Below are 57,671 nucleotides of genomic sequence, written 5' to 3'. Positions count from 1 at the left end.
ACGAGACGATCGTTAGAATGAGAAGAATTAATGACTGATATATATCGCCAAAGGAATCACCTAATACAAGATGTGAAATGAGCGCTCCTGACATAGTAAAAAACAAACCAGCGTAAGCCCATTCTTTAAGCAAAGGAAACTTAGGTATTAGTATGGCGATCACACCCAATAATTTAGAAGCGCCAAGAATAATTAGAAAGTAGGAAGGATAGCCCAGATGCAGCATCATATCAACTCGTACTCATTGATTAGCTCCTCCTTATTAATGGGTTCAATTGAAACATGTTCAAGACTTCAAACTTTCCAACTGACGCCCCCTAATCAGACACCTTTTGGTGTCTGATTGATTATAGGACACTAAAAGGTGTCGTGTCAATGATTTTTTACTCGACATGTACAACCGATATAGGAAGGGTAAAACAAAAATAAAGATCAGGCATATAAAACAGCCTGATCTTTATATCGAATGATGCCATGAATAACTGCTACGTTTTTCGTCTCCCCTAACCGGAGTAGTTATAATCCTTTAGCGAACTTTTGAATACGCTCGCCAATTTGATCGCGAACGCGCTGGAAAACCGCCCATTTTTCTTCATCGGTACCCTGAGCTTTAGCAGGATCATCAAATCCCCAGTGCTCACGGCGAACATTCGGAGGTGTCATGGGACAACGATCGGCAGCATCCCCGCACAGGGTGACCACCAGGTCGGATTGATTCAGCAACACCGAATCAATGATATCCGACGTTTGGTTCGAAATATCTATCCCTACCTCGCTCATTGCTTTGACTGCGTTAGGGTTTAGCCCATGCGCTTTGATGCCAGCACTGTATACATTCCATTCATCACCCAGATGTTTTTTGGCCCACCCTTCAGCCATTTGGCTGCGGCAAGAATTGCCTGTGCACAAGAAGTAAAGCGCCTTTTTGTTCATCATCGTTTCTCTCCCTTATTGCTTTAATTAAAGTATGGACAGCCAAATATATAATCCTAAAAGGGTTATCAATAACGTTGGGACGGTCAATATAATCCCGGTCTTAAAGTAAGTCCCCCAACTAATCTTCACGCCCTTGGTTGAGAGCACATGCAACCATAGTAAGGTTGCCAGTGAGCCAATCGGCGTGATTTTGGGTCCTAAATCGGAACCAATGACATTTGCATAAATTAAGGCCTCTCTGATAGCATCCGATGTGTTTGTCGCATCAATTGCTAGTGCATCAATCATGACGGTGGGCATATTGTTCATGATCGAAGATAGGATGGCAGCGATGAAACCCATCCCCATGGTTGCCGCAAACAGTCCTTGATCTGCAATGCTCTGTATGACAGTGGCCAACAGATCCGTAAGACCCGCATTACGCAAACCATATACGACCACATACATGCCAATCGAGAAAAATACAATCGCCCATGGGGCACTTTTGAGTACTTCCCTTGTCTGTACAGCGGGACTTTTTCTAGCCATGAGAAGGAAGAAAATCGCAATAAATCCAGCAACAATGGAAACCGGAATCCCAACAAATTCACACACAAAGTAACCAACCAGCAGCACACTTAAAACGATCCAGGATAAACGGAACATAGCAGGGTCTTGTATTGCTGATGCCGGCGGTTTTAGCTGTGCCCCATCAAATTTTTGCGGGATGCTTTTTCGGAATAACATGTAAAGCACAAGAATACTGGCTACTAACGCGAACAGATTGGGAACGATCATGCGGCTGGCGTATTCGATAAAGGTAATTCCAAAGAAATCGGCCGATACGATATTCACCAGGTTGCTGACGACAAGCGGTAGCGAAGTTGTGTCCGCAATAAAACCACTGGCGATGATAAAAGGAAATACCTTCTTCTCGTCGAAATTCAGCGCACGAACCATGGCAAGCACAATCGGAGTTAAGATAAGTGCCGCACCATCATTTGCGAAGAAAGCAGCGACAACAGCTCCAAGAATCGAGACATATACAAACATCCGGATACCGTTTCCTCGAGCAGCATTCGCCATATGTAACGCGGCCCACTCGAATAAACCGATCTTATCCAAAATCAATGAAATAATAATGATCGCGACAAAAGCGAGCGTTGCATTCCATACGATCTGGGTGACATCCCATACATCCTGAAAGTCAACGACTCCCACGAGCAGTGCCAGTATAGCACCGCCACAGGCTGACCATCCAATGGATAGATTTTTTGGCTGCCAAATGACCAACACTAAAGTGACAACAAAAATGATACTAGCCAGGACAACAGAAACCAATGTTCAAACCTCCAATTATGCGATGACTACAGACCACTGTTTATTAATATATAACTATATCCTTATATATTATTTGAAATTAATGTTTAGCATCCTCCTGTCAGATACTAAATTTTCAGTTAATCACAAGCACAGTTCATTTCCTTATTTATCGATGACAGTACTTCCTGGGAACTTGGTATCTCATTCAGCACTGCTTCTATATATGGTTTATCAGCCACATTTAACGAATAATAAACCCATTGGCCTCGCCTGGTTTCATTTACAATTCCCTGTGACTTAAGTTTCCTTAAGTGCTGGCTAATGGCAGGCTGGGACATGTCGAATATATCTACAAACTCGCAAACGCACCATTCTCTTTGCTTCAGGAGCGTCAACATGGTAAGCCTTGTTTTATCTCCAAGTAATTTGAGTTTTTCAGCAATCTCGTTCATCTGCTCCAATAAGATTCGCTCCCTTCTTGAAAGATAATCCCAAGAATCTATAACCATATAATTTAATGCTTATATATTAATTGAATGAGTGCTTGATTTCAAGTGCGCTGCTTCATTTTCTAAAAATCTCTCACAATCTAGTGCCGCCATACATCCAGTACCTGCAGCCGTAATGGCTTGACGGTACTTCGGATCTTGTACATCGCCGCAAGCAAATACGCCAGGAATATTCGTTTCGGTTGTTCCGGGTTTTACCCGAATATAGCCAGCAGGATCGGTATCAATCTGTCCTTTCAAAAATGCAGTATTGGGCGTATGACCAGTCGCAATAAAAATCCCACTAGTCTCGATGATTTCTTCAATTCCTGTTTGTATATTCTTAACGCGTAGACCGGTAACTGCGCGATCATCGGCTAAAATTTCAGTGGATTCTTTGCTAAGAGCCCAGCTTACTTTAGGGTTTTGTCTTGCGCGTTCCTGCATAACCTTCGAAGCACGCAGTTCATCACGACGATGAACAATCGTTACCTTGGAGGCGAACTTCGTAAGGAAATTGGCTTCTTCCATGGCAGAATCGCCTCCACCTACGACAAGCACTTCTTTATTTCGGAAAAAGAAACCATCACATGTCGCGCATGTGCTTACGCCGCGGCCAATGTTCTCCTTCTCTCCTGGTATACCGCCAAGTAAATTCGCCGATGCACCCGTGGAGAGAATGATCGTTTCAGCCTGTAATTGACCCAGCCCTTCAACGGACACTCGAAACGGACGTGAAGAGAAATCCACTTCATGTACCCAACCATTCATAAACTCAGCACCAAATCGAATCGCTTGTTTTCTCATATTATCCATAAGCTCGGGTCCCATGATCCCATCCATAAACCCAGGGAAGTTCTCAATTTCTGTAGTTAATGTCAATTGGCCTCCCGGTTGTGGTCCTTCAATAACAAGCGGATTCAAATTAGCTCTAGCTAAATAAATAGCTGCCGTTAAACCTGCTGGACCCGTTCCTACAATGATTGATTTGTACATGACTCTTCACCCCTTCGTTCGTTTGAGTAGGGAGAATCTTGTCTTCTGATTCTCCCCTTCTCTAATTATTAACTGCAGCTCGTTTTAGCAGATGAAACTGGCATGCAACAATCGTTGGCATTCGGTGCACTGCTAATACCACATACGCCGGTCTCTGGTAGATCTAATTCAACCTTCGACGCAGCTTCCAGATCGCCATCCAAGTATGCTGCAATGGATCTGACCTGTTCGTAGCCTGTTGCCATAAGAAATGTTGGTGCCCGGCCATAACTCTTCATTCCAACGAGATAGAAGTTTTTGTCTAAATGGCGCAGCTCTTTTTCACCATGAGGTCTTACGGTTCCACAACTGTGCACATTGGGATCGATAAGGGGCGCGAGCGTTTCAACACTCTCCGTAGCAGGATCAATGCTGAGTCTCACCTCGCCCAAGAATGAGAAGTCCGGTCGACTGCCTGTATTTACAATCACTTCATCGATACCTTGTATTTCCTTGGCCTCACCATTTGAAGTTCCCTTGATGTGAATCCTTCCATCGTGTTTGGAAACCTTCTCGATCATAAATGGAGTAACCACTTGAATCTCGCCGGCGTCTATCAGTTGGTGAATGTGCCTTCCAAGTGCACCTCGTGCCTCTAGCTGATCATGCTCTTCCCCACCATAAGCTTCTTCTACCGAGTTCTTTCTCATCATCCAAATAATTTCCGTGTTGAGATCCGTCTCTTTGAGCTTGGCTAGATCCAGTAGAGTGTTGATCGCAGAGTGTCCGCCTCCTACAACTGCAACACGTTTCCCTGTGTATTTCTGCTTTTGCTCGGCTGATAAATCCGGAATCCCATAATAAATGTGATCTTTCAAATTACGCTCTTCACGTGTCCAAATCCCGTCTGCATGCAGAGGATTCGAATGTCCCCAGGTTCCTGAAGCATCGATTACGGCTCTGGATTCAAAACGTTTCGTGGAGTCGTTAGTTTCAACATAAAGTACGAAGGGCTCAACTGCACGATTAGCCGATTTCATTTTATCCGTGTTCTTCTTCGATATGGAAATCACCCTGGAATTCAACATGATATGGGGTGCAAGTTCAGGCAGATTAGCCAGTGGCTCTAAATATTGATTGACAATCTCTTGACCGAAAGGTAATTCCGTTAATATTGGAGATTGCCACCCTTGCTTACGCAAAAGACGCTCTGCAGCTTTATCGATGTTATACTGCCACGGTGAGAAAAGACGTACATGCCCCCATTGCAGGATGTTCTGACCAACGCTGGATCCAGCTTCAAAAAGGATAAACTTCTGTCCTCTCTCCGCCAAGTGTGCTGCTGCCGCCAAACCAATCGGGCCGGCACCGATGATCGCTACCGGCAAGTTCTTGTTACCGGGTGCTGGTTCCTCCTGCCTTGTTTCTTTCGTGTTTAACGATACTTGGGGTGTACAACAAGAAGATGAGGCTACCTTAGATTCCATATCTTTCATACAGACTTCCTCCTTTAGTTACTATTCATCAATTTTTTTTGATTAATTAAACAAAAAAATATATCTATGAACAACCGTTTGCAAAAAATCACGCTAACTCATGAAACTAATAAAGGTTTATGAGTTGCATTCACTCGTTTTGTCGTCCAATGTACGGAATATGCAGCACAAATCAGGCGAAAGTAATCGGTTGACTACAGGATGATTTAATTCGTAATAGCTCCAAGTCCCTTTGGTCTCGAGAGTTACCAATTGGGCATCGAGCAGGATTTTGAGGTGATACGACAGCTTTGACTGGGGCATTTCCATGATTTCCATCAGGTCGCAAACGCAGACGCTACCTTTTTGGCTGAGTTCATGCATGATTTTCAGTCTTCTCTGATCCGCCAACGCTTTGAATTTAGCTTCGTATGAACTGAAATCGACAGTCTCACCGGATGCCTGAGTAACGTTCAATTCTTTGATCATAATCGAATCCCCCCATATATCATCTGTCTGTTCCATGCATGCCGTACCTGTTATTTCTTTTTCGAAACTCAAATGCAGTGATTCATCATGGGACGTCCCACCATACATCAATATAATTTGATGAATGTAGCATAGCATGAAGCAATTTCATATTCAAGTATTAAATCAAATTATTTTGATTTAACTGCAATCATTGGGAACTGATATTACGATGGGTAAGATAAATTCATAGCGGCCACAATTGATCGACAAATGAATGAGTATCTTAACGAGATAACAAGCAGCCGATCATTGTTGACCGACTGCCCCTTCTTCTCTATTATCTTTGGATGTTAGCTGACTAGCTTCAAGCCTACTGCAGATCCGAGCACCATAGCGATAAATAGTATTCTTGAAGCATTTCTCGGTTCTCCGTAAAAAATCATACCGAGAATGGCTCCGCCTGATGCCCCTATTCCAGTCCATACGGCATAAGCTGTTCCCATCGGCAGGGTTTCCATTGCCAGAGTCAAGAATATAAAGCTTAATCCAAAACCTGCAATCAATAACACTACTGAGGCTATATTACGGTCTTTGTTCAATTTATTGATCATGAGGACTCCGAACATTTCAAAAAGACCCGCTAATATAAGAAAAACCCAATCCATGAGTTAAGCCGCCTCCTTTTTCTTATCTTTGCTTACCATTTTTAATCCAACGACACCTATTAACAGCAGTACGATGAGCGCCATCTTCTCCACCTGAATGGGATAACCAAACAGAAGAATTTCCGCAAAGACCGTACCGGCAGTACCTAAACCGACGAAAACGGCATATACGGTTCCCACCGGCAGGAAGCGAGAAGCTCTAATCATCAGTCCAAAACTTACAACAATGGCAATCAGTGTAGCTCCCCATTCAAGAAATCCACTGGCATGCTTCAATCCAATGACCCATCCCACCTCAAACACTGCGGCAATAATGACAGATAGCCACGTTTTATTCATTTTTCTTCACACTCCTCCAAAGAATTACGCTACATGTAGTATTTATTAAATGTAGCAAAAATATAAAAAAGCCCGGGAAACAAACTGTCTCATGGACAGTCTATCTCCCAGGCTTTTATCCCTCCGTGGCACAACTCTTGAGTTGTGAGTTATCTCTCGGACCTGACCGACATAGTATCGCGGAACCCTAGATAACATTTGCGTTAATTCAATTATTCTCTCAAATTATACACACTTCTGCTAAATTTACAACCCTTAATTATGCAACGGATCATGGCATACCCAACAGAATCAAATAACTGTCCGTTTTGTCTCCAGGATCTACGGTTATAGGACCCTTTTACAAATCCGCTATTGAAGAACGTTTTTCTCATCGCCAAATTATCATGTCTGGTATGACTTTCGATTCTTTAATCAAACAGGATATCGAAATGTACGACTAGAATAAGAATGATAGCCATAACAATTGGAGTTGAATAATCCGAGAGAAGGTAGATTATGAATAACAAAATAAATGAATTTATAATTTGGGCCAAAGAAAACGGTTGGGCTGTAACCCAAAATCCGGATATCCGTTTAAATTTAAACGGCGGTTTGTTATCCAGATACAAAGCAATTCCTAATGAATATTTAGGTTTTTTAAGTGTTGTGAAACAATGTATTACCCCTAGTGAGAAGACCTGGTTTCTTTGTGAAGATGAATACAATCATAACGCAGATCATGCGTTTCAATGGAATGAATTTGAAATACTCAGCTTAGAAGCAGCCATGGACGATCATCTATGGAAATCAGAAATAACGGCGTGGTGGGATCATTACCTTCCAATCGTAATGTCAGTGGATGGAGGATATTCTTTTTATGCGATTGATTTAACTAATGAAACAGGAGCTATTGTACGTGGATGTGAACCTGAATTTGAAGAGGTTGAAAAAGTAGCCCCGCACTTTGAAAAATTTATAGAACTTATTATGTCGAGCGCAATAGAGTTCCGGTGATTGGGACAAGAGCTTGTTCCTTAGAAAAACCACCGACAAAGTGGCTTTAAATGGGATATGTTTTGTCCCCGACACTGTCCTATTTAGCGGTTTCACTCTCCTCGTCCACAGAAATAACCTCGCTTGCTACTTCTATGAAAGATTTGATGATGGGTGAAAGCCACTTGTCTTTATGCCACAACATCTGTGTATACACGTGCAAGTCCGCAATTTGCCATGGGAGGGCAACAAGTTCGCCCCGTTCAATATCGGCCTCCACTACGATTTCTGGAAGAAAGGCAATGCCAATTCCTGAAATTGCACATTGTTTAATGGCTTCTGCACTTTGAAACTCTAGATACGTAATACTATCAATGCCCTCTTTCTCAAATGACCGGTCAAACATGGTTCGATAGGGACAACCCTTTTCATTCGTCAGGAACACTTCTCCGTGAAAATCCTCCAGCTGTAGTACCGTTCGTTTCGCGAGCGGATGGTCTGGAGCGACGAACAGGCGAAACGTTTCTTCCAGCAACGGTTCTACGGCAAGACCGCTCGAGCGAATGGGCTCGTCCAACATAAAGACAACATCTGCGGCTCCTTCAAAGAGCGCTGGTTTAAGTTGCTGATTGGAAACGGAGCGGAAGATAAGGCGCACTCCCGGGTGGAGCGAACGAAATAGGCGAAAGACAACGGGTAGCCGATAGGCGCAAAGAACTTCGTTGGCACTTATCGTCAGGGTGCCGCTTAGATTCTCATTGTCATGAACGACGCTGCGTGCTTCGTCCAATTTGTTGAGAACATCTTGGATATGAGTTAAAAAGCGTTTCCCCGCTGTCGTGAGGACGAGTTGCTTGCCCAAGCGGTCAAATAGACGAACGCCAAGCTCATCCTCCAATGCTTTGATTTGCATCGTGACGTTGGAGGGAACATAGTTCAGCGCTTCTGCGGCTCGACTGAAATTCAAAGTGGATGCAACCATGCGGAACGTATTCAGTTGACGCAATTCCATCATACCACTCCCCTACTACTTTCAATATTATTGAATACTGTTTTGAAATTCATTCACTTTTATTGAGAGTATCACAGCTCTATACTAACCACAAATACATTTTAAATGTATGGTTGATGATGAAGGGAGCATCCATGCGATGGATTATGAGATTTTTGATTTGGGTGACGCAACCCTGCAATCAGGAGTGACGTTACCGAGTGCTTTTCTTGCTTACAAGACTTATGGAAGATTGAATGAACAGAAAGATAATGTCATCGTTTATCCAACTGCATTTGGCGACCAGCATGTTCAGAATGAATGGTTGATTGGAAACGGCATGGCACTAGATCCGAGAGAATATTTCATTATCGTTCCCAATCTGCTAGGCAACGGATTATCTTCGTCACCCAGCAATACACCTCCCCCGTTCGATCGGACAAATTTTCCGCAGGTAACCATCTATGACAATGTTAAATTTCAGCATCGGCTGGTGACCGAAAAATTCGGCATTCAAAAGATCGCCCTCGTCGTTGGATGGTCCATGGGAGGCATTCAAGCATTTCAATGGGGGGCAAGTTACCCTGACATGGTGGAACGAATTGCACCTTTCGCCGGTGTTGCCAAGACTTGGCCTCATACGTATGTGGTCCTGGATGGGATGAAAGCTTCGCTCATGGCGGCAACCCACTTCGATGCCAACAAACTAAGCCAGTTAACTTCTGCCGACATGCGCGCCGTTGGCCGTGTCTATGCGGGATGGGGCTTATCGCAGGCGTTTTACAGAGAGCAAATTTATCGGGAGCTGGGATATGACGCATTGGCAGATTTTGTGGCTGGTGTCTGGGAAGATAGCTTTATGAAGATGGATCCCCACAATGTCCTAGCTATGCTATGGACGGGCCAACATGCGGATATTAGTGCAAACCCCGCCTATAACGGAGATTTCGATGAGGCGCTGGGAAGCATAAAAGCGTTTGCCTGCGTCATGCCAGGAAGCACGGATCTCTTCTGTACGGCGGACGATAACGAATATGAGGCACAACGTATGCCTAATGCCATTTTTAAGCCCATCGAGTCGATCTGGGGCCATTTTGCCGGTCGCGGAATCAACCGTTCCGATAATGAATTTATTGATGATAACTTAAAGTGCTTGTTGGCACTTCGTGCAAGGGAATAAAATCATCCGCGCCATCCAGAGTGATTCCCGCTCCGCCAATGTCTGGCGCAATGAAACAGACCGCCCTTTCGGCGGTCTGTTCATTGTTCACAGGCAAAAAACTGCTGTATTCCAAGAATGACGAAACCAAGCAGCCTATCTTTTAGTGTGCGATCATTTCATGCACTATGCTATGCCCATCCATGGCGGAAGGGTAATAGGTTGGCCAGTTCGTAACCTCTTGTAGCAAAGCTTCGCGATCATCTCCCCAATATAAATGATAATGATCAGACTTGCTTGGTGCGATCCTATGATCGCTGAATTGAATGTAGCGAGGCATACCCTCGACATCTTCAACCGACTTAAATATGTATCGGACCCCGCGGTTACCTGCTTCATACGTCAGTATTTCGTATCCATCGGCTTGATAATTGCCCGACTTTTCCTGGGCGTTCGCGAAAAACGTCACTGTGTTGCCATCAATTACAATACGTTCCGTATCGGTCTTGTACCCGGCATCATAATATTCTTTGTACGCAGCCTTCGTCATTTTACCAGCATTCTCCGCTTTGTGTGCAAACACCTCATCCAGTGTTCCATCCAGCAAGTATGGATAAACGGATTGCCAATCACCTTCCCAATCTGATAATGTGCGATCATGGACTTGGCTGTCCTCAAAGAGTCCCTTGTAAATTGCCTCTTCTTCCTCGCCATGATCATGATGATGCTCGTGACTGTGCTCATGATCATGTTCGTGGTTCTCTCCGTCTTCATGAATATTGGTGTCTGCCTCAGTCTGACTGATCGGCCGATTCTGGTTAGACTCGGCGCTTTGACACCCGGCAAGCACGAACCCCAGTGCTACTACAATGACTCCCATCCCTACATTACGTTTCATTACGCGACGCCTCCGTTTAATAGTAATCATTACGATTAAGAATTATACGGAGATAAATCCATATTGTCAACGAAAATCGTAATAATTACGAAGTAGTCGGTTTCATCACAAGAAATCTACGCTACTCTGCACCTCGGGGATTAAATCTCTGCAAGCTTAACTCTCCCGTAGGCTGCTTCCCAACGCAAAGAAACACGCCATATTCTGGCGTGTAAGGCATTAGGTTTACTTCATGATGCTGCTTTTGTCTTTCGTTTAATGGAATATAACTTTGGGAATTAGCGTCGTTTTTCCACAAGTTGCAAATGATAGCTCAGGCTCTCCAGCGTGATAGCAATCAAGCCGTTCATATAATGCTCATGGGGATGGTTTAGTAGCGTGATATGTGGCATATGTTCATCAGGTATCACGCCTTTGCACTGGTTGCGGATTCCCTTGATATGTTCCTCACTTACCAGCTCACCTGTCAGTGCAATGGTCTCAGGATTTACTATGGTAATCAGAGACATGATCGTCTTCGCCGCCAGTGCGACAAAAGTGTCTTGGCGATGAAGCTGAGCGAGTTGCTCCTCTCGCGAGATCCCGTAAGGCAGGAAGGAAACCTCGCCAGCAAATTGAGTCGTTCCTCGATGAATATGACCGTCGATTATCATCCCAGAGCCAGGAAAGTTATCCTTGGGAAAGGTTATGACAACAATCGTCTTGTCTTCATCATAGTTCTGCTTCTTATAGAACCCATAGACAGTTAGATTCATATCATTATCGACAGTCACCTCAAGCTCATACTTCGCCCTCAACTGTGCCTCCAGCGGAATGTTTAGCAGTTCGGCAATATCACATACATTAATAACTCCTTGGTGGACGAAACCGGGAATTCCTATTCCCAGTGCTTTGATCTCCGGGTGCTTGCCGATCAGGCTTTCAATAATGCCGTCGATAGCGGGGGCGTCGGCTAGAGGCACTTCCTGAAATCCCTTATCTACAGTCTCCCCGATTAAATTCGTCACCTGATAGGTCAGGGAATGCTGACCGCCTTCCGAACTGGCATAGAGACAAGCAATATAGGAAAAATTTGAATTGTATACATAACGCCTAGCCGGCCTTCCACCGCTGGGCTCTTCCAATTCGGTCTCGATTACCTCACCTGTCTCCAGAAATTCATTCAGAATATTGCCGCAGGTAGCCACACTAAGGCCTGTGGCGCTTGCAATCGTAGATTTCGTTCCATGTCCCATCATTTTCAACGCCTGCTTAATGAGCTCTTGATTGATCTTTTTCACACGAATCGAATTATTGGTGATTTGGCTAATGATAAACACCTCTTCTGCAACCATCATTAAACACTAATATATAATAAACCCTATCCCATACGGTAAGGTGTTTATTCTATCGGAGGATCGATATGGAGGTCTTGATCTGGAGCGGTAATGTCCCAGCGGGTAAACGTAACCTCGAAGCCTTCACGAGTCGGTGAACAAGTAAAAGGTCCGGCTTGATTACCTGAGGCATATGGAAACCGCGCAACCCGAATTGTCCGCCATGCATGATGCACACTCCGAGCTCGAATAATCACGGCATCCTTTATGATCGAAGCACGAAGAGTGACTTCCTCCCCCGCCCACTCCGGAACCGCCGCCAGCGACCAGTCCGAATATCCATTCGTAACCACTACGGCAAGCTGAGGTATGCCATCGTTGACTTCAATGCCTGCTTTAATCCATTGTGCCGGGCCTTGATACAATAGTAGTCCTGCCTGATCGTATAATTCTGTAAAAGAGCCGAGTTGAAACGATACCTCGACTGCCGTGTCGCGATCCCAGTCTGTCAGCAATGCTGGGCCGTCTTCAAATTCAAAACCGTATAACGTCTTCTTCCAGAAGTCTCTGCCCTTATCAGGTACGACCTTCAACCATTCGCCTTCTTCCCGGGATGACTGCGGCGGATTGAGCCATGCTCCTTCCCTCCAGCTTATTCGGGTTCTGTTTTGCTCCGTCAATTATGATAACCTCCTTAAAATGGTTAACTTTTCAACATGAACGTCCCTTCGCATCACAAGCATAAAATTCCAACTTGCAAGTGTATGGGGATCTCAGTATGATAGTTATCACGCCACTTATTATAATGCTTTTAATAAATGATTTACAAATGCAATATAAGAAACGGTGATATTTGATGTCAAATCTATAATTTTAACCGATGGAGTGTGAAAAGAAATGATGAATGAAAAAGAAAAAGCTAGTCATGGATTACTATATGATGCCAATAACGATCCCTCTCTGATCGAAGAACGGACTCAGGCAAAAGATCTTTGTCATGCGTACAATCAGTGTTCTCCTTCAAATACAGTCGATCGCAAGTCGATCATCGCGAAGTTAATCGGAGAACCAAGCCAAAGCTTTCTCATTGAACAACCTTTCTGGTGCGACTATGGATACAACATATCGTTTGGCAGAAATTTCTACGTTAATCATAATTGTGTCGTCTTGGACGCGGCAAAAGTTACCTTTGGCGATAACGTCTTTATTGCTCCTAACTGCGGCTTCTATACTGCGGGCCACCCCCTCGATGTAGAGCAGCGGAATCAAGGGCTGGAATACGCTTACCCTATTACAATTGGCAATAATGTATGGATCGGTGGAAATGTTGTTGTCCTTCCCGGAGTGACCATTGGTGACAACACCGTGATTGGTGCGGGTAGCGTGGTGAATCGAGATATCCCTTCGGGCGTTATCGCGGCAGGAAACCCATGCCGGGTGATCCGTCAAATTACCGATGAGGACCGGAAGAAGTATTGGAAGAACGATAGCGAACAATCAGTTAAATAGCAGCACTCATCTATTAACATAGATGATAACAACTTTAAACAACCTTAGTTTGGTATTGAACACGACTAAGGTTGTTTATGATTACTGGAACTATACAATTCATCCGCTAGTTGACATCTTATGATTAGTACTAATATGGAAAAACAAAGAAAATCCAACCGTGACACCGTACTACAAGTTGCCGCCCATTTATTTCTAACAAAAGGATATCAGCTTACAAGCATGGACGAAATCGTTGACCACTGCAAAGTTTCAAAAACGAATATTTACTACCATTTCAAAAGTAAGGAGGAGTTGTTGCTACAAATCATCAATCGGTTCATCATTTAATACCAAGAACGGATCGATACCGTTCTTGCCCGATCCGATCTGTCCGTAACGAATGTCTCGATCAAAGTTCAAGACATGAAGAGTTATTAGCCGAAGCCGCTCAACATAAACAACTGCCGGAACATATACCCGTAAAAGAGACGGCAACTTTGATTATCTCTTCAATAGAAGGCGGTCTATTTCTCTCTAAAGCCACTAACAACCCATTATTGTTAAATAATCTCCTTACTTCTATAGCATTTTTGCTAAAGAATGGAACCAGCATCCAATTACTTACTTACCCTTAGGACATCAATTCCTATCTCCCATCCGTAAATAACAGCACAATGGATTCAAAAATGGATTCAATAACCGGCTCTGTATCTAAATTAGAAAAGGTGCTCCACGCCAAGCATCAATAAACCTCCAATAACGATGGACCAGACAGCAATAGAAATGGTAATCCATAAACTTACATAACTCTTCTTCGCACCTGCCGCTAATGCAATGCCGGCCGAAAGGTGAAACGCTAATAGGATACCTGCTAAAGAGACTCCCGGAACACCATACTTCTCGAAATATCGTTTTGCTTTTATTGCACGTTTACTCGGTTCTTTATTAGTCTTCTTATTCACTACTTTGGAACGAAGTTTACTAATAATCCATATAAATGCCATTACGGATACCCAGTTACCTACTGCTGCTGTTACAATTACCGGTATAGCGGGAAATCCTAAAATAATGATTCCCAGTGGGATTGCACCGTAAGATTCAATAAACGGTATAAGAGAAAGAATAAAGATACTAAGTAATTGTAATATTAAATTTCCTTCTAGACCCGGTATTAAACTTAGATATACGTTCTGTAATTCTTGCAGCATATGAAAACCTCTCTCCTGTGTTATTAGTTACTTCAATCACTGCTTGCCCTGGCAATACGATCATCGATATTATTTACCATCGGCGCTCACTACTGAAGTTTCGTTGTGAGGGGTCAATTCAGGACCTGTACGGCGTGTACCGAACCATACGATTGCGGTGATGAGCACAACCAAGACACAGGGCAGAAGCATGATTGCCGATCCCATCCCGGCCGATCGGTCGGAGCCGGCTAGCAGATCGACTTGCAGCACTGTAGCGAGAACATAGGCGAGCGTATTATTCACTGCGTGTATAACAATCGCGTACTCCAGGCCACCCGTACGCCAGGTGATCAATGCAAAGGTAATGCCGAGGACCAAATAATACAGGTTGAGCCACGGGTCGGTCGACAAGTGGATAACAGCAAACAGCACACTCGAGATCGCGATACCAACGATAAGTGATGCTCGCGGACTACGAACCCAACTGGATGCAATCTGGAATACCAGACCCCGAAAGCCGTACTCCTCCCCCGCGCTTTGAAGCGGCGCCAGCAACATCGCCACGACGAACATACCAAGCAAATCATTGACACGCCAGTCTGTGGTGGTGTAAGGCATAAGCATATTGAAAATGACCATATAGACTGTCCAGATCGGAAGGACTATAAGCAGCGCCCGACCAAAAACAGCTGGGCGAAAGGCAGACCGCACCGAGTGCAGTATGGACCCCTTTACGCCATAGAGCCAGCGCTGAAGCAACATGCTGAGCGGGATGAGCAGAGCGACCGCGAGCAGGTTTCCAGCCGCATAGACCGGGGTAAAGACAGTGCCTCCACCTGCCGGATTCACCCTTCCGAAGAAACGGGTGTCGATCTCGTTTCCAATTAATGCGAACGCTAAGACAAACAACAACATTGCGCCGATGAGAATTGCAACAGCAAGGATGCCGCGCCATATACGGCGCTTATCGCTGACGAGTACGCGATGGTACGGTATTTCTGCCGGCACAGCCCGCGCCCCGCGTCGAGTTGGTTTTTCCATAAGTAAATCACCTCTTGGATTGATATAGAACCTTCTTAGGTTAATAGCCGCCCGGATCATTTAGGACCTTGTTACCCATGATGCTTATGCTCCTTTCTCTCAGACGTTTGAACCGGTTCCTTAATTCTTATCCTATCAGCCGCGAATAAACGGAGCCTAAACGAATCAATGAACGTCAGATTAAATTCGTTCCATCGTTTAGGTTCTGTTAAAGTGGGCGTATCCTCTTACAGTTGATTACCGATTTGACGAAGCTACTGCCTATTAACATAAAAAAGAAGCCGCGATATAGCGGCTTCTTTTTTTATCGTTCTTGTCCTACGGTGACAACTGATCCCTGTTGTTTGATCTTGATTTAGTGTTTCTCTTACGGATTCAACTGTGCGATCTGCGTGAGTTCTTGCTGCAGCACATTTTGAGGAGGGATTACGTTGCCGGATGAATCCGTTCCGAATACGTTGATGACCGTATCGGTCGGCACTGTACCAGTCACAAGAAATTGAACCTCATATGAAGTATTGCCTGTGATGTTGAAACTGAGAATTTGACTGGTGTTTGCATTGATATTCAATGAATTGGAATATATCAGAGCTTTGCTTACCAGAGCATTCCATACATAAATATGATAAACCACATTAGATGAGAAACTAAGATTATCATTACCAATGTTAATTACAAGGTTTGTTGCATTGGGAGATCCCGTATTCGTAATGATGCCGGTTGTTAAAGCCATATAACCACTACCTCTCAATTGTTTTTTACTAGTATATGAATTCAGAGGGTCGTGTTGTGTAGACCATGTTACATAGCTTTTTGCCTTTTTATTACTTCGTGTTTCTGTTGCGTCGACGACCATAATCAAGATGATTAATCATATTAATAAATCGGTTGGCGTACACATCAGTGGAAAAGCGCCCTTTAATATGAGCTTCAGCATGAACAATGAGCTTATTTCTTAATTTGGTGTCTGTCATCAGAGAAATGGCTTCTAATGTGGCCTCCACTATGTTTCCATGGGCGTAAAACTTCCCGGTCTTGTTATGATTGATGAATCGCCTCACACCACCTGAATCAGTAGATAGCACGGGACAACGACATAACATCGCTTCTGCAACGGCATATCCAAACCCTTCTTGGACAGATGTCGATAGCAAGAACCCGCCAGAATCTCCAATGATGCTTAAATAATCTGCCATAAGTTCATGTGGAATGTTCGAATAACGAATAAGACGTGCATGAAGAAGTGGGTTTGTTGCTAGCAATTGGTTGAGCTTTTCAATTTCTGTTGGATCAGACATCGTATCGTCTTCAAAAAGCCATAAATAGAGTCCTGGAAATATACCAATAAGCGCCTGTCCCAACAGTAAAAAATCATGCCAATTTTTATTGCGCTGTATGCGCCCTACCCAACCTATGATCGGAAAGGGTCTTGGAGGATACTCCGAATAACCAAAGTGCTCCCAGTCCAGAGGATCATCGAAACTGTATTGAATGATTTTCGGATAGTTCGCATTCATGAGTTCTCTTAATTGTTGGTTCTGAGGATAAAGTATCGCGTCCACGTGCTCATGGATGAGATCTTTTAAAGACTGCGTGAGAAGCAGTCCCTCCTCATGAGGTCCCAAGCCTGCAATTCAAAAATAAGCTTCCCGCTGTAACCTAGATTTCTCAATTGTGCGAGCATAGTAATATCCGAGCATACGATAATAGAGTCGTAATTTTCTCGTATAAGAATCTCCCGTATCGTTTCCGCATCGCCGGTTACGAATGTCGTGATGTTCTTTATGTTTTTACGACCCTCCCCATCAAATTTATACAGCAGATGGGATTCAACACCGCGCTCCTTCAACGCTTTGCTTCGAATTCGATTTAAGGTCTCCATCCCACCGCTAGGATTATAAAAAGAGAACAGCACCTTCATGCGCCATCACCAGCATTCTTTGTCTTTTTTACGAGCAAATCATCCAGTCTATGGGTTCGCAATAACTCATTCGTAAGTATTGACTCCGCCATATGCTCTGTACGATACCCAATGATTGAATGGTCATCTGTATAGTAACTGGACCATATTGAATAACCTGTTTTGCTAAGCTGATTATGCAGGATATGCAAATCCATTACATTCTTAAATTCGTTCAGATCGAGCAGCATGGTGTACGGGGCTAGATGTTTTCTAACAGCAGCCAGAGCGGCCATATCTGGCTGCCAACCGGGATACCACTCATATACCGCTGTTGGATGTGAGATCTGCATTAAGGCAATGGTCACTCGTTGATCTAAGGAAAGATCCAGCACATAGCAAACATAATTGCTGAACATCTGCTCGTATAGATTTTCAATCCGCTGAATCGCATGATCTGACACTTCACTCAGAGGAAACAGGATATTGACTTCCGGTCCAATTCCCCTACGCATTCTTGCTTGGTGCCTGGCCAGATGATAAGCATGCCGCCAATGCCGGTGTGCCTCCGTGGTTTTCAACTGTGCCGAAACGCTGTAGGTGGAGTCCACCCGGTAAGCCATCAATTCAACTGGAATGTATTTGATTTCGCAAAAGTCCGTGATCTTAAGCCAGTAATCATAATCCTCAACGGGAGCCAGACTATACCCTCCTTGAACCATCTTGGCGTATTTCGCTTTATACATAAAGGAGACCCCGACTATGGAGGAATCAAGCAGCGCTTCTTTGGGTTTACCCTGATATTTACGTAGTGCACTCAATGCGACCTCATCATTCAATGGGGTATTGTAATTGTCGATCGATTGGAAAGAGCTGTACACAAGTCCCAGTTCTTCTGGGCCTTTCAGTAAGGCTAACCGTAACACTTCCAAGAATTGAGGGCCGTAGATATTATCGCTGGATACCCAGGTCAAGAAATGTATACCGTTATGCTGGAATAGTTCGGCAAATCCGGTATTCAATGCGTGTGGAACGCCCTGATTGATGTCGTATGCGATTATATTCACTCGAGGATCATTAGCAACAATCGACTGGACCAGCGGCTCCATTTCGGGGGCGCCATCAATCACGATGACGAATCTGAACTGCTCGAATGTCTGATTTAGCACGGAATCAAGTGCAGCTTTCAGGAATTCAGGCTTCTGCTTATACACAGGCATAACAATCCCCAAATCCACCAAGGTTTTCACCACTTCCACTAAAGAGTTTATTACCAGTGTATTGATCTCTTTACTCCTTGCTTGTGCGGTTAACCAGTTTTATTATAATAACGTCAAAACTACGTGAGTTGAAAACCTTGTATTCTCGCAGCTAAAAGTGTCATATCTTAGCACGATACTCCGAAGGAGTAACACCGTATTTTTTACGGAAAATCTGAGAGAAATGTCTCACATCATCATAACCGATAACGTTAGAAATCTCGGCGATCTTCATATCTGTCTCTTTCAGCAGTTGTAAGGCGCGGTCTATTCGCAAATGAATCAAATACTCTTTAAAACCTACTCCTATTCGCTGTTTAAACAGCTGGCTGAAATATACGGAATTTAAATAAACCATGGATGAAATTTGATCCAAGGATAGCTCTTTATGATAATTTTCTTGCATGTACTGTTTGGCTAAATCAATAGCCCGCTGCCCGCTGCCTTGCTCAGAATCCACTTTAATAACAGACGACTTCAGCATCCTTGTTAATTCGGGAGAAACATCGTATACATCATGAATCAGATTCGATGCTTTTACCTGAAATGTAACTTTTAAATATCTTGATAAATGAGTAGTAAGCTGTTCGAGTATGTCTACAAGCAATACATGATGTTCTAGCTTAACAACACCTACTAGACGATGTGAGTCTATACTAACCACAAATCCTGCACCTAGCTCTGAATCATTTCTGTCATGACGTTCTCAATAATAAAATGCTCCAGTTGCCTTTCGCCTTCTGCTGAGATCTTAACCAATATCATATGAAATGGACTATAATCCTGGGTGAATGCTTTAACATTTATATTGCCCAAGTCTAATCCTTTCATCAATCGGATAAATACCGCTTCTTGCAAAAACTTCATGTTGTTTTTTAACAAATACAACTCTTCAAATTGAACCTTTTCCTGAGATATATCATGACTAAGCCTATGTATGATATCAATAAGTGAGTCTTTTCCAATCGGTTTAAGTAAATATTCTTTAGCCCCTAAACTTAGAGCCTGCTTCACATATTCAAACTCAGAGTAAGCTGATATAAATACCCATTTCATTTTTCGATAGGTTTTATGTGAGACTTCCATGAGTTCGATTCCCGTCATTCCAGGCATGCATACATCCGTTAATACAATATCTATCGATTCATTTTTTAATAACGCTAGTGCACTCTCGGGATTATCTGCCAGAAACACACAATAATCTGGAAACTGTGCATTTATAGTTCGCTTAACTCCATTTCTTATAACATGCTCATCATCTACCACCAAAATATTCATCATCATGATTTTCCCCGCTCTTGATAATTGGTATGTAAATCATAACTACTGTACCTTCGTTAGGTCGACTTTGAATATCTATACCGTATTCGTCCCCGTACATTAATCTAATTCGATCATGCACATTTTTGAGACCTATTCCCATACGCATACTTTTTTCAAACTCTATACTTGTATTCACGTTCATTGATAAGAGATGCTTGATTTCTGATACTCTTTCATGACCTATCCCTTTACCATCATCTTCGATATGTATAGTTAGGATCTGATTGTCACGCGTCGTATAAATATGAAGTTTACCTCTGCGATTTAAAGGCTCTAGACCATATTTAATGGCATTCTCAACAAGAGGTTGAATGATAAGCTTAGGCAACTTGATATCTAACCATTGAGGATCAATGACTACTTCAGTTTGTACACGGTTCGCAAGTCTAGTCTCAATCACAATTAAATAATGTTTAAGCTGCTCCAGCTCTTCCCTCAAACTCGATGTTGAATTATTATTCCAATCACTATTGTATTGAAACATTCTGGATAGAGACAGAATAATATTCCCTAAGCGATCGTTCCCTTTTTCATCGAGCATCCAATAAATCATGTCCATCGTATTATACAGAAAATGAGGATTAACCTGAGCTTGTAGCGCTCTTAACTGAGCGTTTTTTTCACTGATCGAAGCATTTTTACTACGTTCAATCAGCTCTTCAATATGCGTTACCATTCTATTGAATGAACCGACCAGAATGTTTATCTCACTATAAGATTTCACTTGAACTTGCCCTTTGAAGTTACCTAGCTCCACTTGTTTCATCTGGTGAATTAGCTGCTTGAATGGCAGCGAAAATGACTTAGCTATCATCGTTGACAATAGAATAGCTATTATGATGAGTATTATGATGACAGTCCACAAAAATCGTTGGGTGTCCAATAATTCAAGTTGCAAATCTTGATTCGGTGTAATCGTGACAATCTCCCAATCGGCAGCCTTAATTAATCCTGCAGCAATCATATATTGCTTGGAGTCTATTAATTGAACAGGTTCATGATCATCACCGCTTGACCAATCAAGTTGCAATTCTTCTGAGTTTACATTCAACTGGCTTGCATCGTCTCCGATTTCAAACATCACTTTGTCTTGATCCCGGATCAACACCCTGCTGCCTGTTCCAATACTAGCATTCGTCATGGCTTCTTCAACGACATCGGCATCGGTTTCTACCAGAACAATGCCGATTGGTTTGAGCGTGTTCAGTTCAAATAATTGCCTCCCAAACACAAATACACTACTGTCTCTATCATCACTAATGAATGAATGCGGATATAATCCTAGCCAACGAATTTCTCCTGTCGATTCTGTCACTGTCTTATGCCCTTCCGAATTGAAAGAATCTCTGATGACAGCACCGAGTTTTTTCTCATAACTATACATTCTGCCTTCATGGGTAATGACATGAATTGCGGCAATATCGGTTCTTGAGTATAAAATAGCCCCTAACGCATTCGTAATGCTACGTTCATAGTTAATCTTCTCCATTTGCTCACTTGATTTTATGGATTTAAGCATCTGAATAAGCTCTGTATTGCTATTCAGGGACTTTGTAATACTGTCATAGCCTTTGAGCATAACCTCAAAGAGGCCGATGGTTTGCGAAATGTTTTTTTTCGCAATCACACCGACCTTTTCTTGGATCTGCTCTGTAACTTTCACATAATAAACGGAACTAACACATAATAAAATAACCAACATGCATAGAAAAAATATGATAAATAACCGAGTTTGAATAGATTGATGTTTACCCAAGCAGCATCACCCTTTTACTGCACCTGCGACCATACCTTTAGTAATTTTCTCAGCCATCATGAAATAAATCAAGATGACAGGTAAAGCCCCAAGCACCAGATATGCTCCGATCGACCCATAATTCGCTGAATACTGACTTACAAAGCTATATACGCCAAAGGGCAACGTTTTCAAATGTTCAGACGAAACAAATGTGGAGGCTAATATATACTCGTTCCAGACATTAATAAAGGATAAAATGCAGACGGTGACAACAGGAGGAATAGATATTGGAATGATGATGTTCCAATATATTTGGTATACACTAGCTCCGTCAATAATAGCAGACTCATCGATTTCTTGTGGGATTGTCTTCATAAACGCACTCAAGATGAACATCGATATGGGAATTTGAAAAGCTATATATGGCAAGATCATTGAAAATCGGGTGTTGAGCAGGCCGAGATTTTTAAAGATAACCATGAGTGGTAATAAGGTAGCCTGCAAAGGAATCATCATGCCGATGAGAAACAATAGCAAAAAGGCTTTATTATATTTCCACTGAAAACGAGCGATCGCAAATGCTGCAAGTGATGATAACACAATGACTACAATTAATGTGCTAAACGTAACGGTGACACTGTTAAATAAATATTGAAAGTAGTTTCCGCTTTCGATAGCCGAAGTGTAATTTTCCCATTTCCATTCGGATGGAATCGAGAAAAAATGGCCTGATAATATTTCCTCATTGGTTTTAAACGAATATAGTAACAACCATATTAATGGATACAATTGTGTAACTAGCAAGAGGCAGAGCAACACATAAACCATGGAATGACTTAATTTCAGTTTTTTCAGCAGCATACATCGATCCCCCAGTTATGTATATCTCTTTTCTAATCTATTAAATACAAAATTAATAACAACCGTGAACAGGATACATGCGACGACCAGGAAGGATGCGACCGCGCTACCATATCCATATTTCATAGATAAAAAGGATATTTTGTACATATGGGATGAAATGACGTCAGTTGCATTGGCGGGTCCTCCACCAGTCATAACCATGATTAAGTCAAAGGATTGTATGGAACCAATGAACGATAAGATAACGGATATTTTGAATACGGGCAGAATCATAGGAATGGTTATATACCTATCGGCTGTAAATCCTTCTGCTCCATCTATTTTGGCAGCCTCATACACATCGGCAGGCAAATTCTGAATACCTGTGAATTGAATTAAGATATGGTAACCCAAGTATTGCCACAGTGCCACAACAATGATCGCAAAAATAGCAATTTCCGGATCTGTAAGCCAGGTTCTAGTTAATTCTTCGAATCCAATGTAGGCCAGGAATTGATTAAGCATTCCACCCATAAAGGTGGGATTGTAGATTGTTTTCCACAACTGCCCAATCACAACCACCGATAGAATGACAGGCAAGAAATAGATAGATACAAGGATGTTTGATCGTTTGACAAAGCGATTAAGGAGTATGGCAACAAACAGGGCTAATGGCAATTGAATACACATTGAAAACCCCGCAAGCATGAAGGTTCTTCCAACAGCTGGCCAAAATATAGGATCGTTCGTAAACATTGTGATGAAATTACCAAATCCAATGAATTTGGCATTGGTTAGCCCATCCCAATCGAGCAATCCACTATAAACGGATACCATAATGGGTACAAAAACAAGCGATACATAGAAGATTACGCAAGGCAGCACAAAGAAAGTAATCGTCCAGTTAGAAACCTTAAGAGCGTTCACAGTTGTATATCCTCCCGGAAGTGTAATTCATTGAGACATTGGCCTCAATGAATTACCACTAGGTATTAGTCTTCTAAATTATCTTCCAGTGCCTTCTGATGCTCTGCCGCTATATCGCTTGCCTGTTTATTCGCGATGAATAAATGTTGAATACTTGATAGATGCACTTGTGTAGTCCCTGGATTCATCGTATTATCGAATGCCAAATCTCCACCTTTTACATCATTAAACATGTTCAGAACATCCATGGAGAACTCTGAATACCCTGCTGCTTCATAGTCCCCGTCTAGCTTTTGCGCTATACCAACAGCTGCCTTCAAATCAAATGCAATCTTCGGGTAATTCAACATGTAATAATTCACGAATAGTTTAGCTTCCTCCACATGCTTGCTATTCTTGGCTATTGCAAGTGCAGCTGTAGGCGCCAGCATAAATTCATTGGTATCACCTTTATCGCCAACGGTTGGGAATTTGAATATACCCACTTCATTTTTTTCGCCGATTTCTGACGTTTCAATGGCTCCCGTTGACCAGGTACCCATAAAGTACATCGCGGATTGGCCTGTCTTAAATAGATTTTCCGCGGTGTTATAGTCAAAGGAAGCCGCTCCGTCTTGGAATGCGCCAGCCTGAATCAATTCACTCATAGCATCGACGGCTTCGGTAAACGCTGAATCATGAAATGTTTTACTACCATCCATCACATCATTGAGGAATCCCGATCCCCCGTTTGTACGAAGCAAAATATTCATAAACAGAAATGACCCCGTCCAAGTGTCTTTCTCCCCAATTACCATGGGTTGAACCCCTCTAGCTTTCAATAGTTCAACGGCTTCGATCAATTCTGCAAAGGTTTGAGGAACCGTAACGCCAGCTTCAGAAAACAAACGTTTGTTGTAAGCTACAACGGCGATATTATTCCCTGTCGGCAGTGCATATAACTGGTCATCAAACGAGAAGTGCTCTAGGACCCCATCCTGGAACGTAGCCTGCAGATCATTTTCAAGTACCATCTCATTTAGTGGTAGGAATAAATCCGCATCTACATAAGGCTTTAGTTGAGCACCAGGATTAATAATGGTAATATCGGGCATTTCTTTGGATGCCGCCTGCGTTTTTAACTTTAACTTTTGTTGGTCCACATTAAGCGTATCCAGCTCTATTTTTACGTTAGGATGATCAGCCTCGTACTGTTTCACAATTTCACGCAAGATAACATGCCTGGGATCTGTCGAGTCCGGCCAAGTATTCTGAAACGTCAATGTAACGGCTTCTTTTTTGGTGTTGGCGTTGGATGGTGAATCTGTTTCAGGCAATGCATTCTGAGGTGCATTAGAGTTTCCGCACGCTGCCGTAATCATGGTCAGAACGACAACGAATGAAATGCTAATTAGCTTTTTTACTGTGTGATTCATTGATTAAACCTCCCTCTGTGATCTACTATCATTATCTCGTTCAACAATTTCCGAAACAATGAGCAAACTTAGGAGGCTAGGTTTGTTTTTTTAAGTTTCTATATAATGCTACCTATATAACTAATTTTAACGAAAATGGAGCAAGAAACCTTCACCATGCTTGGTCAAACGATCTTAATTGGGCATTTTCTATCCCCCTATCGACTCAAAATAAAAAGCCTTTCGTCCTGTTAAAGAACGAAAGGCTAAGCTGTAAGTTATCAAGCATAAAGTCGGTGTTCACATTTAAGTTGAAGCCGGTAAAGGAAGTCCATGGAATCATGGAGATATTAACGACATGTTCAGGAATAGGGCTATTAGGGAACAGTTGCCCCGTACTTTTATATAAATCAACATCAGCGACAAATCTATCATGAAACTCTTGAAAGCTATCCGTTGTTGAATCAAAAATCGTATGCATGGGATCTAACTTATCCCAGTATCCAACTTGACATCAGCATTGAGCAATCACTTCTAGTTATGATTATGACTCATCTGAATGGGCTGCTAATCATGTGCAGGATTCTTTGGCCTGTGTTCAACTCTATGAGGTTAACATCCCACATCACAAGATTAGTGTTCGGGTGTGGACCATTGTCGAGAACTTTAATCGTAAGCTCCGTTACGCCCTTCAGTGAAAACTTAAAAGGGTCCGGCTGAGGTTCTCCTCCCAAACTTATGGAATAAATCTCTGCTCCGTCCGCGATAAAGCTGATTTCATTATTCTGGTTGCCTGCAGTGTCGTCAGGATACCCCAGTATAGCGACATAGCCTGATATTTTGTCATATTTACCATTCAATAGATATGAAAACTCATTGTTTTTTGTATTTTCTTTACTGTACAGATTGATCTGGGGCTCGACCTTTGTGTCACCTACTGTAAAAGCGGAAAGACTTTCATCCCATTGCACAGCCCCCACTTTGATTGCAAGTTCATTCAGGGCTACGGATTCTCCGTCCACGTTGTTCAAGTAATGATTGATGCCACCGACAGCAACGATCGTTCCCGTAGAAAGTACAACCGCGGTTAGGACGATTCGAATCAACCCTTTCCAAGTATTCCGGTGCCGCGTTACTAGCCGCTGTGACCCATATCCCACCGCAGCTCCTAAGGAGTTTATGATGATATCGTTGATATCGAACGCTCCTAAGCGGGAAATCATTTGGAGGGACTCTACAATCGTGATGCCAAGGATGAAAAAGGAGATGAACCGGATAAAACTGCACCGATACAGGAGCGGGATGAGCACTCCGAACGGGACAAAGGCAAGAAAATTGCCTAAGTCGAAGAACCATATCTGAAAGTCTTTTCCCATCGGAAAGTGTAACGGAATCGCTTCAAGCATGAAGTTGTATCTCAAGCCTTGATCTTGATTAGTGGATGCTCTATCGAAGCCTAGAAATAAGAAGAATAAGGTTAGTGTTGTGTATAACCCCAACAGCACGATCATGACTTTTCGTGATTTTCCTTGAAACATGAGTACATCCTTTCTGTCATTCCAGCAAATAATATATAGTCGGTCGAACCTTTCGATATATCCTTACTGTTAACTCTGCGTCTAATAAATAATACTCATACATAATAGTATGACGTCACCAAAAGCACAAGCCGACGTGTTCCGGCTTGTGCTTCTATTTACGTTAGCGAATATTAAGCTGGCGGAATGCTCTGCGGATTGTGAAATACATTTTTCGGGTCGTATTTCGCTTTTACTTTCCTCAGCCTGGCGAAGTTCTTTCCGTAATAGACAGGTCCTGAACATTTAATGCCTTGGTCCGGAACGTTAATATAAGATCCGACGATATAAGGCTGCAGCTTCGTTCTGGTGTTCCGAGCTAAGGCAATATTTCGGGCTGCATGGGACGGCTTCACCCATGAGCTGTTCCATTCGACGTAGAATTTGGCTTTTCGCCAGTAGAATGCGGTGGCTTGAGGTGCGATTCTACTTATGGCGCCGCCCCAGTTCAGGAAGAAAAATCCGGCCGGCGTACCTCCCTCAGCTTTTTCCAGAAATTTGCGCATCACTTTATAGGCTTTATCCGGAAATGGGCGTCTGCCAAAGCCGCTGGAGAATTGGTTGCTGAATCTTTGCGTCAACACCGGATCCGGGGCTAGCAAAAACTTTGTGGCTTCCAAATACGGCAAATAGCGGATGGTTTTTTGAGTCGGTGAGCCTACGCTCAAAATAGGTTCCAACTGGCGAAGCGCCTCGCCTTTCGAACCGAGGTAGATCCCCAGCATACTGACATTTCCGCCCTTTTTGGGACCGACGCTTAACTCGCTGCCGAGCTTGGTACTGGCATTAGGTGCCCACACTTGCCATTTTTTCACGACTTTTTCGAATTGTGCCCATGGCCAGGTGATGCGGAATACGGTGGCTTTATCCGGGGCGCGCAGCACTTTGAATTTGTATTTGGTATATACGCCGAAGTTGCCGCCACCGCCGCCGCGGGAAGCCCAGAGAAGATCGGCATTTTGTTTGTTGTTCGCTCGAATGATTCTTCCCTTCGCGTCAACCATTTCAAGTTCGATCAGATTATCGCTGATGAGTCCGGTCGTCCGCTGCAGCGGTCCGATCCCCCCACCTGGCGTAATGCCGCCGATCCCCACCGTCGGACTGTCGCCGAACGGGGCCATGTAACCTTGCCGCGCCAACGTATCGACGATTCGACCAACTTGATTTCCTGTTTCAACAACGGCGGTGCCGCTTTTTTTGTTCAATTGAATCTTCTTCATTTCGCTGACGTCGATGACGATGCCTCCATTGACCTGGGAAAGGTTACCTTCCAGGGCGTGCCTTCCGCTTCTTGGGCGTAATGGAACATTATTTTTGCGGGCCCAGCGAATCGCGTTCGCCACATCCTGTGTTTTTCGGGCAAAAACAAATACTTTAGGGTATCTGTCCGTGTGCGGATCCCAATTTTTACGAGCCGCTTCATAACCAGGGTCTCCCCTAAAGATCACTCTCCCTGTAAGCTTAACGTTTGACTTCACGAATTTATCCCGCTCCTTAGAATTACATGCTTATGAACACTTTCATTAATCAATTAGGCAGATTCCATATAAGGTATGAAAGGGATTCATGCCGCGTATGGGCTGGAGCCGATATATCAACATGAAAAAACAAAAAAAAGCCTGAATATCAGGCTTTTTCACACAATCATTCAGTATGTGCCGGAAATGCATCGGGATCGACCGTTGGGTCCATCCCATTTCGATGAGGTAGACTATCGATCAAACATTTCACTGTCCTGTTGTCGTTGCACCAAATAAAACATATAATCGGTCGGCACTCCCGCATATCCTTGCTGTCTTAGCATAGCAGTTACGTTGCCCCGGTGATACGTTCCATGGTTGACCACATGCCGCAGAATATCGGAGAAATGCGTGCCTAGACTTCCGTAATTCGGATGCGTGATCGTCATCGCCTTGTCCAAATCGGGCGTTCGCCTTAGCAATTCGTAAAACTGTTCCGCTGCTCCTGCGAATAATCGTCTCATCTCGCTCACATTTTTGCCCTGTGCTTCCTCCGTCCAGCCCGGAATCTTTGGAAAAATCTCTTCGTTTGGAATCTCTGCAAGCACGGACATATAGAGGCGTTCGAACAAGTACATATGTGCGAGCGTTTGCGACACGGACGGAAATACGCTCGTCACTTCGGCATGGAACACATCTTCCGGAAGTTCCTCCAAGTGGTTAAATAACCTTTCGTTCGCCCACACATGATAATCGTACAATTGATCGGTTTGTTGAAGCATGGATGAATTCACCGTTCCTTTCAACATCGTCTATAAGCTGTCACAGCCTTGACTTCAGGATATCCTAGTTCTGCTGACAAACGTTGTCAGTGAAGTTCAAACCGGATTGCTTTCATAATGTTTGGCGATTCCGTAGGCCATGTCCCCTATCCGATCTTTCAACGCTAGTGGCTCATGAATGCGAATGGCACATAATGCGTCGATATACCGGTACACCGTGCGAACGCTGATCTCCAAACTCTCCGCGATCTGCACAGCCGTGAGATTCCTACCGGATCGCAGCATCCAAAGCATGGACAGCATGTTATCCCATTTCGCTTAGAGCATAACCTCTTTTCCTTAAGATAAAAAGTCGCTGGCTTCGCGATATTGCATGAGGTTAATTTAATGTCCTATGGCACATTATGTTCATCACGAACTATTGAATTCCCTCGATCTTGGTCAAATCGCCACTGCATAGCGTTTCAAGATGATCAAAAATTTTACGAGCCGGCCAATCCCACCATTTCATGGCAAGGAGTTTATCGATCAGTTCGTCAGAGAATCTTTTTTTAATCATTCTACAAGGATTCCCGCCGGCAATATGGTAAGGGGGAACATCTTTTACAACAACGGAATTGGCTGCAATGATGGCTCCATCACCGATATGCACACCGGGCATTACGGTGACATTTTGACCGATCCACACATCGTTTCCGATGACAGTATCTCCCTTAAAAGGTAAGTCGCCAGCGTTGGTGTCGCTTTCTCCCAACCATTGCCCATGATGTTAAATGGATACGTGGTGACGCTGCACATTCTGTGATTTGCACCATTCATGACAAATTCAATGCCCTTTGCAATTGCGCAGAATTTTCCGATAATCAATTGGTCTCCAATAAATTCATAGTGATGCGTGACATGCTCTTCAAACCGGTCAGCACCGTTTATGTCGTCATAATAGGTATAGTCGCCGACAATAATATTTGAGCGCGTGACAACGTTTTTAATAAAACATATACTTTTAATCGCCTCATTCGGGTAGATCGCATTAGGATCCGGTCCGTATATCATAGGATTATCCCTCCATTTGTTTCTCTATTCGATGTAACGATATTGACGAAAAGCAGCAGCTTGTCCATGAACTACGTTGTGATCATCTATAAGATTCCAGACGGTCGCCTGTAATATATAGAATCTTCTGCCGGTGCTGGAGATTCGAACGCCTGTATAATTATCAACATAGCCATTCTCACTGACCGCCTTCAGGAAGGCGGCGCGTTGCTCGCGCTCCATCGGTTCTGCCGTTAATCTTGAAGGCGTTTGGATAAAAGCTTCCCTGTTCACTTCCCACAATTCAAGCGCACTCTGATTGCCATAATTCAAAACCGGGTCCGGTTCTGTTCCATGAGTCAGCACTACGATTGGCGCATGGAATAGTATGGCTGATTCTGTACCTGGTTCAACGGCACCATCAAGCAGCGATTTCCCTGTCCATCTCCGATAACTGTTCAGGATCAAACTGGCGTGCATATTAGATGTATGCAGGCTGACGTTATTCATTTTCCGTATTCCTCCTTGCCAATGCTATGAATGACGTTCGATGCCTCTTGGCTTACTACAAGACACTTATCCTCGAAGCGAGTAGAAAGAACGACAAGGGTCGTTGAAAATCCAAATGCGTTGCAAGTTTCAAGGAAGGTTTCCAGCGACTCACTTGTTTCGGTTACAACCTTCAATAAATAATTATATTCCCCGCTGGTTCTGTAGAGATCGACGATTTCAAGAGAAGCTTCGCTGAAAGTTTCGAATTCCTTGCAGTTATTAGACTTAAATAATATAAACGCGGTTGTATACATGCCCAGTTTGGACGGTGATATCTTGGCACGATAACCCGTTATGACCTCCCGTTCTTCCAATTTCCGAAGCCGTTCAGTTACAGCTGGTTGCGACATCGCAATCATGCGACTCATTTCAGAAACCGTAATTCTGGCATTTTCATGCAGAATGGACATGATTTTTCGATCGATATGGTCCATAGACAGAGCACCTCATTTTTTAAAGTTTGAATCGCAAACAATGATAAAAATAAGTTCTTAGACCCTAAACTCCGTCATTTTCATATTTAGATTTTAAAGCGGCTTCCTTAAAATGTCACTATAAACCAATAAGGGAGACGGAGAACAATGACAGTGAAAGGTACCGATTTGATAAAGGCTAAAGGGTTGTGCTATTTTAGGACCGGAGATGGCGTCCGAATAGCTTATCGGCTCGATGGATCGGCTGACCATCCGGTACTCGTGCTTGCGAACTCCATCGCGACCTCGATGAATATGTGGAATGGGCAAATATCCGAGTTGTCGGAGCACTTTCGCATTCTTCGCTACGACTACCGGGGTCACGGTCACTCGGATACGCCCAACGTACCGTATTCATTCGACCGATTGGGCCGGGATGTCCTGGAACTGCTCGATGCACTTCAATTCGACCGTGTACACGTCCTCGGGCTGTCGCTTGGCGGCGTCGTTGCGCAGTGGCTGGGCATACACGCTCCGGAACGGATCGACCGACTCATTCTGAGCAATACCTCCTCTTATCTGGGCCCGGCCGAACAATGGGAAGGGTTGATCAACTCTGTGCTGGAGCCGGGGAAACTTCCTGAAATTGCTGATATGTTTATGCATAACTGGTTCCCTTCGCACATGCTGACGTCTGAGAATTCACTCGTCGCTTCGTTCCGCGACATGGTGCTTGCTACACGTCCGCAGGGGATCGCAGGAAGCTGGGCTGCTATTCGCGATATGGACATGCGACGGACAGTCTCATTAATTAACAGCCCGACTTTGGTTATCGCAGGGCAGCATGATACCGTAACGCTTCCCGAACACGGTGAATTGCTTTCCAAGACCATATCCGGCGCGGAATTGCTGATCTTACCCTCCGTTCATCTACCAATGTGGAGCTTCCATCCGAATTTCTCCGAGCTGTGCTCGAGTTCTTGTCGCCAATGACGGGGAATTAAAATATTTTGATGTACCCGATAAATAGCACCTTGCGACTCATTAATCGGATCGGCGGTGTCAGTTGATGGAGCAAGGCATGCTAGGCTTCTTTTAGTGTTGTGACGCAAAAACAATAGAAAAGAACCTGATGTCATGATCAGGTTCTTTAATGGTTTACTCTTTAATATTCCGATATTTCAGTATTCTCCTTTGATGACAAAGAACGAGCCTCGTATGGTTCCGGCTAGTTTAGACTTCTGCCGGGCAAACTTGAACTTCCCTTCCAACTCGCCGGGAACTTCCATCCCTTCTGAAAGCTTAAAACCAACGGCTCGTTTCTTCGGGTCATCTACCGTATACATGACATTAAGGCTCAGTCCATCCTCGTAAAAGACGTAGGTAAATTGAATATTTTCCACTTGAAAACGCGACGTTTCCAAAGGCGTGGCCGCAAATTCAATATTACGTTCTTCCGTCAAAATCCGGTTCACATAATCAAGGGCTTCCTGGCTCTCGCTAGCGGGTATAACCGTAAATTCATGCTGATATTTGTTCATGAAATAACGGGCTTCATTTGCTCGCAGACCAGCCAGCGCTTCTGCTACCGGAGAAGACTCTAAACCCACCGTAGATACATTTTTAAAATCAACGAGATAGGACATCTGCATTCCTCCTAAAAGTTTTTGCGAGTATTCCTTCTTTGCTTATTGGGGCCTACATCGAACAAGACCCGCATCGAGAGCTTTTGCTTCCCTCTTATTTTCTCACGACAGGAATCCACAATTCCCCGAACACCGAACCGTTCTGCTGACCCATCTCCACCGTTGTATTCGGCCCTCCAACATAGGCATAATCCTTTGTTTCCGGCAGGACTTGACCAAAGGCTACGCCAGTAAGCTTATTACTCAGCTCATCGGCCGTCTTCCCTTCCCCCTTTACGACGAGGTACTCCCCCTTAGGGAATTGGATCACTCGGGTTGCATCCGGCACGGATGCCTCTGTCATGACGCCGGCATAGTGCATCATCTTATGATTCACGGCTTCGTTTACGGCAAAAATGTAGTCGTTTGTAGCTACGGCCTTCAAAGAGTCAAGTCTTCCGTCTTGTTTCACAGCCTCCCAAAAATCCGCTTTTTCTTTGTTAATGCCAGCATAATCTGTATAATCGCTCTGAAGCTCGGTTCCAATGCCAACTACGATAAAGCTGTCTTTTTTCTCAAAAGTATAATTTCCCATAACGTAAACACCATCCTTTTTATAATATTCAGGGATTTGTCTTTTCACTTGATAGGTTTATAATATCCTTAAACCATGTCAAAATATGATACTGTTGAAGGGGACGCTATGAAAAAAGTTGAACGGATCAATATCATCATGCGGTATATCAATAACCGCGCCCGCTTTACCATTTCTGAAATCATGCGGGAATTTAACATCTCCCGTTCGACAGCTATTCGGGATATCCGGGAAATTGAAGCCATGGGGATGCCGCTGGTCGCTGAAGTTGGTAGAGACGGGGGTTATTCTGTCATGAACAATTCTGTTCTTCCCACCGTCCGCTTTACGGATAATGAAATTAAAGCCCTGTTCATTGCCTTTATGGCCACGAGAAATCAACAGCTCCCTTATCTAAAGAGTCGTCACTCACTAGCTGAAAAGCTACTGGGCCTTATCTCGGAGAACCAGCAGGATGATCTTGTTCTTTTGAATCAATTGCTGCTGTTTGAAGGGACTAATCCCCATAATCCCGACCTGCTGGATCTGTCTGATCTTCCCCATCCGACGTTAGAGAAACTCATCCAAATTCTTCTATTAGAGAACTATTTATGGATTACGGTTAACAAAGAGCGAGAATTAAAGTCTTATCCAATCTATCTCCTCCACCTTCATCATGAAAGAAGCTTATGGCTAATCGAAGGTTATGACTTGGTGGAAGAAAAGCGGCTGATTGTACCTGTCGACAATCTTACCCATGTAGAACCATACCTAACTAAAAAAAGAGTAAGCAAGAAAAAGATTTTAGAAACATTAAGCAAGCAGGAAGATGCATTCAACTTGATCATTGAACTTGGACCAAAGGCGATTGCCCAGTTCAAAAAGTACCATCCTTTGAAAGTTTCGATTGCCTACACGAATCCATACCAAACCACAGCCGTTCTGAAGACTTTCTTGGATGTTCACCATCCAGAAGAATTAGCCGAGATAACCAATTGGCTATTGTTCCTAGGCCGGGATGTTAAGGTCAAGGAAATGCCGGAAGAAGTCCTCGCAGGTTTACAAGCACGATTAAGTTTATACTGCCCATAAGCAGTGCCGGTTAAAACCCGATATTTCCTGTCCTCCGCGACAGTCTACATCGCAAGTCAGAATGCCCTAACAGGATTACTACGCAACAAAGCTGCGAGTTTATTAGCCTCGCAGCCCTGTATTCATACCATGGTTTACCAAATCTTAATTCTGTCCTGAGGAGCTTTGTACATCTGATCGTCTTTCTTGACATGAAATGTCGTGTAGAAATCATCGGTATTGGCAACCACGACATTTACCCTGAATTTGACAGGCGGATTAGGATCAATCGCTAGTAGGAATTGTTCAATTTCAGGGAGAGCCTTCTGTCTCCACACGGTTGCCCATGAGATGTAGAACTGTTCCAGATCGGCATCCGGCAATTGTTTTACCGCTTCAAGAGCCACCTGCAGCCCGGCAATGTCTGCAATATTTTCTGGTAAGGTCCGTTGTCCATTGATGTTTTGGCCCAGGTACTCCAACTGGTTGTATTGGTCAACAACGGCCTGAGCTGTGGCTTCGAATTTCTTATAGTCTTCTTCTGTCCACCAGTTGGCCCGATTTCCAATCTCATCATACTTGGCACCGTTTGAGTCAAATGTGTGAGAGATTTCATGCCCAATTACCGTACCAATGGCACCATAATTCTGGCTTGCGCTTTGATTTTGATCATAAAATGGCGCCTGAAGCGCAGCGGCAGGGAATGTAATCGTGTTAGTCAGCGCTTCAGAGATCATATTCGCAGTGTTTGCTGCTATTCTCCACTCGTTGCGGTCAATCGGTTGATCGATTTTCGCAAATTTGTTTTTCGCGACGATTGCTTGGATCGCCTGATTGTTCTCATACAATGTCTTGTTGGCATCGATTTTGAACGAAGAATATACCGCATCGAGCTTGTCCGGATAACCGATGTGTACTTTCAAGTTATCCAGTTTTTTTATCGCTTCTTTCTTGGTTTCCGCTGACATCCAATCATTTTTGTGAAACTTATCTCTGTAAACTGCAATCATGTTGTCCGCCATTCTGGTAATATCCTGCTTGGCTTCTTCCCCAAGGTAGGTCTTGCCATAATATTGTCCAGCAACATCGCTGAAAACAGCATTCACAATATTGTAAATCGTATCCTCCGTCACGATCGTTTGTTCTTGGCCAGACGCACCTCTGCTCAATTGCGTTGATGTGGCTACAAAGTCATCAGACAGTAGTGAGGCGGAGTTTAATACAAAGGTTGCGTAGGTCCAGCTCTTCATCTTCTCCCAATTGTTTTCATTGACGAACTGATCGAGATTTTCAAAGTAATCTAATTTCATCAAAGATACCTTTTCGGTCTTTTTACCTGTAACATCCACTAAGAATTTTTCAAGGTCTACATGGTTGCTATAGGCATTTAACTCTTCCATTGTTTTGGGATTATAGAAAGATTCAATATTAGCTTGATCTTCTCCAGTCATGGTAAACTGCGCGAATTCTGTTTCGAACGCAACCGCTTCACTGGCAATTCGGTCTGCTTCTTCTTTGGCTTCCCCAACACTCACCAGTACATCCGCCAGCATGTTTTTATATACCGCTAACAATGCTTGACCTTGAGGATTATCAGGTGCATACATGCTCTTATCAAGTTTTGGTTTTGGGGAATTGATGTACAGTATCGTTTTTGTTGCATTCTTCATATCAGACAAGATATCGAGTGTAAATGGCAGAGCGAGACCACGAACATAGAGATCCTTTTGATTTTTTGCGAAATCCGCCAAGCTGTTTATCGATTTAATTTTTTCGATATCGGCTTTAATGGCTTCATATCCCTGGCTATTTAGTTTTTCCCGATCAGCAGCTAGTTTATAAAACTTAATCATATTGCCGAGCTCATCATCTGCTTTATCGCGTCCTTCGACCGCCATTTGTGCCATATCCTTTGACAACAGCGTGCTTACTTTATCACCAAGGTCACTTAAACCGCCTATGATAACTTTATCTGCGGGTATGTCAGTCGATGCCTTCCACTCTGCATTGACTGCTTCATAAAAGTCGTCTTGCAGTCTAGGTACCGCAGCTTCATCAGGCTGCTTAGAGCTAAGGGTAACCTGGCGCAGCGACTGGTTCCAGACAACTTTATAGCCGGCAGTTTCAGCAACAAAACGTAGCGGCACATACGTGACATTCCGGATTTGCTTTGGCGCTGCATCCAGCTTGACGGCTTTTCCGTTTGCCGTTGCCTTCGTGCTGCCAATCTGCAGAGTCAAAGAGGACCTTCTTTGGCACCGCTGACGGTGCCGGCCGCTTGATCCCATTTTATTTCGACGCCCAGCTTCTGTAGAAGCGGCCGCACCGGTACGAGCATCACCCCTTTTTCTATAATGGGTTCCGTTTGCCTGAACTGGATTTGTTCGCCGTTTTGCCATACGGACAAGGGTTTCTCAGCAGCAAGAACGGAAGAGAATACCGACGTAAGCAAGCATAAGGCAAGAATTGAAGCGCTAATTTTTTTCATCTGCATATAAGCTCCTTCTCGTGAAATGATAAAGTGTGCAATGCAATAACGATGCTAGAGAATCCTGCTTCGATCTGAATCGCATTGGCGTCTGGCGTTTGCTTAGATGATGACTGCCGTTCCACTGACAGCAACCATCAACATACCTTGACGGATGACTTCATAATTGATATTTACGCCGATAACGGCATTGGCTCCCATCTCGGAAGCTTGCTGCGTCATTTCTGCGAAGGCTGCGTCTCTTGCTTCTCTTAACTTGGTTTCATAGGCCTTCGAACGCCCCCCTACCAGATCCCTAAATGAAGCAAGAAGGTCTCTTCCGACATTAGCGGCCATGATGACCTCGCCGGTGGCGACTCCGATATACTGTCTGACCGGGGAGTCTTCAACAATTGCTGTTGTTGTAACGATCAAGTGTTTTCCTCCTAGATACATATTTTTTGACCTATACTTTCGTTCGTCCAAATCTCAAGCAGCATCAGACTCCTTCTAAGCAGGATTCTCACTTTCAATCCTATCAGCACGACTTGAACGGAGCCTAAACGATATGATGAACATCCGTTAAGCGACCGTTTAGGTTCTGTTAATATGAGCATGCTACTATGAAAAAGGGTGAATACGATGACAAAACTATCAGATATTAAAATCGCAATCGTCGACGACGAACCTTCCATTGTCACAATGCTGCAAATGGTGCTTCGCAGGGAGGGGTTTCATCAATTGTACGCGGCTTCCAACTACGCAGAAGCCCTTGATTTAGCGGCGCGCGTGGTCCCCGATATTGTCCTGCTCGACATTACGCTTCCTGACGGCAGCGGACTGGACCTCTGTTCCAAGTTCCGCGAATATGGGAATCCGCATATTTTGTTTTTAACGGCCAAGGCTACCGATCTCGATGTCCTCCGAGGTTTCGCTATGGGTGGAGACGATTACATCACGAAGCCGTTCAATCCTCTGGAAGTGACGGCAAGAATTCAGGCGCGCATACGCCGGTTGGAATCAGATGTTTCAATGCCCACTCCTGCCAAGCGGCCAGATCCCGGGGTTTATCGGTATGGCCGCTTTACTGTCAACGAGGCGGAGGGCGCGCTGATTGTAGCCGGACAACCCGTTTCTTGCCCCGCTCAGGTCTTCCAGTTGCTGCTGCACTTCTGCAAGCATCCTGGGATCGTATTTTCCAAAACGCAGCTCTATGACAAGGTTTGGGGAATCAACGGTCAAGGCGATGACTCAACTGTATTAGTGCATATCCGGCGAATTCGGGAGCGAATTGAGGTCGATCCGGGCAATCCGAAGCTGCTGATTACTGTACGCGGACTCGGCTATAAGCTGGTGAAGGAGTCACAAGCGTGATGAAGATCCAACAGCGCATGTCCTTCCACTTCACGTACCAATTGATCTTCTATGCCTTGCTAATTGTGGCCATCACTTTGGTTGCCTGCATCATTTATTTCCAGAGCATGACGAGTCATGAGATACGCCGGAACTTTCCGGTTGGCGCCCTGCAACTGATCGCCCAGGAAGCGTATTCCAAGGACGGGACGATCCAAATTTCGCCCGAGTGGACCAAGCTCATCGAGGACAAAGAAATGTGGTTGCAGGTTGTGAGTCCTGAAGGAGAGGTGATCAACGCCGTCAATACAACTCCGAAGCATGCACTGCCGACCTCCTACTCTATCGCTCAACTGGTCGAGATTCAAGAAACACGGGCACTTGGGACGTATGCCGTACACACGCATCTCAATTTTGCTTTTCATGACCCGCTTCTGTACATGCTTGGCTACCAAAGTCCTGAGTTGGAGCAACTTGTAGCTTGGTTTGACGCATACGGGCAGCAGGGTATGGTCCAGAGCGGAGCTGTTCCCCTTCTGGACCGGCGTCTGCGCGAAACCGGCAGTTATCTGCAGGTGATCACCCCCTCGAGCCATACCGTACAAGAAATCGGTGATGAAGCATACTTACAGAAGGCGTATCGGCCGCTGGATATTCTGGCCATCCAGCAATCACCCGGCAACTATGACACGAATATCGTCACCCATCGGGACAAGTCGAGTGGAATGACCTGGATCCTATATACACCCATTGCAGAGGGTGGGCCACTGAAGCATCCCGGTATGGATACGGCAACGCGTGGACTTATCTGGTTTTCAGGTCTTATTCTGCTTTTGGCAGTGCCCGTATCCATTTGGCATGGCTACCGCTACGGCCAGCCGCTGATTCTGTTCGCAGGCTGGTTCGAACGAATGGGCCTGGGACAGTACGACCAGGTACTGACGGCCAAGGATAAGCGCAAAATATTCCGTCGCAACGGCACAATGAGAATTCGTTACAAGCTTTTTAAGGAAGTGATTGAATCCTTCTATCAGATGACTCATCAATTGGCACAAACCGAGAAAGAACGTAAGCGACTGGAAAAGGATCAAGGGGAGTGGATGTCTGGAATTTCCCACGATCTGCGCACGCCGCTGGCGACCATTCAAGGTTATGGGTATATGCTGGAGAGTTTGCCGGAACAATGGAGCCGCGAGGAAATGCGGATTATGGGATCGACGATTCGCGAGAAAGGGGATTATATGCTGGAGCTGATCTCCGACTTTTCCATGATCCATCAGCTCAAACAGGGAGATGCAATTATGGAGCTTCGGGAGATGGACTTAGTTGAGTTGGTGCGCGATTCCGTGTTGAAATACGTCAATGATGCTACCATGTCGGAGTACCAGTTTCACTACATCGGGGAAGAGCGTCCTCTGTTAATACAAGCCGATGGAACCTGGATACAGCGGTTGATGGACAACTTGCTATCCAACGCCGTGAAGCATAATCCGCCGGGTGTGACGGTCACTGTCTCCATCGGCAGGATGAACGGCAAAGCCTGCATACGGGTCATCGATAACGGCCAAGGAATGGATGAAGATACGCTGCATCATCTGTTCACTCGTTACTATCGGGGGACAAATACGGAAGAATCGACCGTTGGCTCGGGGCTTGGGATGAGCATTGCCAAGACCATCGTGGAAGCACACGGTGGTGAGATCCATGTACAATCCAAAGTGCGGCAAGGCACGAAAATTGAAATCATACTGCCCTGTTGAACATTTAGTTTGAAGTCATAAGGATGGTCTAAGAAATAATCTGATTGAATGTTGCAGCACAAAACGGGGCCGATATCGCCCCGGCGACCTCCTTCTTAAATAAGGAGGTTATTGATTTTAGTGATATTTTTAAGCTGTCATTGATTTAACGCTTTAGCGATCAATTGTCTTAAATCAGGTAAATTTCCGATTCTTTGCGATACAGGACGATCAGGAGCATCTTGTTGTAAAGATCCTGTCTCACGCAGCCAATTTCTAGCGATTATTGGGGTTAATATGTTTAGGTTATGTGCACGCAGCACGCCTTGTACACAACCAAGTGAACCAACAACAATCGGAGATGCGCTTGAGGTGCCGCTGAAAGAATCGGTGTACCATTTATTTTCGTCAGTCCCTCCTTGTATATCTCCATACCCAGTAGTAGTTACTTCCCTACCCCAACCTTGAGCATCCATGATGGTACCGTAATTGGAGAAAGAAAGGCGTGATCTCGCAGGACCATGGTCTTGTCCATGCGTGCCTGGTGGGGGAGCACCCGCGCCTACGACGATGGCACCGGAATCTCGATTTGACCTGTTAAACGGATTTGTCCACTGGGCTGGAAAGTTCGTAGGTCTTTGATCGTACAGTGGATCGTCTAGATTTTCCGAACCGTTTCCTCCAGCTTCCACCACAATTACACCTCGACCGGTAGCGTATTGGATCGCGTCAAAGTCGTCCGGCCACCACTCAATCGGAATAAACCCACCTTGATCAGGGCGGTTTTGGTATTGATATCTTGGTCCCGGACGATGTAGTTCGATCAAGATAATATCCCCAGGTTGAAGAGAGTTAGCGGCTTGAACGATTGCGCCTGAAGACGAGCTGTTCCCAAAAATCGATATGGCCCTTACGTTCGCATCGGAACATATCCCAACAATGCCAAATGGATTTTGATCTCCGCTAAACTCGCCTATCACTGCTGTTCCATGATTTCGCCATCCCGGGTCAGATGACTCTTGTCCACCGATGACCCCGCCTTGGTTCTGATTCAAATCCTCATGATCAAACCGCCAAGCTCCCTCAATATCAATGATGTTCACATTGCTTCCTGTTCCACCAGGTATGGTCCACGCATATCGTGCGTCGATTCCATTAGGCGAGGCGTCCAAATATCCCTGACGTGAAGAAAGATCTGGCGTCGGAGCGTGGTCTCTGGAGCCGCGAGAGTTGAAGCAGGTTGTGCAGGAGGTTTGATATAGGCAGCTTCGATTTCCGCCCGCCCATTAAACTTCGCGAGTAGTGTCTCAAGTCTATCGTCAGGTGCATCAACCAAGTAATAACCTGACAGAACCGATAGATTCGTCTCTTGATTAGATTCGCCATCCTCCAAGGACTCAACTTGTAAATCAGGAACTAGTGGACGAATCCTGATGTTCTCTTCATTTAATAGCTTTGTGAATGGGGTAAGCACGGGTGTACCGGCAAGACTCTCTGGATCGATGGGTGCAAAGTTATCTGATTTTTTCAACTTAATAATCAGTTCACCTTTCAATTGAACTCTTACCTCCACTTCTAAGATAATTTCATTGCACTGGATTACTTATAGACAGCCATATTATCGTACAGATATTGGTGAATAATGCACCGATCCGTTTATTCGGCTGACCAAATTAAAAAAAGCCGCATAAAATGCGGCTTCCAAAGGAGAATGCTCGACGATGTCCTTATCGCTAATTTAACGTGATGCTTTTCTCCCAAGTTAATTCTTGGTCATCTTCCTCATTGATGAAGCGGAAGATGACCTGGCCTTCCTCATTTTTCAGCTCGTCTGGATAAATAAACCCAGAAAATTGCCCATTGCCACTGATATAAAATCCATCTTCTCCGTTTTGCCCATGCTCGATTGCTTGTTGAACGGTGTTGCTAATCTCGCGTTGATCGGATTTCCAGGTGATCTCCGCCAGTGCGTACCCTGTCGGCAGTTGCTTCACCACGAAATCAAAACTGTTGCCCTCAATTGGTTTAGGCGTTTGATCGATTACAATCAAGATTTCTTCGGATGGGTCCGGGGAGGAATCCTGGTCTTCATGCGGCGTATCGGCTTCAATTCCTGAATCCTCCTGATTAGCCGCCGTGTTCGTATTAGTCGGGGTACCGCATGCGGTACTCATAAGAAGGAGCATTAGAGCAATAATTAAGTACATCGATTTATAGTTTTTCATCATAATCCCCTCCGCTTTCGTTCAATGTAAAATAAAAGGCTACACCCTGTTCCGTATTCATGACGCCGAATTCACTGCCGTGCAGTTCCAAAATATGTTTCACAATCGCGAGCCCCAGGCCCGTACCTCCCGATTTTCGATCGCGGGAACGCTCCACTCGATAGAATTGATCCCATATCCTGTGCAGATCTTGCCTAGCTATGGGTGTCCCGACATTTTCAATGAATGTGGTGACTTTCGCTGGAGACATTTGCAAGGTTCTGATAGTAATGACGCTGTTCTCTTCTGCATGACGAACGGCATTGCTCAATAAATTGCGAATCACTTGTTCCATTCGTTTGGAATCAGCCTGCACGCTCACGGCTTCTGCGCTACCATATGAAAGGCTGACACGAAGCCCCTTATGCTCCAACTGCTGGACGAACGAATCAGCTGTCTGCTGAATCATCTCGCTCAATAAGAAGGTTCGGGTCTGCAAACGAACCGCATTCACTTCGTATTTGGAAAGCTCCAGCATGTCCATAATCAAATCATTCATCCGGTTCGTCTCGTTCACGATGAATGCGAGGTATCGTTCTCTTTTTTCCTCCGCCACGTCATCCTGCAATCCCTCCGCATACCCTTTCACGATACCCAGCGGCGTCTTCAGCTCATGCGAGATATTCGCGATCAGCTCTTTGCGGAGCTGTTCGGATCGTTGTTTTTCTTCCATATCCTCTTCCAGCCTCGCATTGGCATGAGTCAGTTCTCTGAGCGCCTGCTCCAGATTCATTGACATCGTCATCATGTTGCGCGACAGTTCTCCGAACTCATCCTTCGTCCGGATTTCTGCCGATGCTGAGAAATCTAACTGTGCCAGGTTCTTCACGTTACGATTCAATTGGACCAACGGACGGGCGACCATGCGAGAATAAAGGAGGGACAATAACAATACCAAACAAACGATGACCGGCGCCAAGTAGATATAATATTGCTTCAGAACTCCAACGGCTTCCCCCACCGGCTGCATGGAAGCCATCACCAACAGGTATTGTTCCGGTTGGCTTTCCCCTAAAGGCCGAATCAGAATCGCATACTCGATTCCGCTCCATTGATCGGTCCATGCTGTCTGAGCAGTCTCATCGTTCCGTAAGAGACCATCATCGAATTCCGCTGCCTGCCTCCATGCCAGCAAAGCTTCATCTACTTGCATATCTTGATATAACGGGTTGTAAGAACGCTTCGCCGGGAGCAGCAGGTCTTTGATCTCACCGCTAACCCGCACCAGTCCCTCCCCCGATACGGATTGTGTAGGCTGAATGTCCACTGGTTGCATGATCGTATCTTTCTCATCCATGAAGATGCCGTCGACCACTAGCTTATCCCCAACCGTCATCCCCTGCGGTATATCTTCCAGCGACATCGCTTCAGGAAGGAGAATCCTGATGACCTTGCTATTTGTTTGAATTTCCAGAAAATACGGATGGATGGGCAGACGGTCAAAATGATCGTCCAAAACGGCGATGCTCGCATCCTTCTCATTCATGAACTGACCGAGTAGTTGAACAGTTCGGCGTTCCTCGGCACCCGTCTCATCCATCTTCAACGCGATCTCATGTATGTCCCGCTCTAATCCCTGAATCTTGAACGAGCGATAGAACTGCTCGAAGAACAAGCCTTGCGCTGCTATGATCAGAGAAAAAACAACCAATATCGAAACAGACGTCACGGCAAACAATTTAACAACAACGCTGCTTCTCTTCATGGCACCATCTCGAATCTGTAGCCTGTGCGAATGACCGTAGCAATTAATCGGTCTTCAGTTCCAAGCTTGGCTCTTAATTTCTTGATATGCGTATCAACGGTTCGAAGATCTCCCATGTAATCGTAACCCCAAACCGCGTCCAATATATAATCGCGCGACAGGACCTTCCCATAGTGCTTGATCAGGAAAAGAAGCAAGTCATACTCTTTGGGAGATAGATTGATCTGAGTATCCGAAACCATGACGGTATGTGCTTTTCGATCCACACGGAGATCGCCGTACATCAGAAGATCGCCGTCCCTTCCCACGGTCCCTTCCTTTCTTTTCATTAAGGAAGCAGCGCGAGCTACCAGCACCCTCGGACTGAAAGGCTTTGTTACATACTCATCAGCGCCAAGCTCGAAGCCCATAAGCTGGTCATCTTCCTCGGCTCGAGCCGTTATCATAATAATCGGTACGTCGGACGTCTCCCGAATGCGGCGGCATACCGACCATCCATCCAACTCCGGCATCATGATATCCAGCACTAACAGATCAATGGACACCTTCTCGAAAATCTCTAATGCGGACCTTCCATGCTCCGCTTCGAATACTTCCCACTTCTCCTTTTTGAAGTAGTCAGTGATGAGTTCCCTTAGCATAAGATCATCCTCAACCACTAATACGTTTCGTCTCATGATATAACACTCCACATCTTCCACGGCTTATTGAATTATAGTTAGTCCAACATGTCGGTCTAATAGCTTACATACTTCGTTTACCCGATAAATCATATGCTGATCCATGGTTGACCATTTTATAATCGAACATCGGGAACTCCATTACACTTTTCGTCTAGCAGCTCAAGAACAGTATAGAACAATCTTGTGTCCTTCGTGTGTACATCAAAGCATAACCTATACATTCCACTTTCAATTGATCAGCGACAACGCAAAAAGCCATGACCAGTATAAATCGGTCATGGCTGATCATGCTGTCTTACGTGATAACATGAGTTAGATATCAAGTTTGCGGTTGCTGATCCATTTCACCATTTCAGGATCATTATGTGAGAAGAACAAGCTTTGTTCTGTATCCAGTGTATTAATCGACGCCATATCTTCCTGTCTTAATTCAAAATCGAAGATATTGAAGTTTTCGATCATTCTTTCTGGATGAACCGACTTTGGGATCGTAACGATCTCCCTTTGCATTAACCAACGCAAAACCACCTGGGCAACGGACTTATTATGCTTTTCAGCGATCGATGCCAATACTTCATTCTCGAATAAGTTATTTTTACCTTCCGCGAACGGCCCCCAGGATTGAATCTGAACATGATGCTCCTTCATGAATTTGGCACTTTCGATCTGCTGATTGAAAGGGTGCGTCTCTACTTGGTTTATGGCCGGGACTACTTCATGATGAATAATCAAATCGATCAATCGATCCATTTGAAAGTTGCTAACCCCAATGGCACGGACCTTACCTTCTCGATACAATTCCTCCATCGCGCGCCAAGAGCCATACACATCGCCAAATGGCTGGTGAATCAAATACAAATCCAAATAATCCAATTGCAATCTTGCCAACGATTTTTCAAATGCAATCTTCGTGCGCTCATAACCAGTATCCTGTACCCAAAGTTTCGTGGTAATAAATAGCTCTTCTCTTGCCACGCCGCTTCGTTTGATCGCTCTGCCGACGGCTTCTTCATTCAAATAAGAGGCAGCCGTATCCATCAGCCGATAGCCTGCCATAATAGCGTCATAAACGCTTTGTTCACATTCATTTGGATCTGCAATCTGAAACACGCCAAAACCGAGTATGGGCATCTCTAACCCATTGTTCAGTATTACTTTTTGCATATAACATCCTCCAGTTTCTTGCCATTATTTGATTCTATTACACCGCAGCACATGCATCGCACGATTGCCTCTTTATTATGATTTAATTCGTATCATGACCGATAGCCCGATTATCTCAGATTATTGCCTATTCATATCACCGTTTTCGCCAAATAATATGCCTTAAGGTTCTCTTATATTGACGCATGGTGGTTACTTATCACTAGAGTGATAGTTTGCAAGGTGCAAGTGACCATTTACAACGAGATCGAAAACCTGATGGGTACAAGTCCACATCTTTATCAGTCATCTTCATATGGTAAAGCAATCACATATGGAGGTGTTGATGTTGAGTAGTTGTTCATCTAATAGGCGTAAGCGGAGCTGCAAAAATCCGTTGCACTTCAAGAAGAGAAACTGCAGAAAAAAAAATATGAAGAATAAAATCGTTCGGGTAAGCTGTCCTCCACCTACGGTTCATGTTAGTCCCGAGGTCATAGTGAACGCTCCCCAAGGACCTCAGGGGCCACAAGGACCTCAAGGACCTCAAGGACTTCAAGGACTTCAAGGACTTCAAGGACTTCAAGGACTTCAAGGAGCTCAAGGAGCTCAAGGAGCGGTAGGGCCACAAGGGCCACAGGGGCAGACAGGTGAGATAGGGCTGACCGGACCGACTGGTGCTACGGGAGCGACTGGACTACAAGGACCTGCAGGTGTAACGGGGCCTCCAGGTCCTACTGGACCGCCGTTTGTGACATCGGCTTTATTCGTCAGCAGCACGATAGAACAGGCGCTTGCAGCTGCGCCTACGCCAGGCGGGGAAGGGCAAGCTGTACAATTCGACGATACAGCCGTCGTGCTCGGTACAGCGTTGTCTTTTACGGCACCTTCTGCAATTATCATATTGGAGACCGGCCTGTACAGCATTGAATGGGAAGTGTTTGCCAGATCTGAAGCAGAGGAGGAAAGCAGCGTATTTGGATTGTATTTCAACGCTGCGTTGGTTGCCGGAAGCAATTATGGAACCGACATTAATTCGAGGCCTTATACCGGCCAAACGCTTGTGAGCCTGACAGCAGGCGGCGTGCTAACGTTGAATCGCATCGATGATGTTGTTGGTATCGTGGATTTAGATACAACTGTGGAAGATACTCCCGTTATTAATGCCTCGGTTCTAATTCTGAAAATCGCTTAATCGGTACCCTCTGCCAATATTAACGAATGTTCATGGTGATCTGATCAACCTCTCTAAGCATGTCATGCACGCAAGCGTGCGAAGCTGGACTTTAGTCGAGGTTCGCTACCTGCCAAAGTCTGTTCCGAATCAGGGAATGATTCGATACAATATGGACAACAGCAAGTTTTATGGAGGAGCGAGTGATCATGAATTACGAACATAAAGTACGGAGGGAAATTGCCGATTGGGAACACAAAATGTTTAAACTTCCGGGGTGGCTGGAAAAAACATCGAAAAGCATCAGCAATCGAATCAATCATTTGATTTCCCCGAAGGTTCATAACATCATTACGAGCACAGTGCGTTCAATCGTGCGCACGGCCCTGTTCGGTGCGGAATATACGCCTAAACGTCCGGTGCAGCGTGCTCTGGAACTGGAATCCGCCGATCAAGAAGCGAAAGAGTTGTTTGCCCTGTACCAAAAAATCGCGGTTGCCGAAGGTGCTGGAACAGGAGCTGGCGGTATTATGTTTAGCATGGTAGACTTCCCGGCTTTGATTGCGATCAAGATGAAATTTCTGTTCGAACTGGCGCATGTTTACGGTTATGACACCAGACACTTCTCCGAACGGGTATTCATTCTCAAAGTATTTCAAATGACGTTTTCAGGGCCGGAAAATCGGACCAAGCTGCTTAACTCTATCAAGCATTGGCATATTGAAAAGGAACAGTGGCTCTCTGACGCGGAATACTCCAAGAATATGGACTGGGAGACATTCCAGATCGAATATCGCGATGCGATGGATTTCAGGAAAATGCTGCAGATGGTACCCGGGATCGGCGCAGTTGCAGGCGCATGGGCCAATTACAGCATCCTTGAAGAGGTGCGCGAATTTGCCATGAATGCTTACCGCTTGCGCAGATTGCACGATCAATTTGAGGTTGGGGGTTAAGTTCAGACCTATAGCGATTTAATTCTGAGCATATCCCGGCAGATTTCAGCTGAATTTTTATCACCAAATAAAAAAGCCGCATCGTATGCGACTTTCCCAATCTTCATGTTCTTGTTCCTCGACCGGAACGCTTCCCCACCGGAATGCTCTGTGCGAAGCGAAATACATCATGAGGATCATACTTCTGTTTTACCCGCTTCAATCTGGCAAAATTCACACCATAATACGCCTTTGGCCAGTTTTTGATTTGTAAATCCGGGAAGTTCACATAATCCCCATTAACGAAGGGACGCAACGCTTTACGGAACCTTTTCACCCACTGGATATTTCGCTGCTGCTCACTATCGTTCCTCCAACGCGCCGATAGCTCGTAAATCTCTGCCCTCCGATGTGGATAGGCCGTTGCAGTCGGAGATATCCGGCTCACTGCGCTACCCGATCCGCCTAAACTTTGACACCACACGGTAGAATGCTTATTGGGCGCTTCGGACAAGAAGTCGCGAATCATCCGTACACCTTCACGTGGCAGCGGCTTAAACCCTAAAGCCCCGGTTATTTTAAACTTCGGTTCCAGGTGCAGGTCCCCTGCGGCAAAAAAGCGGGTTGCTTCGATAAAAGGCACGGTCCGCACCATGACCTTCATTGGAGTTCCCTGTTGCAGTAATGGTTGGATCCATCGCCTAAGTTCCGCTGCTCCCCCCAGTAATTGCCCGGTAGATACGATCGTTCCCACTTGTTTGGCAGCCACCTCGATGGTTGAGGTTAAGCGGTTTGTGACCGCAGGTGCCCAGCGCTGCCAAGCCGGGAATACCTTCTCCAGATCGCGCCATTTCCAAGTAATACTATAGATGGAGACGGTCCGGATCGGCCTTACCCGAAACGTATATGCGGTAGCAATCCCGAAGTTGCCTCCACCTCCACCTCGTGATGCCCAGAGCAGATCGGCATGTTTCTTCTTATTTGCTATGATCGTCTTCGCCCCTTGCCGTCCTGCTGCTACGACCATCTTCACCTGTTTCAAGTTGTCGCAGGTAAGTCCATATTTACGCGACAACAGTCCAATTCCACCTCCCAAGGTAAGCCCGGCAATGCCCACGTCGGGTGCAGTGCCAGCCGGGAGTGCTACATGCTTATTCCATAGCTTCCTGTATACGCGGGATAACGGATTGCCCGTCTGAACATGGGCCACCATGTTCTTGCGATCCACTTGCACCTTGTTCATCTCGCTCACATCGATAATTATTCCGCCATCGATAGTCGAAAATCCTTCATAACTGTGCCGCCCACTGCGCACTCGAATCCGCACGCCACGCTCACGAGCCCATTTGACTGCGTTGATCACATCCTGCGTTCGTCTGCAAAACACGATAACCCGTGGAAACTTGGAAAAGCGCCTGTTGTATTCCAATCTAGCCGCATGGTAAGACGGGTTACCCGGCACCACGATCCTTCCCGTCAATCGGGTACCTGCTGGTTTGCGGTTGTGTGACATTAAATCTCCACCATCCTCGCAATTGGAGTAAGCCGTTCTTCTCTTCATATTCTTATGACCGGACATTTGACCTGGTAACGGCACCTGCCTTATCCATACAGCTTTACAATTGTGATAAACAACAGATGTAAGTTGAATCTAAGTGTTCTACGCCCAAGTCGTAAACTTGTCGGCACTTAATCGGACGGATTCGTATCCCTCTTCTTTGGCTTTTCCGATTGAGATGATCATGACGGGAACAAAGCGTTCTTCATCCAAATCAAATGCTTTTGCTAGCCGATCAACTTCAAAGCCTGCCATAGGATTCGTGTCATATCCATGTGCACGCGCGACTAACATGAACTGCATCGCAAAGAGGCTGCTATCGATTTTTGCAACTTCAACTTTCGTTTCTTTGGGCAGAGTCGGGTACATCGATAGAATGGTTTCAAGTTGACGGTCTCGTACTTCGGCTGGCATTTTCCCTTGTTCCACAGCTGTATTGTAAATGTCTTCCGTGTATAAATAGCTTTGGGTATCGCCAAAAATCAACAACATTGCGGATGAAGTATCATTTTGTAATGTATTGAACCGTACAAGAGGTCTTAATTTATCTTTTCCTTCCGGAGTATGAACCACAATGGCTCGCCATGGTTGCATATTAGCGGAGGATGGAGCTAAAGCGGCTTCTGATATCATTTCGCTTAGCTCTTCTTTCGAAATTTTAACGTTCTCATCATAATTGCGAACGGAACGTCGTCCCTTGACGATATTCGCAAAATCGTTGTTTAGAATATGCTTAAACATATCATTTCTCCTTCTTGATAATCGTTTGATTTTTGACATGGTGTATGTCGTTCGTTATCATATTCGTAGTATGAACTATGAACCTAGGTTTATAGCAATAACAAAAAAAGAGGTCATCTGATGAAAATAAACGAAGTTTCTAAATTAACTGGTCTGCCCATATCAACCTTGAGATTCTATGAACGTAAAAACCTAATTCCGAACATATTTGTTAAACGAGACGACAATAATTATCGTATTTATTCTGAAGAAATTGTTGATTTTCTGGATGATGTGAAATCGTTATTATCCGTAGACTTCTCTATAGAAGAATTAAGTTTGCTGATAAATCAACAACTTAATTTATCGTACGAGGCAAAGCAGGAAATGGTCGAACGAAAAATCAATGAAATCGAAGATATTCAGAAGCGCTTGAGAAAATCGAAAAAATTCTTGCATGCAATTTTGGAAGGACAAGCAAACTTTCAAACCAAGTGTTAAGGTTCATTAGCACACATGAACAGCCTGTTGAGTTTTTTTCAACAGGCTGTGTTCTAATCGTTATTTAGCTTTTAATAAGATGTATTTCAGAAGCAACCGCCTCTGCATTTACTCATTAACAGTAGCGGGTACTACTTCGGGTTCCGTGATTGGCCTTAATACTGGCCTCTCCCCGTCAACAACACTCACTCTTTCAGAGGGGACTGCTTGAGGTTCCGTGATTTGGCTTAGTATTTGCCCTTCCTCGGCATTAACAACCCCTTTCTCAGAGGGTGCCACTACTTCGGGTTCCAAGACTGGGCTTTGTGCGGGCCCTTTCTCAGAGGGTGCCACTACTTCAGGTTCCAAGACTGGGCTATGTGTGGGCCCTTTCTCAGAGGGTGCCACTACTTCGGGTTCCAAGACTGGGCTATGTGTGGGCCCTTCCTCAGCAACAGCACTCACTCTCTCAGATGGATTCGTCTCCGTATTTGCAACGATTTGTGGTGTAGCGTTTGAAGCCCATGCTGCTGCGGATGTACTAATCCCTGCAATCAACAATACCGCTGTTATCGATAAAAACAATGTTTTTCTTTTCATTTTTTTCACATTTAGCATGATCGTTAATCTCCTTTTTAATTGTTTGCCATCACCGGATAAAGAGGCGCAAAACTGCACGGGTAAATTCCTTGATCCTGCCATTACGTTCAGAATCGTTTCGCCATAGCGTTTTCGCTCTGCATGGGACATCTCTTTGACGACATCTTCATCACAAGACAGCTCGCCCCAGGTATGAACCTCCTTGCGGACCGTGTGAACCAAAGGATTAAACCAATGCAAAGCACTGACTCCCAACGTGAACGCCTTGATCCATAAATCTTTCCGTTTTAGATGAGTCAGCTCATGGTGGATCACCATTCCCATGTCTATATTTGCATAATTCTCTAGTGGGAGATAGATGGTTGGTTTCCAAAGACCTACAAGAATGGGACTCCGTATTATAGGACTGTAAGCGAGCTTGACGTTACTTCTAAGGCCAAGTTTTTCCTTGTTTACATGGAGTTGTGTAGCTGCTTCGCTGTTCTTCGGTACGATGGTGCGCGTATGTTCTAGTTCGTTTAAAAATCTTCGATAACAATATAATTGCCAAACAGCAAAACCAATAGCTCCAATTGCCCATAAGCTTAAAAGGATATAGGCTACGTTTGCTGAAATGGTGATTTCTGGCATGAACGTTTCCAATATGAACCCTGAAGAATACACTGGTTGTGTATGATGTAGGCTTGTTGTGTGGGAAGTAGAGAGCAGTGAAAACCATGGAATGCCAAGGGTTATAGGTACAAGATAAAATACTACAGCCAATATGCAAAGTCTGTAACGCCACTTGGTAGGGAAGATATCGGTGGGTACTAGTCTCAATAAAAGAATACTAATTGTAACGACACTTCCAGCTACGGTCAGTGAAAACAGATTCTCAAGAATGTTGTTCATCAGCTGCACCTACTTTTCTGAAAACCACTTTTTCAGTTCATTAATGTCTTGATCAGATAGCTTGTCGCCGTCATACATAGCTGAAATCAGATTTTTAATGGAGCCTTGATACAACCCGTCCAAGACGTGCTGCGTTTCTAGCAGCTTATATTCCTCAGGAGAAATACGCGGCACATATTGGTTTGAACGTCCATGTTTCGTAGCGGTAAGTATCCCTTTGTCCACTAAACGCGATAGAAAAGTGGACACGGTCTGTGCTTTCCATTCTCTTCCCTTTTGAGCAAACATACTCAATAGTTCAGTGGAGGTTACAGGGGGAGTACACGCCCAAATCGCCTCCATTAATTCCTTTTCCGTATCCGATAACTTTTGAACTTGGTTCACAGTGAACACCTCATTAATTCGTTATGCGTCCATAACGAGTTGAATTACTACACTACGTAGTAGTAATAATATACTACATTTTGTAGTAGGTGGTCAAATGTAGATATAATAAAATCAAATTTTAACTTCGTTTTGAATATTGAGCGCGCTTATCATGACTGCGTGATGAACGCATTGACGGAAGTAACCAATCCATGTAGATCATCGATAAGCGGAGAGTGACCTGCGTCTAAGGTAATATACCGGACCGTTTTTCCATGACTAGCAAAATCTTCGATAATTTCCTCTGTCATCTGTCGTGTAGTAATCAAATCCTTGACACCCCAGATGACAAGTACGGAGCATTGAATACGGTGTAGCTCCCCTGTTCCATCCGTTAGTCCATTGGACACGGTACTGATGTTGAATCGGTTTGCGGCATCGGCAACCTCGATCATGTTTCGTTGCTGAATGCTGGCCTGGACGTACTTCGCACGAGACATCGCATCGGATTGACGGTTATTGAACATAAAATAACCCATCGCCTGTTCAAAATAATCCTGATCCTGCTTCTGATTTGCCTGAAAGGTCATCGTTAGACTGGGGTCGTTAGCTATTTGCTCCTTGGTCTGCAGACGATCACCTTCGGCATTCACAGCTGCGTATCCTCTGGTCGAGATGGAAGCCAACAGAATCAACTTCTGTACGCGATCCGGATAGTCGGCCGCAAATTGCATGGCGATCCCTCCTCCATTCGACCACCCCATGACGATGACCTGATCCAAATCCAGTTGGTTTACGAATTCATATAAATCTATAGAAAAATCCTTAATCTCATGAATTGGATTCAGATAGCTGGACTCGCCATAACCGCGCAAATCGACTGCTATTACACGCTGGGTCATATCAGAATGTTCCAAATAACGGTTCCCACAGTTCTGAAGAAGCCATATTCCCGTGTATCAAGAGCATGCAAGGTTCGGTTCCGGCTCTTTCTCTGTAGCTTAGCGTTTCTCCGCTCGGAAGCAAGGCTGTCTTTATATTGATTGTCATCATGTCCCCTCCTCTCCTTTACAAATCTCCTAATTTATTCACGAATTTAACCGACAAGAAGATACTGGCCACACCTAGTACGCTGAATAAGGCATATAGAAAGTCCGGATTCAACGTAATTCGAAGCAGTCCAACAAAATTAGGGAACTGCATCAGGAAGACGGCACAAATAACCGTGGGGATGACCGCTCTCTTCCATACTCCAAACCAAAATAGCGGAATCAAAGAGGCGAGTGCGACGACGATGGAGTGAATGACCATCCGAGCCGCATAATTCATCAGGTCTGTCACCGTCGGTGTTCCGGGAATGACATCCAGGATATGATCGAACGCGTAGGTCGCTATACCGCTAAGCACAAAGGATACCAGCGTGCCGAAGAAAACCGCAATGATAATAAACAGTACTTTGGCTAAGACAAGTCTTTTTCGACTTAGCGGGTATCCGAATGAAAGGGCGATCGTTTTGTTCTTATATTCTTCAATGAATACATGATTGATCAGGGAAGCCCCGAACAACAGAAACCCCAGCTGAATCGGCAGCATCAGCTCCATTGCAGCTGCATAACTCTCGCCAAAACGAATCATTGGCATATCGACAAAGACTACTTTGAGAAATAAGACCGGCAACAACATGATTATGACCCAATACGTAATGACTTCGCCGATCACTTTTTTCCGCTCTAACTTCCTCCATTCAAGTCTTATTAACTTCATCATTTCGGATTCACTCCTTTCCTTGCATTTGGTGATAGAAATAGTCTTCCAACGTGCTGGTATGTTTCTGGATCTCCTCGATCTCGATTTCATGCGCTATCAGCAGCTTCGTGATTTGACCCGGCGATATATCGGCATCATAGATTCGGATGCGCTGATCTTTTACGATTTTAATATTAGATATTAGCAGCTCATGCTCTAGTAAAAAGGCAGATTTCTGCACGTTCGAGGTCAAAATTTCAATATAATCGGTCCGCTGCCGCTGAATGTCGGCCAAGGACACTTCATCCACCAATCGACCATTCTGAATCACGCCGATGCGGTCTGCTACCTGCTCGATTTCCCCCAGGATGTGGCTGGACAGCAGGAACGTGATGCCATATTCCTGGTTCAGCGTTCGAACCAAATCCCTCATATTTTTAATGCCGATTGGATCCAGTCCGTTCGTGGGTTCATCCAGCACGATCAATTCCGGCTTGGTGATAGCTGCTCTTGCAATGCCAAGACGCTGCTTCATACCCAGCGAGAATTCTTTCACTTTTTTCTCCTCGATGCCTTTCAATTGGACCAAGTCCAATGCTTGGTGAATCGCTTTATTATCATAATAGCCCAAGTATTCGCAGTGAATCTGGAGATTCTCCATGGCCGTCATATGCTCGAAAAAGATCGGATATTCAATGATGCTTCCTACGCGCTTCAAGCCCTCTTTCGAGCTTTCGGACAATTTCTTGCCGAATAACATGATCGCACCAGAGGTCGGAAGAATGAGGCCCGTGAGCATTTTCATGATCGTTGTCTTGCCAGCGCCGTTAGGTCCCAGCAAACCATAAATCTCGCCCTTTCTCACATTCAGATTGACACTGGATACAATGGCTTTTCCTTTTACTGTTTTCGTCAGTTCAGAAGTTTGAATAATGTAATTCATGTAATTACACCACCTCGATTACAATGTGTTCCTTTGGTTACCTTTATCATAGACTGGAGAGTTAAATTATTCCTTTCTCAATTCTTACATGTTTCTTAAGAATGAAATTTAGTTACAATCGAGAAAAAAAAGAGACGTTGAACGACAGAACAACCTCTCTCATTTATTTAATAGGTTAATTGTTTAAATTTGCAGGTGAAGGTTGTTTTTTTCTCAGCCTGTGAGCTGCTTAGACTGATCGTCCCGTTCATCTCCTCCGTTAAACGTTTAGAAATACTGAGTCCCAGCCCGCTTCCATGAAATTGCGGGTTTCGAGCATCGTCCAGGGTATAGAGTCTTTCAAATACACGTTCTTGATGAATCTCTGCGATCCCTTTGCCACGATCCCAAACGTCAACAGCTACGATTTCCCCTTCATCCCGAACCGTTAACCCGAACACGCCACCATGCTACCATAGCGGATGGAATTCGATATCAGATTGCTTAATATTCGATGCAGCGCATCCTTGTTACCATGGAAATAATAAGGCTGTTCAGGAATGTCGATCTCCACCCGAAGATTTTTGGAGATCAGCAGATCGTAAAACTCAAGGACGGTGTTTCGGCAAACCTCGCTCAGCGATATTTTGCTTAACGCGATGTCATAGTCCTCCGATTCGATTTTGACAAGGTCGAAGAATTGATTAAGCAATGAGATCAGACCGTTCACTTTTTCATTCAACCGTAGAATCACTTGTTCCTCTTCTTGTGCTGTCAACGAATTCTTCTGATTCAGTTTTTCCGTATAGCCCAGTATGACCGTCAGCGGAGTTTTCAGATCGTGGGACATGTTCGAGATCATTTTCCTTTGGCTGTCCTTCGTTCTGGCATAATCCGCAAAGACCTTCTGCTTGTTATCCAGAAGACGGTTAATCTGTATAAGCAGTTGCTGAATCGGGTCATCGCCAGTCGGTACCAGTACTTTCTCAGTGGTTTCATATTCCAAGATGTTTGAGATTCCACTTGTTATTTCAAGAATAATTTGATTCCGTTTTCTTCTGGAATACCATTGCCAGCCAATGATTACAGCCAATACGCCGATAATGACGCATAAAAGAAGGATCATCGCCTAATCCCCCATTTTGTATCCGATTCCCCAAATCGTCCGAATGTATTGCGGAGTGGACGGATCCTCTTCAATTTTCTCCCGAAGTCTTCGGATATGAACATTGATCACGTTCTCATTCCCATAATATTCGTCTTCCCAGATGAGTTGGTAGATTTGTTCCTTAGTGAATACCCTGCTGTGATTGGTCATAAGCAGCTTTAAGATATGAAATTCCTTAGCGGTGAGCGGGATGCTTTTATTCTTGGTTTTTGCGGAGAACGATTGCAAATTCAAGATGAGATCCTTATATGTAATAACAGGAGGCTCGGTAGGTGTGCTGTCCGTTTCTGAGTAAAGCGTTGACCTACGAATGGCAGCCTGTACTCTGGCGGTCAACTCGATCATGGAGAACGGTTTGCTGATATAGTCATCCGCACCAAACCCAAGGCCCATGGCCTTGTCGAGGTCACTGCCTTTCGCAGATATTATCAAGACAGGAACTTTGCTGGTCTCTCGGATACGCCTGAGCAAATCCATGCCGTTTACCTTGGGAAGCATCAAATCCAGCAATATTAGATCGAACATCTCTTTTTGAAAAAGAGCGAGTGCTTCCTCTCCGTCGCGTGCAGATTCAACGTGATAATGATCCTGTTTCAGCTGACTTTCAATCAACTGATTTATGTCGTTGTCGTCTTCTACAAGCAGAATTCGTTTTTGCATATCATAAATCCTCCTGACTTGCTCGGTTAAATAGAGATGTCCCGATCATCGTGGAACATCTGATTGCTTTTGATTTTAACACAATTTGGAACAATCCACGTTATTCATACGGGCACGGTAAATCGCAAAAAAGGTCATTCGTTTCTGAGAAACGAATGACCCTTTGTCGATCATTATGAATCGCTTTGAACCGTAGATAACGACCGTCAGCGCGACCAATGTCACCCTAATCCATCAGTATATTGCTTTCTCATACAGATTCCCATGCGATTCCTGCACGAACGGCGACCAATCTCCCGTCGTGTACAGATGGAGCCGATGCATGGCCCGCGTACACGCTGTATAAAGAAGCTTACGCTCGCTGTCCTGACCATACACATCAGAGGAAGCCTCATAGACCAATACAGCATCGAACTCGACACCCTTGGCGAGATACACCGGGAGGACCATGACGCCTTTCTCAAAATTCAGCGTCTCCCTCGTAATGAGCTGCAAATCTTCTCCGCCATGATTCAGTAATGATTCATGAGCCTTTCGGCTCTCCGCCGCAGTCTTTGTGATGACAGCGATTGATGCGAAACCTTCGGCCTTGAGCGCCGCGATATCCCCCAATATGCGCGTATCACGCTTCTCCCTGCTGTCCACGCTGGTGAGAAGCGGCTTTTGCCCACTCCTTTGAAACGGTATAATGTCTGCTCCACCTGGCAGCATTGATTTGGTGAACTCAACGATCTCACTTGTTGAACGATAACTGCGTACAAGGCGAATCAGACTGGTTTCGTGTTCGCCGTAAAGGCGGATTAATGGCGAATCTGCAGCATCCAAACTGGTAGACTGGATGAAGATCGCTTGCCCAAAATCGCCCAGTACTGTCATCCGGGCGCGCGGAAACAATTTTTTCAGATATTCATATTG

General features: G+C 44.6%; 64 protein-coding genes, 3 pseudogenes and 1 riboswitch (2 of these 68 running past the window's edge). Of the genes and pseudogenes, 11 read left to right on the top strand and 56 right to left on the bottom strand.

Annotated features, from left to right (window positions below):
• The 9 genes from JCM10914_RS28360 to JCM10914_RS11595 all read right to left on the bottom strand — a co-directional run.
• Positions 1-226, bottom strand: the 5' portion of a protein-coding gene (locus JCM10914_RS28360) for a DoxX family protein (RefSeq protein WP_231638625.1). It extends 77 nt beyond the left edge of the window; 226 of the gene's 303 nt are visible here — the first part of the coding sequence; its start codon is at positions 224-226; its stop codon lies beyond the left edge, outside the window.
• A gap of 290 nt (positions 227-516) precedes the next feature.
• The gene (gene arsC / locus JCM10914_RS11630) at positions 517-933 is read right to left on the bottom strand and encodes an arsenate reductase (thioredoxin) (protein ID WP_036717895.1); all 417 of its coding nucleotides are present in this window, start codon (positions 931-933) and stop codon (positions 517-519) included.
• A 27-nt stretch (positions 934-960) separates the two neighbouring features.
• Positions 961-2,256, bottom strand: coding sequence for an arsenical efflux pump membrane protein ArsB (locus JCM10914_RS11625; protein ID WP_023960998.1), 1,296 nt, complete (start codon positions 2,254-2,256; stop codon positions 961-963).
• 119 nt (positions 2,257-2,375) lie between these two features.
• Positions 2,376-2,699: a metalloregulator ArsR/SmtB family transcription factor gene (locus tag JCM10914_RS11620; protein ID WP_036717812.1), complete on the bottom strand. Its 324-nt coding sequence runs from the start codon at positions 2,697-2,699 to the stop codon at positions 2,376-2,378.
• A gap of 60 nt (positions 2,700-2,759) precedes the next feature.
• Positions 2,760-3,722, bottom strand: coding sequence for a thioredoxin-disulfide reductase (gene trxB / locus JCM10914_RS11615; protein WP_023960996.1), 963 nt, complete (start codon positions 3,720-3,722; stop codon positions 2,760-2,762).
• Positions 3,723-3,790: 68 nt separating this feature from the next.
• The gene (locus JCM10914_RS11610) at positions 3,791-5,197 is read right to left on the bottom strand and encodes an FAD-dependent oxidoreductase (protein WP_023960994.1); all 1,407 of its coding nucleotides are present in this window, start codon (positions 5,195-5,197) and stop codon (positions 3,791-3,793) included.
• 117 nt (positions 5,198-5,314) lie between these two features.
• A complete protein-coding gene (locus JCM10914_RS11605; protein WP_052019733.1) occupies positions 5,315-5,665 on the bottom strand; it encodes a metalloregulator ArsR/SmtB family transcription factor in 351 nt (116 codons plus the stop codon).
• A 332-nt stretch (positions 5,666-5,997) separates the two neighbouring features.
• Positions 5,998-6,312, bottom strand: coding sequence for a multidrug efflux SMR transporter (locus JCM10914_RS11600; RefSeq protein WP_036717810.1), 315 nt, complete (start codon positions 6,310-6,312; stop codon positions 5,998-6,000).
• A gap of 3 nt (positions 6,313-6,315) precedes the next feature.
• On the bottom strand, positions 6,316-6,651 hold the full coding sequence (locus JCM10914_RS11595) for a multidrug efflux SMR transporter (RefSeq protein WP_023960988.1): 336 nt from the start codon (positions 6,649-6,651) through the stop codon (positions 6,316-6,318).
• Between the two features lie 102 nt (positions 6,652-6,753).
• Positions 6,754-6,853: riboswitch (guanidine-I (ykkC/yxkD leader) on the bottom strand.
• A 296-nt stretch (positions 6,854-7,149) separates the two neighbouring features.
• Between JCM10914_RS11595 and JCM10914_RS11590 the strand changes: the two genes are divergently transcribed.
• Positions 7,150-7,647 carry an SMI1/KNR4 family protein gene (locus JCM10914_RS11590; RefSeq protein WP_023960986.1) on the top strand — a complete coding sequence of 166 codons (498 nt, stop codon included), beginning with the start codon at positions 7,150-7,152 and terminating at the stop codon, positions 7,645-7,647.
• A gap of 79 nt (positions 7,648-7,726) precedes the next feature.
• Here the strand turns inward: JCM10914_RS11590 and JCM10914_RS11585 are convergent, their stop codons facing one another.
• The gene (locus JCM10914_RS11585) at positions 7,727-8,638 is read right to left on the bottom strand and encodes a LysR family transcriptional regulator (protein WP_023960984.1); all 912 of its coding nucleotides are present in this window, start codon (positions 8,636-8,638) and stop codon (positions 7,727-7,729) included.
• Between the two features lie 139 nt (positions 8,639-8,777).
• On the opposite strand from JCM10914_RS11585, the gene JCM10914_RS11580 reads away from it, so the two are divergent.
• Positions 8,778-9,797 (top strand): alpha/beta fold hydrolase, encoded by a 1,020-nt coding sequence (locus tag JCM10914_RS11580; protein ID WP_036717807.1) that lies wholly within the window; start codon positions 8,778-8,780, stop codon positions 9,795-9,797.
• 142 nt (positions 9,798-9,939) lie between these two features.
• On the opposite strand, the gene JCM10914_RS11575 is transcribed toward JCM10914_RS11580, so the two are convergent.
• From JCM10914_RS11575 to JCM10914_RS11565, 3 genes are all read right to left on the bottom strand, one after another.
• Positions 9,940-10,674 (bottom strand): metal-binding protein ZinT, encoded by a 735-nt coding sequence (locus JCM10914_RS11575; protein WP_023960980.1) that lies wholly within the window; start codon positions 10,672-10,674, stop codon positions 9,940-9,942.
• Between the two features lie 278 nt (positions 10,675-10,952).
• Positions 10,953-11,993, bottom strand: a complete 1,041-nt coding sequence (locus tag JCM10914_RS11570; RefSeq protein WP_370570236.1) for an ROK family protein — start codon at positions 11,991-11,993, stop codon at positions 10,953-10,955.
• 62 nt (positions 11,994-12,055) lie between these two features.
• Complete coding sequence (locus JCM10914_RS11565) at positions 12,056-12,670, bottom strand: DUF1349 domain-containing protein (protein ID WP_023960976.1); 615 nt, start codon at positions 12,668-12,670, stop codon at positions 12,056-12,058.
• Positions 12,671-12,890: 220 nt separating this feature from the next.
• Here JCM10914_RS11565 and JCM10914_RS11560 point away from each other — a divergent pair, with 220 nt between their 5' ends.
• Both JCM10914_RS11560 and JCM10914_RS31775 read left to right on the top strand, forming a co-directional pair.
• Complete coding sequence (locus JCM10914_RS11560) at positions 12,891-13,499, top strand: sugar O-acetyltransferase (protein WP_036717882.1); 609 nt, start codon at positions 12,891-12,893, stop codon at positions 13,497-13,499.
• A gap of 120 nt (positions 13,500-13,619) precedes the next feature.
• On the top strand, positions 13,620-13,829 hold the full coding sequence (locus JCM10914_RS31775; RefSeq protein ID WP_370570235.1) for a TetR/AcrR family transcriptional regulator: 210 nt from the start codon (positions 13,620-13,622) through the stop codon (positions 13,827-13,829).
• Here the strand turns inward: JCM10914_RS31775 and JCM10914_RS30155 are convergent.
• From JCM10914_RS30155 to JCM10914_RS11465, 21 genes and pseudogenes are all read right to left on the bottom strand, one after another.
• Positions 13,800-13,976, bottom strand: coding sequence for a hypothetical protein (locus JCM10914_RS30155; protein ID WP_023960972.1), 177 nt, complete (start codon positions 13,974-13,976; stop codon positions 13,800-13,802). The two genes, JCM10914_RS31775 and JCM10914_RS30155, sit on opposite strands and share 30 nt — an antisense overlap.
• A 221-nt stretch (positions 13,977-14,197) precedes the next feature.
• Positions 14,198-14,689: a small multi-drug export protein gene (locus tag JCM10914_RS11555; RefSeq protein ID WP_023960970.1), complete on the bottom strand. Its 492-nt coding sequence runs from the start codon at positions 14,687-14,689 to the stop codon at positions 14,198-14,200.
• 69 nt (positions 14,690-14,758) lie between these two features.
• Positions 14,759-15,712 carry a CPBP family intramembrane glutamic endopeptidase gene (locus JCM10914_RS11550; protein WP_023960968.1) on the bottom strand — a complete coding sequence of 318 codons (954 nt, stop codon included), beginning with the start codon at positions 15,710-15,712 and terminating at the stop codon, positions 14,759-14,761.
• A 367-nt stretch (positions 15,713-16,079) separates the two neighbouring features.
• Positions 16,080-16,445, bottom strand: coding sequence for a hypothetical protein (locus tag JCM10914_RS11545; protein WP_023960966.1), 366 nt, complete (start codon positions 16,443-16,445; stop codon positions 16,080-16,082).
• 91 nt (positions 16,446-16,536) lie between these two features.
• On the bottom strand, positions 16,537-17,229 hold the full coding sequence (locus tag JCM10914_RS30150) for a glycosyltransferase family 4 protein (RefSeq protein ID WP_231638620.1): 693 nt from the start codon (positions 17,227-17,229) through the stop codon (positions 16,537-16,539).
• A 65-nt stretch (positions 17,230-17,294) separates the two neighbouring features.
• The gene (locus tag JCM10914_RS30145; RefSeq protein WP_023960962.1) at positions 17,295-17,633 is read right to left on the bottom strand and encodes a hypothetical protein; all 339 of its coding nucleotides are present in this window, start codon (positions 17,631-17,633) and stop codon (positions 17,295-17,297) included.
• Positions 17,630-18,850, bottom strand: coding sequence for a glycosyltransferase family A protein (locus tag JCM10914_RS11535; RefSeq protein WP_231638623.1), 1,221 nt, complete (start codon positions 18,848-18,850; stop codon positions 17,630-17,632). Before JCM10914_RS11535 ends, JCM10914_RS30145 begins: the two co-directional genes overlap by 4 nt.
• A 142-nt stretch (positions 18,851-18,992) precedes the next feature.
• Positions 18,993-19,535: a helix-turn-helix transcriptional regulator gene (locus tag JCM10914_RS30140; RefSeq protein WP_052019731.1), complete on the bottom strand. Its 543-nt coding sequence runs from the start codon at positions 19,533-19,535 to the stop codon at positions 18,993-18,995.
• Between the two features lie 11 nt (positions 19,536-19,546).
• Positions 19,547-20,155 carry a response regulator gene (locus JCM10914_RS30135; RefSeq protein WP_052019729.1) on the bottom strand — a complete coding sequence of 203 codons (609 nt, stop codon included), beginning with the start codon at positions 20,153-20,155 and terminating at the stop codon, positions 19,547-19,549.
• Positions 20,127-21,950 (bottom strand): sensor histidine kinase, encoded by a 1,824-nt coding sequence (locus JCM10914_RS11520; protein ID WP_036717805.1) that lies wholly within the window; start codon positions 21,948-21,950, stop codon positions 20,127-20,129. Before JCM10914_RS11520 ends, JCM10914_RS30135 begins: the two co-directional genes overlap by 29 nt.
• A gap of 6 nt (positions 21,951-21,956) precedes the next feature.
• Complete coding sequence (locus JCM10914_RS11515) at positions 21,957-22,793, bottom strand: carbohydrate ABC transporter permease (protein WP_023960952.1); 837 nt, start codon at positions 22,791-22,793, stop codon at positions 21,957-21,959.
• Positions 22,794-22,808: 15 nt separating this feature from the next.
• The gene (locus JCM10914_RS11510; RefSeq protein ID WP_023960950.1) at positions 22,809-23,702 is read right to left on the bottom strand and encodes a carbohydrate ABC transporter permease; all 894 of its coding nucleotides are present in this window, start codon (positions 23,700-23,702) and stop codon (positions 22,809-22,811) included.
• 65 nt (positions 23,703-23,767) lie between these two features.
• On the bottom strand, positions 23,768-25,117 hold the full coding sequence (locus JCM10914_RS11505) for an extracellular solute-binding protein (protein ID WP_023960948.1): 1,350 nt from the start codon (positions 25,115-25,117) through the stop codon (positions 23,768-23,770).
• Positions 25,118-25,322: 205 nt separating this feature from the next.
• A pseudogene (locus tag JCM10914_RS11500) lies at positions 25,323-25,592 on the bottom strand (CatA-like O-acetyltransferase); the annotation flags it as partial.
• 55 nt (positions 25,593-25,647) lie between these two features.
• Positions 25,648-26,634, bottom strand: coding sequence for a VanZ family protein (locus JCM10914_RS28340; RefSeq protein WP_023960944.1), 987 nt, complete (start codon positions 26,632-26,634; stop codon positions 25,648-25,650).
• Between the two features lie 173 nt (positions 26,635-26,807).
• Positions 26,808-28,151 (bottom strand): FAD-binding oxidoreductase, encoded by a 1,344-nt coding sequence (locus tag JCM10914_RS11490; protein WP_023960942.1) that lies wholly within the window; start codon positions 28,149-28,151, stop codon positions 26,808-26,810.
• A gap of 233 nt (positions 28,152-28,384) precedes the next feature.
• Positions 28,385-28,915, bottom strand: a complete 531-nt coding sequence (locus JCM10914_RS11485) for a DinB family protein (protein WP_036717865.1) — start codon at positions 28,913-28,915, stop codon at positions 28,385-28,387.
• A 186-nt stretch (positions 28,916-29,101) separates the two neighbouring features.
• A pseudogene (locus JCM10914_RS28335) lies at positions 29,102-29,218 on the bottom strand (HTH domain-containing protein); the annotation flags it as partial.
• Between the two features lie 115 nt (positions 29,219-29,333).
• A pseudogene (locus tag JCM10914_RS11475) lies at positions 29,334-29,968 on the bottom strand (Vat family streptogramin A O-acetyltransferase).
• A 24-nt stretch (positions 29,969-29,992) separates the two neighbouring features.
• On the bottom strand, positions 29,993-30,457 hold the full coding sequence (locus tag JCM10914_RS11470) for an MEKHLA domain-containing protein (RefSeq protein WP_023960932.1): 465 nt from the start codon (positions 30,455-30,457) through the stop codon (positions 29,993-29,995).
• Positions 30,454-30,933, bottom strand: a complete 480-nt coding sequence (locus JCM10914_RS11465; protein WP_023960930.1) for an Lrp/AsnC family transcriptional regulator — start codon at positions 30,931-30,933, stop codon at positions 30,454-30,456. The genes JCM10914_RS11470 and JCM10914_RS11465 overlap by 4 nt, the downstream gene beginning before the upstream one ends.
• Positions 30,934-31,080: 147 nt before the next feature.
• Here JCM10914_RS11465 and JCM10914_RS11460 point away from each other — a divergent pair, with 147 nt between their 5' ends.
• Complete coding sequence (locus tag JCM10914_RS11460) at positions 31,081-31,905, top strand: alpha/beta fold hydrolase (protein ID WP_023960928.1); 825 nt, start codon at positions 31,081-31,083, stop codon at positions 31,903-31,905.
• Positions 31,906-32,093: 188 nt separating this feature from the next.
• Here JCM10914_RS11460 and JCM10914_RS11455 read toward each other — a convergent pair whose 3' ends face one another.
• Together JCM10914_RS11455 and JCM10914_RS11450 are read right to left on the bottom strand one after the other, a co-directional pair.
• The gene (locus JCM10914_RS11455; protein ID WP_023960926.1) at positions 32,094-32,558 is read right to left on the bottom strand and encodes a hypothetical protein; all 465 of its coding nucleotides are present in this window, start codon (positions 32,556-32,558) and stop codon (positions 32,094-32,096) included.
• 94 nt (positions 32,559-32,652) lie between these two features.
• Positions 32,653-33,132, bottom strand: a complete 480-nt coding sequence (locus JCM10914_RS11450) for a GyrI-like domain-containing protein (protein WP_023960924.1) — start codon at positions 33,130-33,132, stop codon at positions 32,653-32,655.
• A 108-nt stretch (positions 33,133-33,240) separates the two neighbouring features.
• On the opposite strand from JCM10914_RS11450, the gene JCM10914_RS11445 reads away from it, so the two are divergent.
• Positions 33,241-34,203, top strand: a complete 963-nt coding sequence (locus tag JCM10914_RS11445) for a YafY family protein (RefSeq protein ID WP_023960922.1) — start codon at positions 33,241-33,243, stop codon at positions 34,201-34,203.
• A gap of 134 nt (positions 34,204-34,337) precedes the next feature.
• Here the strand turns inward: JCM10914_RS11445 and JCM10914_RS11440 are convergent, their stop codons facing one another.
• The 3 genes from JCM10914_RS11440 to JCM10914_RS11430 form a co-directional block, all read right to left on the bottom strand.
• A complete protein-coding gene (locus JCM10914_RS11440; RefSeq protein ID WP_023960920.1) occupies positions 34,338-36,422 on the bottom strand; it encodes a M13-type metalloendopeptidase in 2,085 nt (694 codons plus the stop codon).
• Positions 36,419-36,670: a stalk domain-containing protein gene (locus JCM10914_RS11435; protein ID WP_158442465.1), complete on the bottom strand. Its 252-nt coding sequence runs from the start codon at positions 36,668-36,670 to the stop codon at positions 36,419-36,421. Before JCM10914_RS11435 ends, JCM10914_RS11440 begins: the two co-directional genes overlap by 4 nt.
• Positions 36,671-36,772: 102 nt before the next feature.
• Entirely contained in the window at positions 36,773-37,084 is a 312-nt protein-coding gene (locus JCM10914_RS11430) for a YbjQ family protein (protein ID WP_023960916.1), read from the bottom strand.
• A 207-nt stretch (positions 37,085-37,291) separates the two neighbouring features.
• On the opposite strand from JCM10914_RS11430, the gene JCM10914_RS11425 reads away from it, so the two are divergent.
• Together JCM10914_RS11425 and JCM10914_RS11420 are read left to right on the top strand one after the other, a co-directional pair.
• Complete coding sequence (locus tag JCM10914_RS11425) at positions 37,292-38,023, top strand: response regulator transcription factor (protein WP_023960913.1); 732 nt, start codon at positions 37,292-37,294, stop codon at positions 38,021-38,023.
• Positions 38,023-39,762: a HAMP domain-containing sensor histidine kinase gene (locus tag JCM10914_RS11420; protein ID WP_023960911.1), complete on the top strand. Its 1,740-nt coding sequence runs from the start codon at positions 38,023-38,025 to the stop codon at positions 39,760-39,762. The genes JCM10914_RS11425 and JCM10914_RS11420 overlap by 1 nt, the downstream gene beginning before the upstream one ends.
• 137 nt (positions 39,763-39,899) lie before the next feature.
• Here JCM10914_RS11420 and JCM10914_RS11415 read toward each other — a convergent pair whose 3' ends face one another.
• The 6 genes from JCM10914_RS11415 to JCM10914_RS11395 all read right to left on the bottom strand — a co-directional run bounded on the left by JCM10914_RS11415 (position 39,900) and on the right by JCM10914_RS11395 (position 45,557).
• Entirely contained in the window at positions 39,900-40,844 is a 945-nt protein-coding gene (locus JCM10914_RS11415) for a S8 family serine peptidase (RefSeq protein WP_023960909.1), read from the bottom strand.
• Positions 40,841-41,272, bottom strand: a complete 432-nt coding sequence (locus JCM10914_RS30130; RefSeq protein WP_231638619.1) for a hypothetical protein — start codon at positions 41,270-41,272, stop codon at positions 40,841-40,843. The genes JCM10914_RS11415 and JCM10914_RS30130 overlap by 4 nt, the downstream gene beginning before the upstream one ends.
• A gap of 202 nt (positions 41,273-41,474) precedes the next feature.
• Positions 41,475-41,969 (bottom strand): hypothetical protein, encoded by a 495-nt coding sequence (locus JCM10914_RS11410; protein WP_023960905.1) that lies wholly within the window; start codon positions 41,967-41,969, stop codon positions 41,475-41,477.
• The gene (locus JCM10914_RS11405) at positions 41,953-43,710 is read right to left on the bottom strand and encodes a sensor histidine kinase (RefSeq protein WP_023960903.1); all 1,758 of its coding nucleotides are present in this window, start codon (positions 43,708-43,710) and stop codon (positions 41,953-41,955) included. Before JCM10914_RS11405 ends, JCM10914_RS11410 begins: the two co-directional genes overlap by 17 nt.
• Positions 43,707-44,387 (bottom strand): response regulator transcription factor, encoded by a 681-nt coding sequence (locus JCM10914_RS11400; RefSeq protein ID WP_036717797.1) that lies wholly within the window; start codon positions 44,385-44,387, stop codon positions 43,707-43,709. Before JCM10914_RS11400 ends, JCM10914_RS11405 begins: the two co-directional genes overlap by 4 nt.
• A gap of 318 nt (positions 44,388-44,705) precedes the next feature.
• Positions 44,706-45,557: an aldo/keto reductase gene (locus JCM10914_RS11395; RefSeq protein WP_023960899.1), complete on the bottom strand. Its 852-nt coding sequence runs from the start codon at positions 45,555-45,557 to the stop codon at positions 44,706-44,708.
• A gap of 412 nt (positions 45,558-45,969) precedes the next feature.
• Between JCM10914_RS11395 and JCM10914_RS11390 the strand changes: the two genes are divergently transcribed.
• Positions 45,970-46,731, top strand: a complete 762-nt coding sequence (locus JCM10914_RS11390) for a collagen-like protein (RefSeq protein WP_052019728.1) — start codon at positions 45,970-45,972, stop codon at positions 46,729-46,731.
• Positions 46,732-46,919: 188 nt separating this feature from the next.
• Positions 46,920-47,666 (top strand): EcsC family protein, encoded by a 747-nt coding sequence (locus tag JCM10914_RS11385; protein WP_036717794.1) that lies wholly within the window; start codon positions 46,920-46,922, stop codon positions 47,664-47,666.
• 103 nt (positions 47,667-47,769) lie between these two features.
• Here the strand turns inward: JCM10914_RS11385 and JCM10914_RS11380 are convergent, their stop codons facing one another.
• Together JCM10914_RS11380 and JCM10914_RS11375 are read right to left on the bottom strand one after the other, a co-directional pair.
• Positions 47,770-49,158 carry an FAD-binding oxidoreductase gene (locus tag JCM10914_RS11380; protein ID WP_023960894.1) on the bottom strand — a complete coding sequence of 463 codons (1,389 nt, stop codon included), beginning with the start codon at positions 49,156-49,158 and terminating at the stop codon, positions 47,770-47,772.
• A gap of 147 nt (positions 49,159-49,305) precedes the next feature.
• On the bottom strand, positions 49,306-49,944 hold the full coding sequence (locus JCM10914_RS11375; RefSeq protein ID WP_023960892.1) for a nitroreductase family protein: 639 nt from the start codon (positions 49,942-49,944) through the stop codon (positions 49,306-49,308).
• A 120-nt stretch (positions 49,945-50,064) separates the two neighbouring features.
• On the opposite strand from JCM10914_RS11375, the gene JCM10914_RS11370 reads away from it, so the two are divergent.
• The gene (locus tag JCM10914_RS11370) at positions 50,065-50,424 is read left to right on the top strand and encodes a MerR family transcriptional regulator (protein ID WP_023960890.1); all 360 of its coding nucleotides are present in this window, start codon (positions 50,065-50,067) and stop codon (positions 50,422-50,424) included.
• A gap of 108 nt (positions 50,425-50,532) precedes the next feature.
• Here JCM10914_RS11370 and JCM10914_RS11365 read toward each other — a convergent pair whose 3' ends face one another.
• The 9 genes from JCM10914_RS11365 to helD form a co-directional block, all read right to left on the bottom strand.
• Positions 50,533-51,894, bottom strand: a complete 1,362-nt coding sequence (locus tag JCM10914_RS11365; RefSeq protein ID WP_023960888.1) for a M56 family metallopeptidase — start codon at positions 51,892-51,894, stop codon at positions 50,533-50,535.
• A 9-nt stretch (positions 51,895-51,903) separates the two neighbouring features.
• On the bottom strand, positions 51,904-52,278 hold the full coding sequence (locus JCM10914_RS11360; RefSeq protein WP_023960886.1) for a BlaI/MecI/CopY family transcriptional regulator: 375 nt from the start codon (positions 52,276-52,278) through the stop codon (positions 51,904-51,906).
• Positions 52,279-52,430: 152 nt separating this feature from the next.
• Positions 52,431-53,162, bottom strand: a complete 732-nt coding sequence (locus JCM10914_RS11355; protein WP_231638618.1) for an alpha/beta fold hydrolase — start codon at positions 53,160-53,162, stop codon at positions 52,431-52,433.
• A 166-nt stretch (positions 53,163-53,328) separates the two neighbouring features.
• Entirely contained in the window at positions 53,329-54,027 is a 699-nt protein-coding gene (locus tag JCM10914_RS11350) for an ABC transporter permease (RefSeq protein ID WP_023960882.1), read from the bottom strand.
• A 7-nt stretch (positions 54,028-54,034) separates the two neighbouring features.
• Positions 54,035-54,949 (bottom strand): ABC transporter ATP-binding protein, encoded by a 915-nt coding sequence (locus JCM10914_RS11345; protein WP_023960880.1) that lies wholly within the window; start codon positions 54,947-54,949, stop codon positions 54,035-54,037.
• Between the two features lie 167 nt (positions 54,950-55,116).
• Entirely contained in the window at positions 55,117-55,389 is a 273-nt protein-coding gene (locus JCM10914_RS30125; RefSeq protein WP_023960877.1) for an ATP-binding protein, read from the bottom strand.
• A complete protein-coding gene (locus JCM10914_RS11340; RefSeq protein WP_023960875.1) occupies positions 55,377-56,054 on the bottom strand; it encodes a sensor histidine kinase KdpD in 678 nt (225 codons plus the stop codon). The genes JCM10914_RS30125 and JCM10914_RS11340 overlap by 13 nt, the downstream gene beginning before the upstream one ends.
• A gap of 3 nt (positions 56,055-56,057) precedes the next feature.
• On the bottom strand, positions 56,058-56,756 hold the full coding sequence (locus JCM10914_RS11335) for a response regulator transcription factor (RefSeq protein ID WP_023960873.1): 699 nt from the start codon (positions 56,754-56,756) through the stop codon (positions 56,058-56,060).
• Between the two features lie 234 nt (positions 56,757-56,990).
• On the bottom strand, positions 56,991-57,671 hold the final stretch of the coding sequence (gene helD / locus JCM10914_RS11330; RefSeq protein ID WP_023960871.1) for an RNA polymerase recycling motor HelD. 1,737 nt of this gene lie beyond the right edge of the window; only the last 681 of its 2,418 coding nucleotides appear in the window; its start codon lies off the right edge, out of view; its stop codon occupies positions 56,991-56,993.

Origin of the sequence: Paenibacillus sp. JCM 10914, assembly GCF_001315105.1 — a bacterium.
Classification (GTDB): Bacteria; Bacillota; Bacilli; order Paenibacillales; family Paenibacillaceae; genus Paenibacillus_AQ.
This window is presented reverse-complemented; position numbering and strand designations above follow the sequence as displayed.

Bases quoted from the DNA above. Each gene is read 5' to 3' on its own strand.
- JCM10914_RS11605 (WP_052019733.1), bottom strand. From the start codon at position 5,665: ATGATCAAAGAATTGAACGTTACTCAGGCATCCGGTGAGACTGTCGAT.
- JCM10914_RS11555 (WP_023960970.1), bottom strand. From the start codon at position 14,689: ATGCTGCAAGAATTACAGAACGTATATCTAAGTTTAATACCGGGTCTA.
- JCM10914_RS11345 (WP_023960880.1), bottom strand. From the start codon at position 54,949: ATGAATTACATTATTCAAACTTCTGAACTGACGAAAACAGTAAAAGGA.
- JCM10914_RS11355 (WP_231638618.1), bottom strand. From the start codon at position 53,162: ATGACCCAGCGTGTAATAGCAGTCGATTTGCGCGGTTATGGCGAGTCC.
- JCM10914_RS11350 (WP_023960882.1), bottom strand. From the start codon at position 54,027: ATGATGAAGTTAATAAGACTTGAATGGAGGAAGTTAGAGCGGAAAAAA.
- JCM10914_RS11585 (WP_023960984.1), bottom strand. From the start codon at position 8,638: ATGGAATTGCGTCAACTGAATACGTTCCGCATGGTTGCATCCACTTTG.
- JCM10914_RS11445 (WP_023960922.1), top strand. From the start codon at position 33,241: ATGAAAAAAGTTGAACGGATCAATATCATCATGCGGTATATCAATAAC.
- JCM10914_RS11470 (WP_023960932.1), bottom strand. From the start codon at position 30,457: ATGAATAACGTCAGCCTGCATACATCTAATATGCACGCCAGTTTGATC.
- JCM10914_RS11505 (WP_023960948.1), bottom strand. From the start codon at position 25,117: ATGAATCACACAGTAAAAAAGCTAATTAGCATTTCATTCGTTGTCGTT.
- JCM10914_RS11365 (WP_023960888.1), bottom strand. From the start codon at position 51,894: ATGAACAACATTCTTGAGAATCTGTTTTCACTGACCGTAGCTGGAAGT.
- JCM10914_RS11375 (WP_023960892.1), bottom strand. From the start codon at position 49,944: ATGTTTAAGCATATTCTAAACAACGATTTTGCGAATATCGTCAAGGGA.
- JCM10914_RS30145 (WP_023960962.1), bottom strand. From the start codon at position 17,633: ATGAAGGTGCTGTTCTCTTTTTATAATCCTAGCGGTGGGATGGAGACC.
- JCM10914_RS11380 (WP_023960894.1), bottom strand. From the start codon at position 49,158: ATGTCACACAACCGCAAACCAGCAGGTACCCGATTGACGGGAAGGATC.
- JCM10914_RS11575 (WP_023960980.1), bottom strand. From the start codon at position 10,674: ATGAAACGTAATGTAGGGATGGGAGTCATTGTAGTAGCACTGGGGTTC.
- JCM10914_RS11590 (WP_023960986.1), top strand. From the start codon at position 7,150: ATGAATAACAAAATAAATGAATTTATAATTTGGGCCAAAGAAAACGGT.
- JCM10914_RS11600 (WP_036717810.1), bottom strand. From the start codon at position 6,312: ATGGATTGGGTTTTTCTTATATTAGCGGGTCTTTTTGAAATGTTCGGA.
- JCM10914_RS11390 (WP_052019728.1), top strand. From the start codon at position 45,970: ATGAAGAATAAAATCGTTCGGGTAAGCTGTCCTCCACCTACGGTTCAT.
- JCM10914_RS11465 (WP_023960930.1), bottom strand. From the start codon at position 30,933: ATGGACCATATCGATCGAAAAATCATGTCCATTCTGCATGAAAATGCC.
- JCM10914_RS11515 (WP_023960952.1), bottom strand. From the start codon at position 22,793: ATGCTGCTGAAAAAACTGAAATTAAGTCATTCCATGGTTTATGTGTTG.
- JCM10914_RS11545 (WP_023960966.1), bottom strand. From the start codon at position 16,445: ATGGCTTTAACAACCGGCATCATTACGAATACGGGATCTCCCAATGCA.
- JCM10914_RS11395 (WP_023960899.1), bottom strand. From the start codon at position 45,557: ATGCAAAAAGTAATACTGAACAATGGGTTAGAGATGCCCATACTCGGT.
- JCM10914_RS11595 (WP_023960988.1), bottom strand. From the start codon at position 6,651: ATGAATAAAACGTGGCTATCTGTCATTATTGCCGCAGTGTTTGAGGTG.
- JCM10914_RS11335 (WP_023960873.1), bottom strand. From the start codon at position 56,756: ATGCAAAAACGAATTCTGCTTGTAGAAGACGACAACGACATAAATCAG.
- JCM10914_RS11610 (WP_023960994.1), bottom strand. From the start codon at position 5,197: ATGAAAGATATGGAATCTAAGGTAGCCTCATCTTCTTGTTGTACACCC.
- JCM10914_RS11550 (WP_023960968.1), bottom strand. From the start codon at position 15,712: ATGGAAAAACCAACTCGACGCGGGGCGCGGGCTGTGCCGGCAGAAATA.
- JCM10914_RS28340 (WP_023960944.1), bottom strand. From the start codon at position 26,634: ATGTTTCAAGGAAAATCACGAAAAGTCATGATCGTGCTGTTGGGGTTA.
- JCM10914_RS11400 (WP_036717797.1), bottom strand. From the start codon at position 44,387: ATGAGACGAAACGTATTAGTGGTTGAGGATGATCTTATGCTAAGGGAA.
- trxB (WP_023960996.1), bottom strand. From the start codon at position 3,722: ATGTACAAATCAATCATTGTAGGAACGGGTCCAGCAGGTTTAACGGCA.
- JCM10914_RS11460 (WP_023960928.1), top strand. From the start codon at position 31,081: ATGACAGTGAAAGGTACCGATTTGATAAAGGCTAAAGGGTTGTGCTAT.
- JCM10914_RS11425 (WP_023960913.1), top strand. From the start codon at position 37,292: ATGACAAAACTATCAGATATTAAAATCGCAATCGTCGACGACGAACCT.
- JCM10914_RS11580 (WP_036717807.1), top strand. From the start codon at position 8,778: ATGGATTATGAGATTTTTGATTTGGGTGACGCAACCCTGCAATCAGGA.
- JCM10914_RS11370 (WP_023960890.1), top strand. From the start codon at position 50,065: ATGAAAATAAACGAAGTTTCTAAATTAACTGGTCTGCCCATATCAACC.
- arsC (WP_036717895.1), bottom strand. From the start codon at position 933: ATGAACAAAAAGGCGCTTTACTTCTTGTGCACAGGCAATTCTTGCCGC.
- JCM10914_RS30150 (WP_231638620.1), bottom strand. From the start codon at position 17,229: ATGAATGCGAACTATCCGAAAATCATTCAATACAGTTTCGATGATCCT.
- JCM10914_RS11405 (WP_023960903.1), bottom strand. From the start codon at position 43,710: ATGAAGAGAAGCAGCGTTGTTGTTAAATTGTTTGCCGTGACGTCTGTT.
- JCM10914_RS11485 (WP_036717865.1), bottom strand. From the start codon at position 28,915: ATGCTTCAACAAACCGATCAATTGTACGATTATCATGTGTGGGCGAAC.
- JCM10914_RS11450 (WP_023960924.1), bottom strand. From the start codon at position 33,132: ATGGGAAATTATACTTTTGAGAAAAAAGACAGCTTTATCGTAGTTGGC.
- JCM10914_RS31775 (WP_370570235.1), top strand. From the start codon at position 13,620: ATGATTAGTACTAATATGGAAAAACAAAGAAAATCCAACCGTGACACC.
- JCM10914_RS11385 (WP_036717794.1), top strand. From the start codon at position 46,920: ATGAATTACGAACATAAAGTACGGAGGGAAATTGCCGATTGGGAACAC.
- JCM10914_RS30135 (WP_052019729.1), bottom strand. From the start codon at position 20,155: ATGATGATGAATATTTTGGTGGTAGATGATGAGCATGTTATAAGAAAT.
- JCM10914_RS11410 (WP_023960905.1), bottom strand. From the start codon at position 41,969: ATGATGAAAAACTATAAATCGATGTACTTAATTATTGCTCTAATGCTC.
- JCM10914_RS11435 (WP_158442465.1), bottom strand. From the start codon at position 36,670: ATGAAAAAAATTAGCGCTTCAATTCTTGCCTTATGCTTGCTTACGTCG.
- JCM10914_RS11455 (WP_023960926.1), bottom strand. From the start codon at position 32,558: ATGTCCTATCTCGTTGATTTTAAAAATGTATCTACGGTGGGTTTAGAG.
- JCM10914_RS11560 (WP_036717882.1), top strand. From the start codon at position 12,891: ATGAATGAAAAAGAAAAAGCTAGTCATGGATTACTATATGATGCCAAT.
- JCM10914_RS11420 (WP_023960911.1), top strand. From the start codon at position 38,023: ATGAAGATCCAACAGCGCATGTCCTTCCACTTCACGTACCAATTGATC.
- JCM10914_RS11340 (WP_023960875.1), bottom strand. From the start codon at position 56,054: ATGATCCTTCTTTTATGCGTCATTATCGGCGTATTGGCTGTAATCATT.